Consider the following 44,647-nt stretch of genomic DNA (forward strand, 5'->3'; position numbering starts at 1 on the left):
CATTTTTCTCCAATTATAGTATCATGTCCTATCTGAATCTGATTATCTAGCTTGCTGCCTTTCTTAATCGTGGTATCGCCTGTAACACCCCTGTCTATTGAGCAAAGCGAACCAATATCTACATGGTCTTCTATTACAACGCGTCCTCCGGAAAGTAACTTATCATAGCCCTCCGGCCTGTTTTTATAATAGAAAGCATCCGCTCCAAGAACTGTTCCGGCATGAATAGTGACATGATCGCCAATGATACAATTATCATATATACATACATTGGAATGAATAGTGCATTGATCACCTATTATAACATTATTACCAATAAACACATTAGGCTGAATATGACTATTCTTTCCAATTATGGCCGATTTGGAAATCATTAAATCCGATTTTTCAAAAGGCTTAAAATAATTAGTAAGTGTATTAAAATCTCTAAAAGGATCCTCGGATATCAGTAACGCTTTGCCAGGGGGGCAATCAACTTTTTTATTTATTAAAACAACAGTTGCTTTAGAACTTAATGCTTTGTCGTAATACTTTGGGTGATCTACAAAAACAATGTCTCCTTCTTCCACAACATGTATTTCGTTCATCCCATAAATAGAATAATCATCCCTTCCCACATATTCAGAGTTGATGATCTCTGCAATTTGTTTTAGAGTATATGGCTTTGGAAATTTCACAAAAAGTTTATCAAAATTATCAATTTAATATATCAACTAACACTAAATATAAAATTCTCTAATATATTTAAATACAAGTATTTATATATATTAATCTATTTTGCCCTCTCCATATAAGAGCCCTTTTCAGTATCAATTTTAATTTTATCACCTTCATTAATAAAAAGTGGTACATTTACTTTGGCCCCTGTCTCAACAACCGCAGGTTTAGATGCATTTGTAGCCGTATTTCCCTTAAGTCCGGGTTCTGTATGAGTGACTTCCAAAATGACACTAGCGGGCATATCAACGGTTAATGGCATACTATCCTCCGTGTTAAACATTATAGTCACTATTTCGCCTTCTTTTAAAAGTCCCGCTGCATCAAGAATACCTTCCTGAAGTGAGATTTGATTATAATCATCAGTATTCATAAAATGATAGGTTGTGCCATCAGAATATAAAAACTGATAAGATCTTGTTTCCACGCGTACATCTTCAATTTTGTGCCCGGCAGAGAAGGTATTATCCAATACTTTTCCACTTGTTACACTTTTAAGCTTTGTTCTCACAAATGCAGGACCTTTACCTGGTTTTACATGTAAAAACTCAGTAATCTTATAAATATCATTATTGTACTTAATGCACAATCCTTTTCTAATATCGGATGTATTTGCCATAGATAATTAATTTGTACTAAAATAGCCCTTCATTATTCCCCTTTGGGAATCACGAATAAACTGTAAAATTTCATCTCTTTCTGGTGTAGCCTCCATTTCTGCTTCAATGATCTGTACAGCCTGTGTATTGTTATAATTCTTCTGATAGAGTATTCTGTAAATATTCTGTATCTCCCTAATTTTGTCTGAATTAAATCCTCTTCTCCGCAGTCCGACAGAATTTATTCCAACATATGACATTGGTTCTCTTGCGCCTTTGACATAAGGAGGAACATCTTTACGAACTAAAGATCCCCCGGTTACAAAAGCATGATTACCAATTGAAACAAATTGATGCACAGCAACCAGACCTGCAAGAATAACATTATCGCCAATCGTTACATGCCCGGCAAGGGTTGAGTTATTAGAGAAAATACAATTATCCCCCACAAAACAGTCGTGAGCAATATGGCAATAGGCCATAATAAGACAATTTTTACCAATCACTGTTTTCATTCTGTCATGGGTACCCTTGTGAATGGTAGCACACTCTCTGATTGTAGTGTTATCACCAATTACCACGGTGGTTTCTTCTCCTTCATATTTCAAGTCCTGTGGTGGAGCTGATATTACCGCGCCTGGGAAAATATTACAGTTCTTTCCTATGCGGGCACCTTCCATAATAGTGACATTGGAGCCTATCCAGGTACCATCGCCAATTATCACATTGTTATGAATAGTGGTAAATGGTTCTATAACCACATTTTTTGCAATTTTAGCGCCCGGGTGAACGTAGGCTAGTGGCTGATTCATGCTAATCTTCTTGTTTTGTTTTTACGATTTGGGCCATTAACTCTGCTTCGGACACCAGTTTTCCATTAGCATATGCATAAGCCTGCATATGACAGATTCCTCTTCGTATTGGTGAAATAAGATCACACTTAAAAATTAATGTATCTCCGGGGACTACTTGTTGTTTAAATTTAACATTGTCGATCTTCATAAAGAAGGTAAGATAATTTTCAGGGTCAGGAACAGTATTTAAAACCAGTATTCCTCCGGTTTGTGCCATAGCCTCAACCTGTAAAACCCCCGGCATAACAGGTGCCCCGGGAAAGTGTCCCACGAAAAATGGTTCGTTCATGGTGACATTTTTCACGCCAACCACATGAGAATCAGAAAGTTCCATAATTTTATCAACCAAAAGGAAAGGCGGCCTGTGTGGCAACATTTTCATAATTTGAGTAACGTCCATTAAAGGAGGTTGATTTAAATCGAATTTTGGAACCTTATTCCGTTTTTCCAATTTAATAATTTTGGACAGTTTTTTAGCAAATTGAGTGTTTACATAATGTCCGGGTTTATTGGCAATTACTTTCCCTTTAATTCTTGTTCCCGCCAATGCTAAATCTCCAATTACGTCCAATAATTTATGTCTGGCAGCCTCGTTTGGTTGATGCAATGTCAGATTATCTAAAATACCGTTGGGCTTTACCGATAGTTTTTTCTTATTAAAGGCCTTTTCAAGTTTCTTCATGGTAGGACCAGAAATTTCCTTGTCTACATAAACAATGGCATTGTTCAAATCACCCCCTTTTATAAGCCCATTCTCCAATAACATTTCCAATTCATGAAGAAAACTAAATGTCCTGGCATCCGCAATTTCTTTTTTAAAATCTGCTATTCTCTCCAGGGTAGCATTCTGTGTCCCAAGAACCTTGGTGCCAAAATCTACCATGGTGGTAATTTTGTAATCCTCCGAAGGAATTAATGTTATGTCGCTTCCGGAAGCTTCATCTTTATAAGTAATTACTTCTTTAACTACATATTCTTCCCGATCGGCCTCTTGTTCTACAATTCCAGCTTTTTCTAATGCCTCGACAAAAAATTTGGAAGATCCATCCATGATAGGTGGTTCAGGCGAATCCAATTCTATTAAAACATTATCTATCTCCATGCCAACCAATGCTGCAAGAACATGTTCTGAGGTTTGGATCTTAACTCCTCTTTTCTCCAGATTTGTTCCTCTTTGGGTATTAACCACATAATTCGCATCGGCTTCAATAATTGGTTCCCCTTCAAGATCTACACGTTTAAAAGCAAAACCGTGATTCTCCACGGCTGGAACAAATTTCATGGTAACGTTCTCACCGGTATGCAAACCCACGCCGGTTAGTGTTACTTCATTTGCTATAGTACGTTGTTTTGCCATACTTTATTTATCGTCAATTTTATTTTCCAGGTCATTAATCCTGTTAACCAGTTTTGGCAGGTTTTTAAAATGAACATAAGATTTATTGTAGTCTGCGTAATTGAATGCAGGTGATCCCTGTATGAATTCATCGTCCTTCAGATTACGGCCTATACCTGATTGGGCCTGTATCCTAACCCTGTCACCAATAGTTATATGACCAACAATACCAACCTGGCCCCCAATTTTACAATTTTTTCCAATTTTTGTGGACCCCGCTATACCAGTCTGAGCTGCTATTGCTGTATGCTCTCCAATTTCAACATTATGCGCAATTTGAATTTGGTTGTCAAGTTTTACGCCATTTCTAAGAATAGTTGATCCAAGCGTTGCCCTATCTATGGTGGTTCCTGCACCAACATCCACATTTTCCTCCAGAATTACATTCCCGGTTTGAGGTACTTTACTGTATTCACCATTTGAATTAGGTGCAAAACCAAAGCCATCTGCACCAATAATAGCCCCACTATGAATTACACATCCCTTTCCTATTATTGTTTCTGAATAAATTTTTGCTCCTGCAAAAATCAGAACATCATCGGCTATCGTAACATTATCACCTATATAGACATTGGGGTAAATTTTGACATCATTACCAATTTTTACATTGTTTCCCAAATATGAAAAAGCACCCAAATAGAAATTTGCTCCATAACTGGCAGATTCTGATAAAAATATTGGCCGCTCCAGTCCCGTTTTGTTGTTCTTAACCTGATTGTAATATTCTAATAATTTTGAAAAAGATTCGTAGGCATCATCAACCTTAATTAGGGTAGTGGAAATCGTCTGCTCCGGCACAAAATCTTTATTTACAAGTGTAATTGATGCTTCGGTGCTGTATATAAAAGATGTGTATTTAGGATTTGCCAAAAAAGTTAACGAACCAATTTCTCCTTCTTCAATCTTAGCCAATTTATGCACGGCGACATCCGGGTTGCCTTCTATCTCACCCTCCAAAATACCTGCAATCTGACTAGCTGTAAATTTCAAATTTTTATATTATTTAACCCTGTGCTTAGACTCAGACAAAAGTAAGAAAAATTGATTAATGGTATTGCGCAAGATATCCGTATATAAGTCCCTATATATTAGCATATTAAGACTTTAAAAACGCTTTGAGGAAATTGGAGGTAGCCAAAATTCAGAGTATTAAAGCTAAAGATCATCTTTTGGATAACAGATATAATATTTAGTTACTGTCTTAGATAAAGCGGTCAAATTTAAATGATCCGATGCTTTAGCAACATCCATCAATTTACCATTACTACGCAAAATATTTATGTTCTGACTATGCTGATTATAGGCCTTGTTTTCTATAATTCCCCGGAATACAAAGTAGGCGGTCTCTGAATCACTCAACTTATATTTGGCCTTAAATCCCTTAAAAAGTTCCTTAAATTTATTTTCCTTTTCAGGTTTGTTCTTAAGTCTTATATTCAAAAGTCTACGATTCAAAATCATCCCGCAAAGTTTTGACAAAACAAAGTCGGTACTATGCTGCCATTGTTTTATTGCCGCTAGTATATCAATGTCATCAAGACTTGCAAAACGATCTAAAACCTCTAAATTAAAACTCGTCCTGTCTATTTTGTTTTTCAAAAAGAACATGAGAGGCGGACTACAAGCCAGTTCAAATTTCATCTCAACCAATTCCTTTGCCCGCTGCAGTGTCTTAATTAGTAATTGCTCAGCTACTATTCCTGTTTTATGAAGGTATACCTGCCAATACATAAATCTTCGGGCCATTAGAAATTTCTCTACGGAATAGATCCCTTTTTCCTCAACAACCAATATGCCATCCACAACATTTAACATGGTTATTAAACGCTCTGCATTTATATTTCCCTCTGCAACGCCTGTATAAAAACTATCCCGCTTCAAATAATCTAATCGGTCCATATCCAATTGACTACTGACCAGTTGATTCAGGAATTTTTTTCTATAAGTGCCTTTAAATATTTCAATTCCTAAAGTTAAACTTCCGTTAAACTTGCGGTTAAGCACCTCCATAAATATGTGCGAAATTGCTTCATGATTTATTCCTTCTACCAAACTATGTTCCATAGCGTGTGAAAAAGGACCATGGCCAATATCATGTAATAAAATAGCACATAGCAATCCTTGCGCCTCCTCTTCCGTAACCTCAATCCCCTTAAAACGAAGTAGTTGTATTGCTTCCTGCATTAAATGCATACTGCCCAATGCATGATGAAAACGAGTATGATGCGCGCCTGGATAGACGAGATATGAAAGCCCCATTTGGGAAATACGGCGAAGCCTTTGAAAATATGGGTCCGCTATCAGGTTAAAAATTAGTGCATCTGGAATTCTAATAAATCCGTAAATTGGATCATTGAATATTTTAAGCTTGTTTGATTTTGACAAAATAGCTATTGTTTTCAACGGTAAAGATAATGACTAAATGAACAAGATAACAATCCTTTGGGCAGATGATGAAATAGATTTGTTAAAGCCCCATATTATTTTCCTGGAAGGCAAAAATTATCAGGTAGTAACCTGTAAAAGCGGTCAGGATGCTTTGGAAGAAATTAGAACCCGGAATTTTGATATTGTTTTTCTCGATGAGAATATGCCGGGAATTTCCGGATTGGAAACATTAAATGAAATTAAAGTTATAGATGCCACCCTCCCGGTAGTAATGATAACCAAAAGTGAGGAGGAGTATATCATGGAAGAGGCTATTGGTTCAAAAATTGCCGACTATCTTATAAAACCAGTCAATCCTAATCAAATACTTCTTTCACTTAAAAAAAACCTGGATCACTCTCGTTTGGTATCAGAAAAGACCACTTCTAACTACCAGCAGGAATTCAGAAAGATCTCAATGGACCTATCTATGGTCAACTCTTATGAGGAATGGGCAGATCTTTACAAGAAACTTATTTATTGGGAATTACAATTGGAGGAAATAGAAGATTCCGGGATGTTTGAAATTTTGGAATCTCAAAAAATTGAAGCTAATAATCAGTTTGGGAAATTTATTGAAAAGAATTATGCTGATTGGTTTCATGATGGTGACGGACCTGTAATGTCACATACCTTATTTAAGGAACTAATTCTGCCTGAAATCCAGGATACACCCACCCTCCTGTTAGTAATAGACAATTTAAGGTATGACCAGTGGTTCGCATTCGAAGATGTCCTTACGCCTTATTACAAGAAAAGCAAGGAAATGCCATATTACAGCATTTTGCCAACGGCAACTCAATATGCGCGAAATGCTATTTTCTCTGGCCTAATGCCCCTTGAAATGGAAAAAAAATACCCCCAATGGTGGAAGAACGATACGGACGAAGGCGGGAAGAATTTATTTGAGAACAAATTCCTGGGAGCACAATTAAAACAATTGGGACTTGATATTAAATGGGAGTACCATAAAATAAGTAGTCTAAAACAAGGCAAACATCTTTCTCAAAACTTTCGTTCGCAAAAGAAAAATGACCTTACGGTTCTGGTGTATAATTTTGTAGACATGCTTTCACATTCCAAAACCGAAATGGATGTTATTAAAGAACTGGCATCTAATGATAAAGCATATCGCTCCTTAACCAATAGTTGGTTTAAGAATTCACCACTTCTTGAGATCATTCAACAAGCGCAAAGTATGGGCTTAAAACTAGTCATTACCACAGATCATGGTACCATAAATGTAAAACAGCCTTCTAAAGTAATTGGAGACAAAGAGACCAGTCTTAATCTTAGATACAAAACAGGCCGAAGTCTTACTTATAAGGAGAATGATGTGATAGAGGCCAAAGACCCTGCTAATATTTATTTACCAAGTATTACAATGAGTAGTTCATTTATTTTTGCAAAAAATGATTTGTTTTTTGCTTACCCCAATAATTACAACCACTACGTGAGCTATTACAGAAATTCTTATCAACATGGAGGCGTTTCCCTGGAGGAAATGATTATACCATTTGTGGTTCTGGAGCCCAGATAATCATATTTGTATAATTACTTGGATCATTTGCTAAACCACCAGATATCCGCAAAAAAGTTTTAGTTAATTAAAAGGAATTTTATCAAATATTTGATTCTTACCAAGGTCTGATTAGACTTGTTAGCACTAAAATTTACACGCTTAGGATTATTTTAAATCGGTTTGTCTAAAAACCCTTTGGTAAATAAAATAGTCATTTGGGACATTTAAAGTAAGGCTTCGTCCCTTGTTATTGTTTAAATCTTTGAATTTCAACTTTATTTGGACAATAAACTTTGGAATAGTGATGTAAAGCGTTAAATATACGTGGCTTTACCCAAAACTCTATATATATCTGAATACTAACTTTAAAACAACTTAAGAATGAGAAAAGGAATTATATTTTTAGCTGTATGCATTTTGAGCTTTCAATTTGCAATGGCACAGTCAATCACTACCCACCAATATAGAAGGGTATCTCCTGAAAATATGGACGAGTATTTAAAAAGAGAAACTACGTATTGGGCTAAATGGGCAGAAAAGGAAGTTACAAATGGGAACTTAACATTTTGGGCGATTTTGCAAAAAGTTGGAGGCGTAAACCAGGATACCAGCCCGAATATCCTAATTATAAATACTTTTAAAGATATTGATAAAGGGGCTGATTGGGGAAGTATAGACGCAATGTTTCCGGATGTTAAAATGGAGGATATTGATACATGGGATATTAGCACTAATATGCATCAGGTATTCCTGAGAAATCTTCCCAACCATATCCGGGCAGAAAATTCCACGGATGATGATTATAAATTTGTACATATCATTTATCACGACACAAAAGATACAGGGCAGCACCTTGCTTTTGAAGCTGATAAATGGAAACCTATGGTAGAACAGGCCATGAAGGAAGGTAAGACAACTATAAAAGGCTGGGGTAATCAGGTCATCATTTCTCCGGTTACTTCTAATTTCACATATGGTAGCTATTCTTATGATATATTTTCCTCTTTGCAGGATGCATTATCTCCTGCCTTTAGCGATGACTGGACCGAACCTGAAGGAACTTGGGATGGTTTTCAGGAGAACTATAACAAGCGTAATTCTAACGTTTACAGAATTGTTGCAGGTGCATCTGCCCCTTCCGAGTAAATTAACCTGAAAGGATTAATGAAAAATGGAAAGCCTTAAATAAATATTTAAGGCTTTTTTTGGAAATAAAATGAGCCACAATCACCTAAAATTATATATAAACATTACGTTATGGGAAACATTAAGCTTATCGCAAGATTTTTAATACATGAGGGCAAAGAAGAAGAATTCAAAAGTATTGCAACTCAGTGCTTGAATATTGTTAGTGAAAAGGAAAAAGACACCACCTTACAGTACGACTGGTATTTTAATTCTGGCGGGAATGAGTGTGTAGTACTAGAAACGTATGCAGATTCTAATGCAATATTTCTTCATTTGGGAAACCTGGGAGAATTGCTTGGTCAGCTACTTCAGATAGCTGACTTTTACCCCGAGATTTACGGGAGCCCCTCAGAAGAATTGCTGAGTGCCGTTAAAGCTATGAATCCTAAAATTTATTCTTTCTATCAGGGCGTTTAATTCTATTAAATATCAGGTCTTTTATTTTATTGTCTCTCCAAATTCGATTATTAAGATTCACTAATTGAGAGTTTAAAGTTTATTGCTTCAAGGTCATCATAATGACCTATTTATAAATCCGAAGTTTTTTCCGGATAAATATCCCTTTAATTGAAGTTATTCTGAGTTATTAATAAAATTTAACATTATAACTGATTATCTTTGAGTAGCACAATGCTATACATATCACAGGATAGAAGCTTTAATTTAAAGGACAGAAAAATGATTAGAATCATCGCTATTGCCACCCTTCTTTTTTTTAACGGACATCTTCTTAAAAGCCAATCAGATCCACCGAAATTGGTTGTGGGTATCGTGATAGATCAAATGAGATTTGATCATCTTTATAAGTATCAGGAGAGGTTTTCTAACGGTGGGTTTAAACGAATAATGCGGGAAGGATTTAACTATAAAAATACTCAGTTTAATTATGTCCCCACGGTCACTGCTGCCGGACATGCATCTATATATACAGGAACAACTCCTTCTACTCATGGAATAATCGGAAATTCGTGGTATCAGCGGAGTACAAAACAGGCCATTACAAATATTGGGGATATGAACGAACTAATCGTTGGAACAACGGCCGTTAACAGTTATGGTGCTTCTCCAAGAAATCTTCTTACAACTACCATCACTGATCAATTGAGAATGGGCACTAATTTTAGGGCTAAAGTAATAAGTGTTTCCCTAAAAGACCGTGGTGCTATCTTACCCGGAGGACATGCGGCTAATGCCGCATATTGGCATGACTGGAAATCGAGTCCCGGTTATTTTATAAGCAGCTCCTATTATATGGATGAATTACCCAATTGGGTTACCAAATTTAATAAATTGGAAAAGTCAGATTCGTATTTAACAGATTCATGGAGCACCTTATACCCAATAGAATCTTATACTTTGAGTGCGCCGGATGACAATAATTATGAACGTGCCCTTGGAGGTAAAACAAGCCCAACATTTCCATATGATTTTAAAAGCATGCGGGAACGCTATAGGGAAGTTGGCTCAGAATTTCAATTGATTTGGGTTACACCTGCTGGAAATTCTTTGTTAACAGACTTTGCCATAGAAGCAATTAAAAACGAAGGTTTAGGAACAGATGATATTACAGATTTTATTAATATAAGTTATACAGTTACTGATATTATTGGGCATACTTTCGGACCTCAATCTGTTGAGTTTGAAGATGTAATATTAAGATTGGACAGGAATATTGAAAGTTTATTAAAATCTCTGGATGCGACGGTTGGTACAGGAAATTATTTACTGTTTTTAACCTCTGATCATGGATCAGTTCCTGTTGCTTCTTATTTAGCAGATAATAAGCTACCTGCCGGACTAGTCAATATACAAAAATATGAGGCTGCTCTACTGAGCCATTTGAATTCAAAATATGGCACGAATGAATGGATTGAAAATTTCGATGGGGAATCGGTTTATTTGAACCGGGATCTAATTAAACAAAAGAAATTGTCTCTTAGAGTTGTACAACAGGAAGCGGCAGATTTTCTGATAACTCTTGAAGACGTGACAGGAGCACTTACCGCATCCAATCTGCAATCAAAAAGTTATGGTTATGGAATGAACAAAATGCTTCAAAATGGTTATCATTCCAAAAGATCTGGAGATGTCATTTTGGTGTTTAAACCAGGGTATGTTCAGAATTTGGACCCCAGAATAACCATGCAAAAAGTTAAAGGTACTACCCATGGTTCCGGGTATGCATACGATACGCATGTTCCCATGCTATGGTTCGGAAAATCTATTCCTAAGGGTAAATCTGTAAGAAAAGTATCGGTGATCGATATAGCACCCAGCATTGCACAAAAGCTGAATATAGCATATCCCAGTGGATCAACAGGGGAACCTTTAATAGAACTGTTTGAGTGAAAAACCTTTAGGTGAAAAAGGCGATAATTATTGGTTCATTCTTTTAAATAAGTCAAAAGAAATAATAATACAGGGCAAAATTTTATTCTAATCTTGCCACATTTAAAATCTCTTTTCTGTACGAGTTGTCATCTTCTAAAACCTCAAAAAAGCCGTTGATGAATTTTCTTGCCTGGGCAAATTCTTTCGGGTCATCAAAGCTTGATTCTAATTCATTGATAATCGACAACATTTTGAATTTATTATCCAGAAATTCTTGTCTTACAGATTGAAATATAGCTGGGTCGCGTTTGAACCCCCGATATAATCTTTGAGTGACGTCGGTTATACTTAGTTCTTGACCCTGAACCACTGAGACTACTGAATAGCTGGCATCAACCAATCCGGACATATCAAAATCATAGGGTATAGGCATAATATTACCATCTACAAACAAAAGCTTTTCATTATGCCGATAAGCAGATGAATAATCCGTATTGCCAATCATAAACTGGAAAAAATCGTTTCTAACGGAACAAACGTCATCCTGTTGTAATGGGTGTATAGACCTTTTAATTTGTTTACCATTACAGCGGTCCGCAACATTATCGATGTCCTCTATAAAAAACCCTTTCAAGTTATACGACTTTACCTTACTCCCTTTTGGCTCTGTAAAATCTATATCCAACAACCTGACATTATAATGATAAGGGGAGATAATTTCATACAACCTATAAGCCATATATTCTCTTAAAACTTTATCGTTAGCACTTTTTGCCATAAAACAAGGAAGTACGAGTTTTAGTTTTTTATTTCCTTCAAACAAGGTTTCTTGGGTTACCGATTTCTTCATTTTCATTTTCATAGGAAGGAAATAGCAATTATCCCGCCTGTACTTGCCCCTTGCCCTAATTTTTACTTCCAAATTTTTCATGGATTCATCACCTGTCAAAAATGCAATTTCACTTTCAATATAGGTACTGTCATTCGTTTCTTTCTTTAAAACTTTGTTGGAATAATTTAATTTTATGGGTAATGGATCATTATTAAGAAAGAGTTCAGTGACCTGATTATCCTGGTCAGTATTTACTAATTCCTGTGAAAAAGTGGTTCCAACAAAAAAAAGATATGTAAAAAGGAATAGAAATATAACTTGCTTATTCATCAGATTGTAGTTAGCTTTACTCTTATAAGTTAATACATTTTAAGCTATTAGACGATATCTTTACATATTAAATTACAGAACAATAGTAGTATTGATTATTTCAATAGTAATTACGTTTCTGGCTTTTAAGTTTAACATAAACTTTTATGTTGATCTTACGATGTTAAGTATTGCTATTATATTTCCTTTGGTTTTTACTATACGTGGTTCCTTCAGGCGCCGGGAAAAGGCCCTGCAACATTTGAGCAAATTCAGAAGTGCTCTAAAGACCGTTCAATATTTTGTGATGAGCAACAAGGAACTCTCTGAAGAGAGTAAAAATGAAATGACTGATATTTTGATTAACATAAGTGAGCAAACTTTAGATCAACTAAAAAACAATGATAATACCACAAAAGATCTGGATGAAATCATTGATAAGGTGCTAACATTTATCGTCAGTAACGAGCAAATTATTTCGAAAAATTTAAAAGACAGAACCTTTCGTTTTATGAAAGATCTGCATGAATCTATTGAGAATTTGCATGCTATTAATACGCACAGGACACCAATAAGTTTAAAGGCCTATTGTCTTGTATTCATCTACATCTTCCCGTTAATTTATGCGCCGACCATTATCCATGATGTGGGATTGGAACACAATCAGGGAATAACCTATTTTATAGTAATACTTACTGAATTTATACTTATATCTCTTTATAACATCCAGGATCAATTAGAATTTCCGTTTGATGATATTGGTTTGGATGATATCAATCTTGATGCCTTTAGGCTTAACAGGTAGGCAAATTGAGCATAACTACTTATTTCCGGAACGGAAGTTCAAATACTTTTTCATCCACTTACCTATTATCCAATATTAATAATAGATATGCATTTAAAAAAAATATTCTACAATTGAGAATATGACAAAGGTTTTAAAAATACCCTGTAAATATTTGAAACCGTATTGGCGTACTCCGGCAGTTTTACTATCCGTTGCCATTCCGGGTTGGGACCAAATTTCGCCCAGTTGACATCACGCTCTGCCATATCTTTAAAAGCAAGTAAATAAGTTAGGCAGGGCATTTGTGGACCAGCAATTTTCTCCCCAAAAAAAACGGAGTGAAGGCCCACCTCATCAAAAATACTAAATTCACTTTCATTAAACATTTTTACTTTGCGTTGAAACGCATCTTCATTATAGCCCTCATAGGTACAGGAAAGTCTTCCTGCGCAGTATTGTTATATTCTTCAGATGCCTGTAGAAAAACCTGATCTTCCCTGAGATCGCTTAATACTTTCTGATAACTATCTAAATCATTATAGGCTATTAATAAATAAATCTTCTTTGGCATGGCATCGCCAATTTCTTCAAATGCTCCAACATTGTTAATTCCCTGTTTGTTTAAAGCGGGTATCAACGCTTTTTCAAAATAGTCATGTAACACTTTAGCGGGTTTTCCGAACCTTAACTCATATTCACGGAATTCATAAATTTCTTTTTGGCTGAACCCCAATGTACATACAAAGAGAACAATTCCTAATGCAATTTTTTTTATCATAATTTGAATTTTTAGTTGATTTTATTTTCTGTATTATTGATCCATTTTATAGGCGCTAAGTATATTTTCAATCCGTTTGTTTTCCTCCGGATCTATAATTTTCCTTTCAGGGTTTGCATCGAGCCATTGCAGGGTTCTTTTTATTCCTTCTGCAAAAGGGATTGTAGCTTTAAAACCCGGTACAAATGTCTTTATTTTTGTATTGTCAAAAATGACACTCTCAGCCTTATCGGCCAGTAAAGTGCCGGTATATGAAGGTTCTATTTTGCAAATAAAATCTGAAGCAATATGGACCACATTTGCCTTGCAACCCAGACTATCCGCCAGGATTTCGTAGATGATGTTCCAGCTTAAAATTTCATCTGAGGTAATATGAAAGGCATGGCCTATTGCCTGCGATAATCCCAATAATCCCACAAAACCAAGTGCAAAATCATCAGAATGTGTCACGGTCCACAATGATGTCCCGTCTCCATGTACAATTATTTCTTTCCCTTTCAGAATTCGATTGGCTGTAGTATATTCTTTAAATCCGCCTATTGCTATGGGAATAACCGTGTCATAAGTCAATGAAGGCCTTACAATTGTTATTGGAAATTCCTCTTCCCTGTATGCTTTCATTAATCTATCCTCACATTTAATCTTATTGTTGGAGTAATCCCATAAATTATTAAATAGTGGTGTAGACTCCGTTGGTGTAAAGGCAATCCAGTTTACCACAACATCCCAATTGTGCCCTTCCAATTCTGATATACTAGCAGGATTACTAATGTCACCCAGAATAGTTTTCACACCCTCTATTTCAATTTTATTAATTCCTCTGTTTAGATGGTATAAGGTTATCCCCTTTGAAACAGCCAACCTGCTCGAAGCGCTGCTAATATTACCTGTACCACCAATAAATAATACTTTCATATAAAGTTCTAAAAGAATTACAAAGTACTGAATTATTCAGGAGTTACAATGATACTAATTGCATTTTATCTTATCAAAAATCTACCAGAAGTGTTGATACGGATGATCGATAAAATTTATTCTAATTTAATCTGATTACACACTTTTCCAATAGGAAATTGTTAACTTGTTATGCATAATCTAAACACTTTGGTTCATCTTAGTGAAAAACTTAAGCACTCTGTATATGAATCTTAAAAGAATTATAGCAGAACTTAAAAAACGTAATGTAGTAAAAGAAGCATTAGCGTATCTTGTTGTTGCCTGGATGATTCTGCAGGTTGCCTCCACTATTCTTCCCATATTTGATTCTCCTGCCTATGCCATGCGCATTATGGTAATAATACTTCTAATTGGTTTTCCGCTTTGGGTGGTATTTTCCTGGATTTATACCATTACTCCAAAAGGCATACACAAAACAGCAAAAAATGAGAGTACTCTACCAGTTAAAACAAAAATTCTAATTGGGGAACGTTTGAATAAAATAATAATTATCTCACTGGTAATTGCAGTCATTCTACTATTATACAACCAATATAGGAACCAGCCCTATGTTGAACGAGGGATGGCTTTTTCGGAAAATGGACTATCCGGTTCTCTAGCCGTCTTGCCCTTCACTAACAATAAACCAGATCCTGAGAGTGATTATTTGGGCTTCGCGATAGCGGACCAGATTATAGGCGACTTAAATTATTTACAGAATATAATTGTGCGCTCTTCAAGTTCAGTTAGAAAGTATGATAAACAACTCATTGATTATGAAGAAGTAAAAGAATATTTGAATGTAGATTATATTTTAATTGGTAACTATCTCAAAGAAGACGATCGAATGAGACTCAATGTAGAATTGGTTGATATGGAATCTAATGAGATGTTATGGAGAAGTGAGCCTATTGAAGTTGACTTTAGCAATACTTTTGAATTGCAGGATATTGTCTCGAAAAGGGTATTGACAGGTTTGAATATCAAGTTCTCAGAAAAAGAGTTCGACAGGATACAGAAAGATATCTCCAACAATCCCTTGGCTTATGAATATTTTTTGAAAAGTATTTCTTACCCATTAACTTCTGAGGGCGATTCCCTGGCGTTAGAAATGCTTAAACAATCAATTACTTTAGATTCATTATATGCTCCGGCTCATGCTGAATTTGGATTCAGGTCTCAACGCATTGCTCTCTTTGAAATGCAGGATCCGGAAAAATTCATCTACACCGAAAAATATTATTTAAAAGCATTAAACTTAAATCCCGAGTTATTGTCCGCTATGGGTTATTTGGCAGTTTTGTATACAGAATCAGCAAAAACCGAAGAAGCTGTCAGGATCACTAAAAAAATGATTGAGATTAATCCAAATAATGCTTCAGCCAGATTTTCTTTGGGCTATCTCTATCGGTATATAGGAATGATCCACGAATCAGTTGCAGAAATGGAGAAAGCGCTTGAGCTAGATCCAAAAAACCCAAATTATGGTAGATTGGGTATCTCCTACCTTAATCTGAATGAATTCGACAAAGCTTTTGAAACCTTTGCCATTGCAAAAGAAACTTCTTATGTGCTTATTTGGCAGGGAATAACCTTGTATAGAAAAGGAGATTTTAAGGAGGCACTCTCCTATTTTGATCAGGCTATCGAAAGACAGGTAGAACCGTATATAATTAATAGCTGTATTGTATTTAAGGCGTCTATTGAAGGGGATATGGAAACAGGGCTAAAGGCAGTTAAAACCCTGGAAGATTCAAATATTTTTGACTCTGAAGGCTGGTATTATTATTCAGTAATGTATTCTATATTGGGTGATCAGGCAGGAGGGTTGAGGTGTTTAAAAAGAGCAGTTGATGGAGGCTATTATAATTATCCTTTGTTAAATACAGACCCATTACTTGAAAATCTACGAGGTAGTCCCGAATTTGATATCATTTTAGAGCAAGCAAAAGAGAGACATATTTACTTTAAGGGGTTATTTTTTGATAAAAATACTTAAAGTGATATGACTTGAAGTAAAACATAGTTCGTTGCTTCTCTCAAACAAGAGTCATTTGATAAAGTCTAAATGATAAATCCTTACCTTAGGTATTTAATAATGAAAGAGGCGCTTTAAATGATAAATTTCGATAGACGAACAAAACAAGTTATACTTCTCCTAATAAAAATTAAAACATGCCGTCACACTACAAATAGCAATTTTATTTTTAATCTTAACCCTACAACTTCGATTCTTACCTTTCTATTTGTAATCATTGGGTTTACCGGATGTTCCGGCACTTCGGAGAAAGCCTCAATAGATAACAGACCTAATATATTATTATTGGTAGCCGATGATCTGGGCTATGCAGATCTGGGCTGTTATGGCGGGGATATTGCAACTCCCAATATCGATGGCCTGGCATCAAGTGGTATCCGTTTCAGCAGGTTTCATACTGCACCAATGTGCGCACCAACAAGGGCGATGCTTTTAACAGGCAATGATAACCATATTGCAGGAGTAGGAAGGCAGGCATTAAGTACACAGGTTTTTGGCTACGAGGGCTATATAACAAATAGAGTGGCTACAATACCTGCCTTGCTAAGAAAGGATGGCTACCACACTTATATGGCTGGTAAATGGCATCTGGGGAATGACAGGGAGGCCAACCCTCACCATAAAGGTTTTGAACACTCGTTTGTTATGCTTGAAGGTGTTGGAAATCATTATAACGGCCAGGGAATATTTAAAGGTATTCCGGTTTCTCATTATACAGAAGATGGTAAACCCACTCAATGGCCGGAAGGTTCTTATTCTACTGATCTTTACACCGATAAACTCATCGCATATATTAATCAGAATAAAGATGATAAACGTCCATTTTTTGCCTATGCAGCATATACCTCTCCGCATTGGCCACTGCAGGTTGATGAGGCTTATTGGAAAAAGTACGAAGGCAGGTATGATAAAGGCTATGATAAATTAAAAGAAGAAAGATTGTTAAGTCTTAAAAAGGCAGGGATGATTCCCGAAAATGCGGTCTTACCTCCTACCCATCCTTCAATAAGGCCCTGGAATTCTCTTACGGAGAATGAAAAAAAAAGAGAATCACGAAAAATGGAACTCTATTCCGGAATGGTAGATAATCTGGATGTCAATATTGGACGTATTATACAGCATTTAAAAGATATCGGAGAGTATGAAAATACCCTGATTATTTTCATGTCGGATAATGGGGCAGCAGGTGAAGACTATTATAATAATCCGGGGATCAGACCTTATATAAATCCTTATTTTAATAATGACTATGAAACCATGGGTGAAGCAAATTCTTTGATTTCCTACGGTTCCCAATGGGCAGAAGCCGGTTCATCACCCTTCAGATATTACAAGGAATATGCAACTAACGGTGGTATTATTGCATCCATGATTATGACTGGCCCCATGGTAGAAAAGCAAAATATAATTGAAGATGACTTTCTAACCGTCATGGATATTGCTCCTACGCTTTATGACCTGGCCAAAATAAGCTATCCGCCGGAATTTAACGGGAATTCACTATTCCCCTTAAAGGGAAAATCACTTCTGCCATTTATTTCCGGAAGAACAAAAACCATACACACAAGCGATTATGTTTTTGGATTGGAGCACAGCGGAAATACGATGCTGAGGAAAGGGCAGTGGAAAATAACAAATTTCAGTGATCCATTTAGTTTATCAGCATTTGAACTCTATAATCTCGATGAAGATCTGGGTGAAATGCAGGATTTAAAAAGTACGAACCGCCAAAAATACCAGGAAATGTATCAGGAATGGACCAATTTTGCCAGTGAAATACAAGTCCAGTTACCCGGTATTAGCTACGATTAAACTTATAAATTACCATCGCGATGGATTCCATACTTTGTATAATAAGGAACCAAATTTATTCCCATCATTAATTATGTACCCTCTTTTTTTGGTTTAGGAGGAAGTTTAAATTCCTCAGGTTGTGGGTCTAAAGGTTCTAATTTCTTTCCCTGTAAACCCGGATGGTCTGCCGGGATAAAATTTGATCTAAATTGCCAATAAGCCAGGGGCATAGGTGAAACTGGTTCCCCATCAGAATGATGAATATTCCCTCGATATGGATTCAGATATTCCCAGACAATTTCTCCATCAGGGGTAACTTCAAAAAAGCGGCCTTTGGGCCCTTCATTGATAAACGTATTTCCATTTTGCATCCGCTGTGCACCTGATATAAAGCTTCCATAAAAAGAAAGTGTATCAGGGGCTATATACTTCCAAACAGGTTCCTCCGGTCCAAATTTACCGTCTTCCCCCTTTAAGTAGTTACCATTATTATCCATTGGGGGTTTTAATTCTAATACTGTCGAATAATCCAGACTATCCGGACCCATTGGAACATCATTATTAAAAATTGTAAGGTGGCCTTCACCTGGTTTTCCTTTTTCGATCCATCGCACATCATGCTGACCAAACAATTTCCTATCAGTAGAATCACCATGGTTATAATTTTTGGGATTTCCCCATCGGTACAAAAAGTCACCACCGCGGCCCATTCGGCCTCCACCGTGACTGGCAGCTTCTGCAGTAGTTGTACTGTGATCAATTATAAATATTTCATCTAAATTTGGGGAGCTAAAAACAATTTGATCCAGTTCGGCATTGTAATTAATAGCATTTAAATGATGAATGTCAGCTCCTCTGTTTTCAACCGTTTGGTTCCTCCAGGCCCTCTTTAATTTATGTAATACGGCCATACTATCATGGGAAATAAGTGGTGGTATTTCCCCATCTTTATTAAAGTCTAGAAGTTCAGGATGAGCGGCAACATCCCCATAGTTATCCTTGGTTTCATCATAATCCTGTATTAAATGATCCCAGATATGCCATTCCCATACAATTATACCCCTGCTTTTACCCTGTGGTTTTATTTCAACAATTTTATCCGGCCAAAGCCCTGCTTTTGGAGTAAATTCAGGTTTCCTCCCAGCCTGTAACGCCTCATCCGCACTCTTAGCTTCCCAAGCAATGGTTAGAATATTACCATTAGGCATTACAGCTATGTCATGATGAGCAAGATATTCTTCAGTGGCGTATTCAAAATCCCATAACATTTTACCGTCCCAGCTAATTTTTTGCAGTCTTCCCGCATTACCTCCGCCTCCAAATACAGGAAAATCGGGATCTACAGAAAGTAATGTAAGCGAACCATCGTCATTTAAATAAAAACTGTTTACCTCATAATTCCCCTTCCATTCGTGGACAACTTTTCCTTCCCTGTTAACCAGATATGTAGAAGCAGAATTTGCCGGTCTGAACAATACATATCCTGGAGCAAGACCTTCTGTAGTTTTTGTTAAACCACGAGGTATATAAAGCCCGAACATATTCCTGTCTTTTTTCCCTTGCTCTTCAGCTAAAGGTTTTTTGTCTGAACAATGAACAAGGATACCGGTCAAAATTAATGCTATAAGATAGCTCTGAAATTTTTTCATGTTAGTTTGTTGGTCTAATGGTTGATTTTACAAGCATTTAAAGCAAGTAAGATAACAAATCACCATTACAATAGACTAAAAATTCTCTTTTTAAATTTTCCGGGTTAATATCTAAATTCCTCCTCAAAAATTTGGTCTTATTTGATTATCTTAGACTAAACAACTTAAAAACCTTGAACCTGCTTTACAAACTATCCTTTTTTATTTTACTAATCTCATGTTCACCAAAACAGGAATCCATGAAACATATATTTTATTTACATGGAATGATTATCGAAGTGCAAGGCATTAATGCCGTTAGTGATCAGTTTGGTCCCTATGAGTATACTAGTATTATAGATTCGCTTAAAGCCACAGGTGCGGAGGTTCATGCAGAAGTCCGCACGGATAAAACCGACTTTTACGAATTTGGAAAGAAAATATCAAAAGAAATAGATGCGCTTATCACGAAAGGTATAACTCCTGAAGACATCACAGTAATAGGTGCATCGAAGGGAGGAATGATAGCTATGTACATTTCCGATATGAATGTAAATAATGTGAATTACTTACTTTTGGGGTCTAGCAGTGATTATACGCAGAAGACTTTTGACTGGAACCTGCATGGAAATATATTAGGGATCTACGAAAAATCAGATACTGTTGCCGGTAACAATTACCAATACTGGATAGATAAATCAACAAATGCCTCCAAATTTGAACAGTTACAGATAAATACAGGACTTGGGCATGGTTTTTTGTATACGCCAAACAAGGCCTGGCTGAATCCGGCGAAGGAATGGATGAATCAACCCGATTAAACTTGGATGATCATCTCGTCCTTCTAGAACAGAAGTAATACCCCGGAAAAACATTGTATTACTGGAATGTGATGGGAAGAAGGTTTTTTATTAACTTAAACTATATATTGATCATAGGAGGTATAAGTATTTATATTATAATTGAATACATTTTAGATCTTCTGCTAAAATAATTGTTCCATTAAATTTTGACCCTACAAGTCTCAGAGTAGAATTTATATCATAAAGACTAAATTGATTAGCTCGCTTATTAGTAGTATCTAATTTCATTAAATGACTTAAAACCACGGATTGAATACCTGATTCCTCAGCCACCGATCCTACTTTGCTTGGTTTGGCATGAAGGTTTGTAAATGGTTTGTCAGCTGCTTCAGAAATGGCCAAATGTAATACCAGAAGGTCTGCTCCCTTTACAAAATCAATAAAACCAGGAGTATCAAGAGTTTGATCTGCTCCAAAAACAATACTCTTGTTGTCTATGGTAACCTTATAGGCCAGTGTAGGCTTATTGGCATGGTTTACCCCAATAGCAGTTACTTCGAGCAAATCATCCTTATAGACCGTTGTTATAGAATCTTTTTGTGGTAAAACATCAATAGCATTGATCCTTGTAAACGCGTCTATGGGGGCCGACATATCATTAACCGCCGACAGGAATCCCCTAAGTCCGTCAGATCCTTCTCCTGCAGGTCCGGATACGTTTAATGGAGCCGGACGGTTTGTAAATATATCGGACCAAAGTAAGGCTGGTAGCTCTGAGGCATGATCCGGATGAAAATGGCTTATGCCAAGAAACTCAATATCTCTGATATGTACTCCTGCCTCTTGTAGTCTGAGATATGTTCCCCCACCAGCATCTATCATGACAACCGGATTGTCATTTAACCAAACCAGGTATCCTGTTGAAGCCCGGCCATCTCCGGCAGCAGGACCACCTGAACCCAGAATCTGCAGGGTAATGCCCATTTTATCACTTGTTGTATCAGTTTCCACAGAGCCCTGTTCCGGTTCAACTTTTGGATTCGGATTACAGCCTATAGTCAGAAATAATAAAATAAGAAGTATCAGAAAATTTTTCATAAAAATAGATTTCGGTTAACATAGATAAATATACTTTATCTGATGTACCTTTTCAAAGTATTACAGCTCGGGGGTTAAGCCCATTTTAAGGTAAAACCAGACTCTAACATTAAAGATAGCGAAACATATATATAAAGTACTAACCTATATAGATGCTATTGAAAAACATTGTGGGATCAAGCAGATCATCATTTTGATAACTTTAGAAAATGAACTTAAGATCATTCTACCGCTTTAATTCGGCTTTAATAGTATTTTGACTACAAAATTTAGCAGTTGACCACATATTTTTTTTTAATTCGCCAAAGTTTACCTCCTTTACGGTCCCTAATCTTAAAATGAATTAAAATGAAACCTAATTTTCTATTATTATTTGTGTTTATGTCGGCAACTTTGTTTGCCTCTACAAAATGTGACAATACCTATTCTTCGGCGTCTTATGCTTTAAACCACACTAAGAAATCATTTAGCTCAAAGAATTTTGATCATCAAAAATATTATGCCTATAAGGCTCTGGAAGCTTTAGAAAAAGTAAAAAACCAGATAGAAGTATGTGGTTGTGAAAAAGCTATGGATCCTATTTTAGACGGGATCGAGAATTTGGAAAAAGCCTCTGATCCAAAAGATTTTAAAATGGGAAGATATTATACCAAAAAAGCTTTTGGTGATATACAAAACCTAATTAGTGAGCTAGATATGTATACTCAAGGTATTGAGCAGGTTATCAATAGTTCGAAGGTCTCAATAGACGAGAATAACTCTGAGGAAGTAGCATTACGTTCTGAATTAGCCGCAATTAAAAGTCAGAAATCTAAACTTGCCGAAGAGCAGGTGCGACTTCTGGAGCGACAGAAAGCTATAGAAGAGCAGATAAACAAAACGGGGTCCTAAAAAATATATTCCTTTTACATTATTATAGGTAAGTCTTATCAACCTAAGATCTTTGAATCAGCCTTTAATTCATGATTTTTGACAGGCAACTCGCGGATCCTAATACCTGATGCATTAAATATTGCATTTGTCAATGCCGGGGCAATGCCCGGTGTACTGGGTTCACCTGCACCACCAGGAAAGTTATCGCTAGTTATAATAAAAGTTTCAATTTTAGGTGACTCATCCATACGCAGCATCTGGTAATCATGAAAATTACTCTGTTTTACTGCCCCATTTTCTATAGTTATTTCACCATAAAGAGCAGCCGTAAGTCCAAAAATAATTCCACTTTCCATTTGTGCTTTAAAACCGTCGGGGTGAAATGCAAATCCAGGATCTGCTGCACAAACTACCCTGTGTACCCTTAGCTTGTCTTCCACTAATTCTATCTCGGTAACCTGCGCCACAATGGTACCAAAAGATTGGTGAAGGGATATCCCTCTTCCCCAATTAGCAGGTAGGGCTTCACCCCAATTGGATTTCTCGGCAGCCATATCCAATACTTTCAAATATCTGGGTGCATTTGTAAGATGCTCACGTCTAAACTGATAAGGATCTTTATTGGCTTTAAACGCCAATTCATCCATAAAAGACTCGGTAAAAAAGGCATGCATAGAAGAGTCTACACTCCTCCAATATCCCCATGGGACATGTGTTTCACTGTTCGTATAATGGATAAATTGATTGTCTATACCATAAGGAATATGAGGGGCTTCTTCAGGTTCGTTTTTAAATACAAATTGATTGTTCCATGCAGCTATCATGCCCTTGGAATCCAAAGCAGCTTTAAAACGACTCACATTGGCCTCTCTGTAATGATCCTGTCTTATATCTTCTTCACGAGACCAGATCAGCTTAACAGGATAGTCCACTTTTTTAGCAATAAGTGCAGCCTGTACAGCCACATCGGGAACGGATCTTCTCCCAAATCCACCGCCCAGAAATTGATTATGTACAAGAACTTCTTTTCGGTCTATATCAAGAGCTTCAGCCACACTGTTCGCAAATCCTAAAGGATTCTGACTCCCCACCCAGATCTCGCAACTATTCTCTTTTACTAAAGCCGTACAATTCATGGGTTCCATGGTGGCATGGGCCAGATAAGGTACCCGATATTCAGCTTCTACCACATTGGTGGCTTCTTTAAAAACGGCCGCGATGTTTCCTTTTTTAACATCTTTTTCTTCGTTACCCTCAGCAATAGCAGTATCCATATCCCGTAAATACCTATCATAGATATCTGATTGTTCAACTGCATCATTAGCGCTTGTCTCAAATGTTATTGGTAATGAATCAATTGCATTTTTGGCTAACCAATACCCATCTGCAATTACGGCAACAGCACCTTCTAAATTGACCACTTTATGAACTCCGGGCATATCTTTAATTGCCTCATTGGCAAGAGGTTTAACTTTTACCCCAAAGACGGGTGATGCTTTAATGGCTGCATATTTCATATTGGGAAGGACTACATCAATTCCAAAATTTGCCGTTCCATCTACCTTTGAAGGGATATCAAAACGCTGTGGTGAGGTTCCCATTAAGGTAAATTCTTCTGATGATTTAAGGCGGGGTTTGGCCGGCTGAGATAAATTGGCTGCTTTAGCCGCAAAATCTGAAAAAAGTGCCCTTCTATCCGATGCCAGGTGAGAGATTGTACTATTTTTTACTACCAATTCTTCTTTCGGGATTTCCCACTGTTCTGACGCTGCTTGCAGTAAAACTGCTCTTGCAGCGGCGCCTGCCACTCTCATAGCGAACATTCCCGTAAAGCGAACAGATCCACTTCCTCCTGTTACTTGTATGTTTAAATGTTTAGTAGCAGTTAAAAAGAAGCCATCAACTGTACCCATTAGAATTGAAGGAATATCCCTTGGCCCCAGAATAAAACCTTTTGCCATGGAATAATTGGCATACTCCTTATTGCCCGGAGCTTCAAGTATACGTACTTTGGTCCAATCGGCATCCATTTCATCTGCCAGCATCATGGGTAATGTTGTATGTACGCCCTGCCCCATTTCCGCATGCGGCACAACCACAGTAACTATATTATCTTTGTCAATTTTCAGCCAGATGTTCAGCACCGTTTCGTCGTCACCAGCAATTAAATCTTTTACCTTTTTTGCCCGGTTTCCGGGTCTGATAGCAACGCCAAGGACCAATGCTCCGCCGGTGAGCACCCCAGTTGTAATAAATGCTCTTCTACTCCATTTCCCCATGATCCGTATCTTTTTTGCTTAATGATGCCTCCAGTATTTCAGCAGCCCGCTTAATTCCTTTTCGAACCCTTGGGTAAGTACCACATCTGCAGATATTGCCACTCATAGCCTCGTCTATATCCTTGTCGGTTGGTGACAAATTATTTGTCAATAATGCATGTGCAGACATTATTTGTCCCGACTGGCAATAACCACATTGGGGAATTTGTTCTTCTATCCAGGCAATTTGTACTGCATGCAATTTGGTCGTTCCGGTTGCAATGCCTTCTATAGTAGTTATTGCTTTACCCTCAACTGTTTGCACAGGTGTTAGGCAAGACCGTATAGGAGTCCCTTCAAGATGCACCGTACAGGCTCCGCATTGCCCTATTCCACAACCAAACTTAGTTCCGTTTAATCCAAGCTGTTCTCGGATGACCCAAAGTAAAGGAGTAGCAGGATTGACAACAACCTCGTGTATTGTATTATTTATATTTAGTTTCATTCAATAGTAATTGTTAAAATTTCCAACTCATAAAATGCTGCTCAAGGTTTTCTAAAGCTACATATAAATATGGAAAATAGTTTTGTTACCTTAAAATTTGTAACATTAGTTATCAATATAAATTGTTACCGAATTTTTTGTAGTTTACTTCTTATGCACAAAATTCCAAATGTATATTTTAAAAGATAATTGAGTACCTTGGTGTCGTAACCTCCAACCAAAAAATCATGGAATAAATTTCTAATTATCAGAGATACCATGTTGGAAAGATTGTACAGCAGTTGCAGGATCCCCACAACAGAAGTTATAAATATTCATTGAATTACCATTTTCATTATGAAACTTGATTTGCAATTTGTACGCTCACAGTTTCCAGCTTTTGCGGAACCTTCTCTGGAAGGATGGGCTTTTTTTGAAAATGCCGGAGGATCTTATCCTTGTTCACAATTTATTCATCGGCTAAATGATTTTTATATGAAGAACAAGGTGCAGCCATACTATCCTTACCCTGCTTCAATAAGAGCAGGGGAAATGATGGATACTTCTTATAGGAGGATGGCCGAGTACCTGAATGTAGAAGAATCTGAAATTCACTTCGGACCGTCAACCACCCAAAATGTATATGTGTTGGCAAATGCCATGCGGCCTATGTGGAAAGACGGAGACGAGATTATCGTTTCCTGTCAGGATCATGAAGCCAATGCAGGGGCATGGAGAAGATTGGCAGACCGAGGACTTAAAATTGTAGAGTGGCATGTAGATCGGGAAAGGGGCTTATTAGGCCTGGATGATTTAGATGGTTTATTTTCTGACCGAACCCGGATGGTGGTATTTCCCCATTGTTCAAATGTGATAGGTCATGTGAACCCGGTAAAAGAAATAAGTCAAAGAGCACATGCCAACGGGGCACTTTGTGTTGTAGACGGCGTGGCCTATGCTCCACATGGCTTTCCGGATTTAAAAGCATTGGGGGCAGATATTTATTTCTTTTCATTATACAAGACCTATGGGCCACATTTAGGCTTGATGTATGTTAAGAAAGAATTGATTGTTAAAATGGAAAATCAGTCTCATTTTTTCAAGGAGGGTATTACCAGAAGTATGTTAACCCCTGCCGGACCGGATCATGCTCAAATTGGTTCGGTGAGCGGCATATTGGATTATTTTGATTCGGTCTATGAACATCATTTTGACAAACAGACAGTGCCTTCTCAGAGAAATAGTGCACTAAATAGATTATTTCGTGAACACGAAAAAGCCCTATTGGAGCGGTTACTTGAATTTTTAAGATCGCGAGATGATATTCAACTTTTAGGCCCTCCTAAAGCCGATGGAAGAGTGCCTACAATTTCGATTCTTCCTCTTAATAAAAGTCTCGAAGAAGTATATGCAAGCTTAACTCAACATAAACTAATGATGGGGATGGGTAATTTTTATGCGGTTAGACCTCTTAAAGATATGGCTATACCAGCAGAACCAGGCGTGTTGAGAATGTCTTTTTTGCATTATACCAGTACCGAGGAAATTGATCAGTTGATAGCAGGCTTAAAGGTTGCACTGTAATCTATACAGCTTTGATTAAAGGCTGGGGAAAAATCCTTAAAAAAGATTATATTACGATATAAATTTACCAATCAAAACCAGATGAAATTCATGCATATAAGTAATCGGTCCAAGAATGCTGTGTATCCTTTCCTGATCATTCTCCTCAATTTGAGATCATACAGATTTGCCCTGCTGGCATTTTTTGCCACTCTTATTCTTCTCAGCTGTGCGGGACCTCCTGTGGCCACAAATGTGCGACTAGTTGCGAATCCGAATAAAAATGCCCCATTGGCAGGAATTCTGACTTTTACTTCAGACCGTCCGGTAAGCACTACCTTAACTATTGATGATGGGGTTACACGGCAAATTGTACAACCTGATGATTCCTTAAAAACAAATCATCAAGTTTTGGTTCTGGGACTGAAACCGGGGAAACTACATCAGATTACAGCAACCCTCAGAGATGAAAATGGCAGGGAACTCCTATTAGATTCCCTTACTATTGAAACCCCTCCATTGCCAGACGATTTTCCTTCACTGGAGCTGGTACAGGAGAAAACCGCTGAGATGGAGCCGGGTATAACGATGTTCACTGTGTTTCGGTGGAAAGAACCATTTGATGATGATGCGGACTGGGGTTATGCTATTGCGGTAAATGAAGCGGGGGATGTAGTTTGGTACCTGAAAACAGATCATTGGATTGATGAAGTCCGCAGAAAACATAACGGAAACCTGATGTTTGGAGGAGTTGAAGACGGACGTGTTTTTGAAGTAGATATGCTGGGGAACATAGTTCAGGAATGGTATTCTTCTGGCGCAGTTTCAAAACCCGTGACAGAAGGAAGCATTGCTGTGGCTACGGATATGTTTCACCACGACGTAATAGAGCTTGCCTCAGGTAATTTCCTTGGTCTGGGCCTGGAGGTCCGTTCCCTGGAGGATTTCCCTGTGGAGTATCCTCCTTCTGTTAAGAAACAAACCGCAGACGTTGCAGGTGATGTCATCATAGAGTTTGCTCCCGATGGCAGCACATTACGTAAATGGTCTCTGGTAGATATACTGGACCCCAGACGTCTGGGTGATGGTTCTTTAAGTGGAGATCATTACTACGATATTTATAAAGAAACTTACGATCCGCTTCCCTATGATATTACCCACAGTAATGCCATTTATTACATAGAAGAAGAAGACGCGGTTCTTGTCTCATCCAATTTTCAATGTGCGATATACAAAATTGATATGAAAACCGGCAACTTACTATGGATTCTAGGGGATCCTACGGGTTGGGAGAAACCCTGGTCCGACAAACTTCTGAAACCAAAGGGCGACCTAATTTGGCCGTGCCACCAGCATGGAGTAGAAATGACCCCCCAGGGCACAATTCTTATGTATGACAACGGCGGAGGCCGCTTTATACCTCCAAATCCCCCCATGCCGGAGGAAGAACGTTTTAGTCGCGCACTGGAATTGCGGGTAGATGAAGCTGCCGGGACCGTAGAAGAAGTATGGACCTATGGGCCGGAAAAGGAACGATTTGTTTCGCCTTTTATTAGTGATGCCGACTACCTCACAAATACAGGCAATATTTTAATAACCGATGGTGGGCGTTTTAAGGATAAAGAAGGCAAGCTGATGCCTACATTCGGTGGCCATCAATGGGCCCGAATCCTGGAAGTAACCAAAAAACCATCTATTGAAAAAATCTGGGAACTACATATTTATGATCCAGAAATCCGTTATTCTGTATACAGGGCCCAACGATTTAACAGTCTGTACCCCAATCTGGACCGTCCAACAGGATAAATAGATTCTATAGATAACACCCATGACAGGGGTAAATATGTGCTTTTTAGAATAATGTGCAAATAATAGTTCGAGTCGTCAAAAAAGCATGAATCCAAATGGAAATGGATTGCTGTAGCCGACAAGTAAATACCCTGGTTTTACGATGAAATAGAACTTGTTTTAAAACTTTAAAAGGATGCCGCCAAGAACTTATATAAATATAGTGTTAGAGGTTGAAAAACCAATGGTTCTAGCTTTTATTAGAGTTGTACTTTTTTAAATTAATATGCCACTCAAAAGGCTGGTATAGTCTTAGGAACGCTTGTCAGGGCAATTTTGGTAGTGGTTTGGTCATATATATCTTTAACAATCTTGTACAAATCCGGGACCAATGTTTTGGCGAGTTTGGAGTTATTGTTTAATAAAACACAAATCCCCAGATCGGCTTCAGGATAAACCGCAATTTCATTTCTATAATTGTTTACGCTACCCCCGTGGTGCCAAATGGTTTTTTGCAAACCTGTTTCCTCTTCAGAAAATTTATGGATTCTCCACCCAAAGCCGTAATGTGAGGATAAGTGTCCGGGCCAACGCTGGTAATATTTGCTGTGGCCTTTAATTTCTACAATTGGATTAAAAGCCTCTTTTAAAGCAGATTTGCTCATTATCTCCGGGTTATGCCCTAGTAAAAACCGCATCCATCTGGCCATATCTATAGCGCTGGCATTAATACCCCCAGCGGCTATGGCATTGTAATAATGGTCGTTAAGTTTTTTGGGTCTCCACCCGTTTCGCCTCTTTGAATGGGGCATTGCAACATTTTTTTCATGCGCCAAAGTTTCATAATCCATTGTGGTTGAACACATTTCCAAAGGCTTAAAAAACCTATTCTCCAATGATGTAGTGATTTCCTGGCCGGTAGCTTGGTACATCATCTCACCAGAGAGGGCAAACAGGGCATTCTGATAGCTATACATCAAACCGGGATTACTAATTGGTGTAACTTCTTTGAAGCGTTTAGCAATATCTGTTAATGACAACCCGGCCTCAACCAGATTGGTGAAACTATGGTAAGGTGCCCCTGAAGTGTGTGATAAAATATTGGCCAGAGTAATTTTATCTGTATTACTTGTATTCCCCAACTGAAATCCCGGAATATAATCGCAGACCTTATCTTCCCAATCTAATTTGCCTTCATCTTTTAAATTGGCAGCCAATATACCGGCAAATCCTTTTGACAGGGATCCGAGTCTAAATATCGTTTGGCCGTCAACGCCGCCATTTACATTAATATTTCTTTTGCCGAATCCATCTGAAATTACAATCGAATCTCCTCTTACGATGCTCACTCCGGCACCTACTATGACACCAGATGCGATGGCTTTATCAAAATATGCTCTTATGGCAACTTTCAATTCTTGTTGCTGCAATTTATATAGCTGCGCCTCTCTTTGATCCGCTAAAGATTTCTTTGACTTAGCGGTTGAAATAGGATCTTTGGACTCAGAAGTGGATGCAGCATTATTAATGCTTCCGGTTAGAGCCAAAAGCGCAAGAATTAAAATCGTTGTGCCTGCCAAGATTTTGTAACTCTGCATAGGTAAATTAATGTTTGATTTAGGGTTAAACAGATTGAAAATAGGATTTTATAACTAAATAACCGATTAAAGGCCTGATTATTATGTCTTTCATTGCTTTTTATATTGATTTAAATGTAGAAGGCACAGCTCAACCACAAGTAATTCTGCTGCTTTATTACAATGTGGAGCTCCAAATTAAGCTAACCCAACCCTCGGAATCCCATAAATTTCAAATTCCAAGAGCCTGGCTATAAATCATAGTTATTTAGAATTTGATGTTTGGAATTTGTTCTTTGAGATTTGGGATTTAGTGCTTGATGCTTTTATAGATAATTCAGTAACTTGGTGAGCTAACCGCCTGCCATCCTTTTATATGATCAAATTATTCTGTAATAGCCCCCAAACTCGATGAATCAAAAAAAAGCCCCATGGCACTTTCTCTTGCTACTCATTTTGGCCGGGGAGTCTGTATTTATTCTTCCATTTGTTCTTGCACGGGTCTTTAGACCTACAGTGCTTGAGGCATTTGGGCTAGACAATGTGCAGTTGGGCATATGTTTCTCTGTATATGGGATAGTAGCCTTGCTATCCTATCTCTTTGGTGGTCCCCTGGCCGATAAATATCCTCCAAGAAAATTGATTGCTGTGGCACTGTGGATGACAGCCTTGGGAGGCTTGGTCTATGCTACTTTTCCCGGTTATACAGCATTAAAAATACTTTATGGTTATTGGGGTTTTACAACCATTTTTTTATTCTGGGCTCCAATGATCAAGGCTACCAGAGTCTGGGGTGGGTCTTCTTCACAAGGCAAGGCGTTTGGATTTTTGGACGGCGGACGTGGATTAGTGGGTGCCCTATTCGGTGTTATGGGCGTATTTATTTTTGCGTTATTTATCAATACTGAAGTTTCAGAGGCGACCGTTTCTGAAAGCAGAGCAGCTTTCAGGTATGTGATTCTGGTTTCCTCGGGCATAGTTGCTATAGTGGGCCTATTGGTGTGGTTCTTTATGAAAATGGATCCAAAAGCAGAAAAAGAGATCATCCTGGACCAAATAACGATATCACAAATAAAAGAGGTGCTGCGTTTGCCTTCGGTTTGGTTACTGATGATCATTATTTTATGTGCTTATGTAGGCTATAAAATCACAGATGTGTTTTCGCTCTATGCGCAGGACGTAATGCTTTATGACCAGGTACAATCGGCCCAGGTAGGTACTTTTTTGTTATTTGTCCGTCCTGTCATTGGGGTACTAATTGGGGTACTGGCAGATCGCACAGATACTACCTACTGGTTGGTAGTTAGTTTTGTAGTTTCATTCCTGGGGGCATTATTGTTCGCTACAGGTATAATTTCTGATTCGTCAACAGCATTGTTTTTTATATCCATTTTGGTTGTGGCGACCGGAGTATACGCTGCACGTTCTCTATACTTCGCAGTGATGGAGAGGGGGCAGATCCCTTTGATACTTACGGGGACTGCTGTTGGTCTTATTTCACTAATAGGCTATACTCCAGATATATTCGCAGGGCCCGCGATGGGATTTCTCTTAGAGAATTCACCGGGTGCAGTGGGTCATCAGCATGTGTTTTGGATGTTGGCTATATTTTCCTTCACAGGTGGTATCGCCGCCTGGTATTATTTCCAATTGTATGGAAAGAAGAAACAGCATTGAAAATGATGTAGCGAAAAAGTTCTATGATATAGGAGGCATTATTATAAATCAAGAAATTAAATCACTCGAATACTTCTATAGATAATTCATTACCCTGGATAGGTAACTGGCAATCACTACTTTTTAATTAAATTCCAAAAGAGTGCTTATGTCAATAATTAATTTGATGATAATTCTGCCTATTTATCGCCTAAAATCGCGAATTGCCCTAACTTTAAATTTCCGGTGTTCTACATTTTTGTTGTAATGATACGATGTATTGCCATCTTGAAATCTTATAAGTCGTGCCTGGTAATCATCATATGCAGTAGCACTCCAATACAGTTCATCAGCAAATTCACCGCTATTGGTTGCGCCCTGTCCTATAGTCTGGTACATTATTCTTAATTCATCGAAAGTTGGCAATCTCCATCCTTCACCTAATTGCTCGTGAATTTTAGCAGCATTTTGCCATGCCATCGGACCGGCGTCTTCAAGATGCGCGATTTTGCCAGTATTGTTAGAAGGATTAATTGCAAAAATAATTCCTTCATCGTGGATGTCACCAATAACTAATTTTGTGAGAGTCGCTACCTTATTCAAAGAATCAATACTAGTTTTTTCCAAAGCAGTTGAATCCTTAATATCTGCTGCATTAATTTTCGGTGAGGTGGGTAAGGGTCTTTCGGAGTTTTTATTAAATACTGAAAAAGCCCATATTACCGCAACAATAAGTACTGCTGCCAGGGATGCCGTAAGCACTCTTTTTTTTAAGTTGGTGTCCTTCCCCTGTTGTGTTCCTTCAACTTTCCCGTTGGCTTCAGCCGCAAGTTTTATCCGGTTTTCTTCTTCGGCATGAAGCTTGGCATCTACTTCTTCCTTACGTATTTTCTGCTGTTCAGCTCTTAGAATAGTTGCCGCTTCTGCTGTTTCTTCATCTCTGTTCTCTTCCCCGGCATTTCTCCTGGTTACTTGGTCTTCCTTACTTTTTTTCTTCTCCTCTGTTTTTATATTGGCCGATGCTTCCACTTCTTCCCTAATTCTTTTCTCCTTCTCGGCTCTTCTTTTGGCCACAGCTTCTTCCCATAATCTATCCTCCTCTGCTCTTCTTTTGGCCGATGCTTCTGCTTCTTCCATAATTCTTTTTGCCGCCTCGGCCCTTCTTTTGGCTTCGGCTTCCTCCCATAGTCTATTCTCCTCCACCGCATCAATTTCTTCCTTAAAACTTGTCCCTTCCCCGGCTATACTATCGGTTTCTTCCTCTTTTGCAGAACTGATCGCTACCTGCTCTTCGCTTATGTCATTCGCTGCCTTCTTTTCTATTTCTTTTTTTGGTTCCTCCTGATTCAAATTATCTACAAATGGCGTAATTATCGTTCTTATGCCTGCCGCAACATTGTTATATACCAGATCAGCTGAATCCCAATCTCCTATAGGCTTTCCTTCCTCCGGCAATATTTGTAATTCATTTAGATTAATATCGTAGTCTGTTAATTTAAGATCAATATCCCACTGACAATTATCAATAATTATAGGGATGACAACAGACTTGTTTTCTTTATGCCTGTCAATGATAGCTTTAAATTCAATCTGCTTGATAAATTGAGAATTCATGAAATCATCACTTACCAAGAGAAGAAATATATCGGTATGATGTATGCGTGATTCAATATAAGTTTTCCAGGGCTGCCCGGCAATAATAGGATCATCGTGCCAAATAGATAAATCGAAAGCTTCGTTCAAGGGGTCCAAATGACGCAAAAGATGAATCATTATATCTTTATCCGCCAAGGCGTAGATCACAAATATATTTATCTTCCGACCCATTTATTTAACAAATTAGTCATCATCAGGAAAATCATAATATGCCTTACAGTCGGGGAAAGTCTGAATTTTTCCGTTTGCATATACTATCTATCTTATCTAAGATAGAGAATAAAAATATCAATGCTGATAATGTTATCAAATAATTTGCAGTTCGTAACTGACTGTCAATGCGCTGTGTATGGACAGCCTGCCCTCTCTTCCATAAATTCCAAACTACATCCCGATAGCTCCTTCTCCATAGTATTACGAAGGAGAAGCTATCGGGACCAAATTCCAAAAAAGTAGTTACCGACAATAATAAATTGGACTTTGTTATTTGTTATTTGGTGCTTGGTGTATGTTATTTGGTGCTTGCTATTTGGTACTTGCCATCAGCTCAACCATCCTTCCTTAGCCAAGCTCCGATATTGAATGACAACAGATATTTACCAGGATTTGTAAGTTTTAGACAACGAAAACAAAAATGCATGATTACATCGGTTTTATACTAATAGTAGGTGTATAAAGATGTATTTTACATCTATATAAACAAGTTGGGTGGAATTTGATAAAGTTACCAATTTTTGGTATTTTTGAATAAACCATACTCTGATGAGCAAAAATACATCCATATCGTTGGGAAATTATTTTGATGAATTTGTCCATAAACGCATTAACGAAGGCCGGTATAAAAACGTAAGTGAAGTTATCCGGGCTGGACTAAGACTTTTGGAGGAGGAAGAAAGTAAGGTAATCGCTTTAAAGACTGCTATTCAAGAAGGTATCGATAGTGGAATCGCCAAGGATTTTGACTCGCAAAAACATCTTAAATCCCTAAAGTCAAATAAATGACTGCATGGCTAAATACTATTTGACCAACAAAGCAGTCGAAGATTTGACGGAAATCTGGAATTACACATTTGAGCAGTGGTCGGAACGGCAAGCTGACAAATACTACCAAATGCTGCTTGATAATTGCCGTGACATTGCTGAAAACCCGGATTTAGGAAAAAACTACGATGGAATTACACATAACCTGCTCGGACTTAAAACAAATCGACATATCATTTTCTACCGGAAAATTGATTCAAGCCTTGTAGAAATAACCAGAATTTTACATGGACGAATAGACTTGAAAATCCGAATGGGGGAATAAAAACTACACCCAACAATACCTATGATTCATAGCTGCCTCTCCCCTAACCTTAATTCTCTCTTTTGTTCTTTCTGATTATACTATCAATTTAAAGAGAATCAAACTTAAGCGGTGTATAATTAAATGCGGTCGGATTTTCCAAGTTGAAAATCCTGCAATCAATTATCTTTAACAAAGCGAAAAAATTCAATAGAATTTTCCCGCAACTAATCATACACATCACGTTGGGCAACAGCATAAAGAAATCTATAGAACTACAAAAAAATAAAGCATTTGAAGATTCGCATGCAAGTGGGTATCAAAAAAAATAAATTAGAATCAAAATCAATGAATTAACTAATACAAGAAACGGAATAAAAATGAAAGAAAACATGACAAATTACATAGACGGATTCGTCCTTCCCGTTCCACGAAATCATCTGAACCAATATAGGGATGTGGCTGAAGTTGTTGCGAAGATTTGGAAGGAACACGGTGCACTCGCCTACTTTGAGTATGTTGGTGAGGATTTAAAATTGGAAGGTACACGTTCTTTCCCGGAACTCTTAGGTGCAAAAGAGGATGAAGCCATCTTATTTGGATGGGTTGTGTTCGATTCACGCGAGGCGCGTGACCTTGCAAATGAGCGGGTCGCGGCTGACCCGAGAATGAGGGATTTAATTGACCCATTGACAGATCCGTCAAGGATGGTTTTTGATGCCAAACGGATGGTTTATGGTGGATTTCAACCGCTCATCCAATCAAATAGTAGTAAGGCTTGATAAATGATTAAATACAAGTTCCTAATTCCAAAAGAGTAGTTACCGACATTAATAAATTGGACTTTGTTATTTGGTGCTTGTAATTTGGTACTTGCCATCAGCCCAACCATCCTTTCCTGTCCAAACTCCGATATTGGATGGCCTCAGTAGTACACCCGAATGCGTAAGGCTGATATACACACCGTTCAAACCCCCAATACCACCTTGCATGTTTATTGTACTAAACCAAATGATGATTTTATAGAAATCAACACCTTGTATATCTCTATACCAGAGTAACCATATGGCTCCATTGAATACAAAATTATTGGTCTCCTTTAGATTTTAAAATTGTAATTTTAGTTTTCCTAAAAACCAACATATATGCGATTACGAAATTCTATTTTCTGGAGGTTAATACTACTCTTCATTATTTTAACGGCCTGTACCAGCCCTGAAAAACAGTCTGCCACCCTGCTCATTTATGGGGGTCCTATCTATACTGTGGATACCATTCAATCAACCGTGGAAGCGGTAGCTACAAAAGACAACAAAATTCTTTATGCCGGCAGTCTTGAAGACGCCGAAAAATATAAAGATGATCAGACACAATTAATTGATTTAGAGGGCAAAACCATGACTCCTGGTCTAATAGAAGGACACGGTCATTTTATGGGATTGGGGTATAACGAATTGAATCTTGACCTCATGAATACTACGAGCTATCAGGAAATAGTTGATGCCGTTGCTAAAGCAGTTGAAAAAGCCGAACCGGGGGAATGGATTACAGGGAGAGGATGGCATCAAAGTAAATGGACCGAAATGCCTTCCGATACCGTAAATGGCTTTCAAACACATTACAGACTCAGTGAAGTTTCTCCAGATAATCCAGTATACCTTGGACATGCCAGCGGACATGCCGGTTTTGCTAATGCCGCTGCAATGGATATTGCGGGTCTGCAAGTTTTACCCAAAGACGGTGTAAACAAATTTGAGGTAGAGGGTGGTGAAGTAATGCGCGATCAGCTGGGAAGACCAACGGGCATTTTCAATGAACGTGCCCAAGGTTTGATAACCAAACATATTCCCGAAAGTACTCCTGAGAAAGACGCCAAAGCTTTTGAATTGGCAGTAGCCGCCTGTCACAGAAATGGCATTACCGGTTTTCACGATGCGGGTATTGGAAGGAAGACTATTACCCTTTACGAAGAAATGAAGGCAGCGGATAAAATGAAAGTCCGTATGTACGTCATGGTTACCGGTAGGGATAAAGAATTGCTTAGTGAATGGTATCAAAAAGGTCCTTTCATAGATCCGGGTCATTTGGTAACCATTCGGTCCGTAAAATTGAACTGCGATGGGGCCTTAGGCTCACGCGGCGCGTGGTTATTAGAACCATACACAGACAGACCCGGGCATTTTGGTCTCGAAACCTTGCCTATGGCTTTTGTGAAAGAAACCGCTTTGAACGGATTACAACATGGTTTTCAGGTTTGCTCACATGCCATAGGAGATAGGGCCAACAGGGAAATACTAGACCGCTATGAAATCGCTTTTGATGAATTACCTGACCTGGCAACCGATCATAGATTTAGAATCGAGCATGCACAGCATTTGCATCCGGATGATATACCACGCTTTGCCCAGTTAGGTGTGATACCTGCCATGCAGGCAGTACACCTGTCTTCTGACAGACCCTGGGCTATTGACCGTTTGGGTGAACAGCGAATCAAAGAAGGAGCTTATATGTGGCAAGCCTTATTACAAAGTGGTATCCCGATTGTAAATGGTACCGATGTACCCGTAGAACCTCTGGATCCAATAGCCAGTTTGTATTCCAGTGTAAGTCGAAAGACTTTAAAAGGCACCCCCGAAGGCGGTTATGAACCTGAACAGAAAATGACCAGGGAGCAAGCCCTTAGATCATACACTTTGGATGCTGCTTACGGCGCTTTTGAGGAAGACATAAAAGGCTCTATTACGGTGGGCAAACTAGCCGATTTTACGATTTATAGCCAGGATTTAATGAGGGTAGCTGAAGAGGAGTTCTTAAGTACTGAGATAGCCATGACAATTTTTGATGGAAAAGTGGTGTATGACAAGGATGAATAAATCAATTAGGTTGAAAGGAGAAGTTTTATGCCTATTAAATTAATATCAACACCTAAAATCTATATTTTATAATTATTTTAAAGGTTTAAGAAAGTTTTGACTGGCGTATTGGGCTCAAAGAGGTTTTTGGCCTTATAAATATAATCCCATGCCCAGTTTTTGCGCAATACTATAGGTTCTGTTTCTTTTATCACTTTTTGCTTGTCCGCTTTGCAAGATGATAAAGGCACTAAGGCCATTGCGGTAGCAAAAGTTGATGATGTTCTTAAAAAGCCTTTTTTTTTCATTATTATCCCGTAATTATTTCGATTCAATAATTAATTCTAAATTCTCATTAGAGCCTGTCATTTCCCAATGTCCTAAGGAGATGGGTATATTCCCAATACTATTTAAGGTATCAAAAAAGTCTTTGAGTATAAATGGTTTTTCCTCCTGTTCTAATAGTTTGGCATAGGCCGCCATGGCGTTTTCCAAAAGATACTTTCCTGTAATATAACTGGTGCCGTATCCAGGTTGTCGGAGGTATAGATGCTGTTCAAAAATGAGTAACTCCTTTTCCGTTTTCATCCATCCCCTGGGCGTATACTCCGAGTGTAATCCCCCTGCCTCTTCCATAGTCATTTCGTTGGCGTGTGCATATAATGACCCCAAACCTCTTGCAGCCCTCTGAGCGATCATAATATACACTATTTCCCTTGCCCTGGGACTATCATTATAAAGGCCAGCTTCCATAAAAATTTCTTCAACGGCGGTAGCTGTACCCTCATTTCTGGAATCAAAAATATTATATAATAACGGACCGCGACGTATTTCACTTTTATGAGGTTCAAACTCCATCCTTGCTAATTCAAACCAATGATAAAAATGTGAATACAAAGGCCTGGGGTCATAATGCTCTCCAATTACAAAAAAGTTCCGCTTCTCCCTGGGAACATATTCACCAAGATGTTCTCGTAAGGCAGGTTCAAAATATGGCTTTACAGTCACTATCTCCTGTTCGTTTAAAAAACTGATTAGACTATTTGCTGCAGCATCTGCCAGCTTTTGGTAAGCTTCCGGAGAGTTGGCATCTTCTAATGCCGGTAAATCTCTATTCTTATGCTCTTCCAATTTTAAGGAAGTCCAGGCCCTTGCCAGCTCTCTTTTCAAAATCATGACCTCATCTTCCCATGTCAAAGGAACAAGGTGTACATTTTGAAGGTACCATGTGTAATTTTCCTTACCAATACCTGAAGGCCCGGTTTTAAAACTCGACTGTTCCTTTAACCACAATACGAAATTATCTGTAGAAGTAATAGCCTGGTTTATGACAGCTACTATTTCCTTATCGGCTTTTAATTCCTCTTTTTCCTTAAATTTTTTCAGGACCATACTTTGTTCCTTGATATCTCTAATACCCGCGATCCACAAATCTTTTGCATTCCCTGTCAGATTCTTCATAGCCTGTTCATTTAAACCGGGGATGACCTTAAGATCTTGAATCAGGCGTGTCCGTTCACTTTCGGATAAAGGATAACTGTACGTCCATAGTTCAGTAGTTCCATGATGGGTGGGGCCTTCATGTGCAGGAACATCACTTTTATAAGACCAAACTGACTTATAAAAGGCCGGGTCCCGTTCCCAGGGCCTAAGAACTCTATAATTAAAATCATAGCCATTCATTTCAGCCCAAACGATCACCCAATCCACTTGTTGTGAAACGAACCAGGAAGTGGTATCTATTGCTAATAGTTCAGCTTTTAAGGTATTAAACTGGGGTTGTCTTTTCTCAAAACCAGAGCGCGAATAATCTGGTACTCCATTAACTTGAGGTGGGTTTTCAAATGACCTCCATTTAGTAAACAGACTTACTAAGGCCTCATATTTAGTACTGGTGTATTCTGTTTGTGAGGATATCTCCTCCTTTTCTTGTAAACAGCTCATAAACAAGAACGAGATACTAATCGTTAAAGCAACATATTTCATATTGGCCAATTATTATTAATTGCTAAATATATGTAAATTCCTGTTTCTCCTATAACTCTTCAACTACTAGCGTCATGCTAGTACATTAAAGTTTTACTCGACTGCGAGGTAAGGGGTTGGGGGCACAAGTATAGAGCTTTCCGTGCGCATCTTTGATTGGCCGGGCCTATTCATAGTAATAATTTCTATTAAATCGTAAACTGCTCTGTATGTTTCATAAGATGAATTTAGTTGCTGGCAAGGTAAATCTGAACAAAGAGGAGTGTATCCATATAGATATGAGCAATAATCAGTGTCCAAAGTCTTTTCTTTAGCACTAAATAGCTAATTCCCATAGCTAAACCCATAAATCCGGTTTGGACCATCCCCATAAGACCCCATTCATAATGAATTAACCCGAAGAAAACCGAACTAAGAAGTACAGCTATTATCTTGCTATATTTGAAGGATTGTGTTATTTCAACAATGCGATTTATTAAAAACGCGCGGTAGATTACCTCCTCAGCAAAAGAAGAAATAAAGTAAACTCCCAAAAGTGACAGAAGGAGCCCCATTAAATTGTCTTTTAAAAAATCATATCTGCTGAAATCCGCACTTTCGGGAACCCCAGTGATATTGGCCATAATAATAGCCCCAAGAATAAAGCAAGAGGTAGCAAATATAAATACCACCAAAGATTGTCCAAAGACCCGGAGGCCCTGCTTTATAGTTACCCTATTGAAGGTCAGTCCAAATTCTTTCCAGGACTGTCCGCGCAGTTTCAAACTTGTCCAAATCATAGCTAACATAAGGAGATTAGCAACCCAGACAACACTATAACTACGGATTAGATCTTCACCAACCCATGCACTGGTAAATTTAACAAACAAAAAGGCCGGAAGAAATACCAATAACATTTCGCCAAGGCAGTATATCCACGTCTGTTGCTCGGATTTTACATTTTTTATTTTAGTTTCCATATTATTTGAATTTTAAATTAGATTCAAAACTATTGTAGAGAAAAATGGAATTCGACCGTCTTCAGGAAAACGGTCGAAATAAATACAATGATTATTGCATAATCTAGGTATATCTAGATTTGGGATAGACTTTTTTTAAACTCGGATGGCGTTTGACCGGTCAGTTTTTTGAATTCCTTGTTGAAGGAAGATTTGGAATTAAACCCGGCTTGAAACATGGCTTCAATTATGGTCATTTTCTTATCTGGTCCTTGTAGAATTTTTTTCACCTCTTCACAGCGAAAGGTATTTATGAAATCATAGAAGTTTTGATCAAATCCCTGATTTATTACCTGGGAGAGCGTTTTCCCACTTATGCCTAACTCCTTGGCTAAATCTTTGCTATTCAAATCAGGATTCAGGTATAGTTGTTCTGTCTGCATCAAAATTGTTAGCTGATTTTTATATTTATTAATATCAACCGGACTAAGATTAGACATCGCATACTTTTCAGTTTCTTTTTTAGCTATCCCAGAAAATATAGCAGGTTGATTTAGTGCCTTTACCAATATCAGATTAATGAAGTAAAAAGTTGTAAGAAGTAATACCGTAACCGAAACATACAGAAATATCCTATTGCTGAAAATGGGTGTCAGGTTATGAATCATTGCAACAATAGTGATTACAGTAAAAGCCCGTAGCATAAAATTGAGCCAGTCTAGTTTAATCCCGTCTATACTGGAATACTTATCTTTTATTACTGTATGATACGTTTCTACCGTGCGCCAGGATATCCACAAATAGTACAATATATGTAGATAAATAAACAGACTAATGATATACACCCAGGCAGGAAAATCTGCAGTAGTAATTTTTAGCGCAATTTCCGGCCCAGACTCCTTGTCCAGGGAAACAATCAGAAAGAGCACTAAGAATATATATATTGCAAAAGGGAGTAAATGCCACGCATCTCTCTTTTTAAAAGCAAAGTCGTGGAAAATCACAGCACGGCAATAGAAATACAGAATAGGGCCATACAATAAAAAAAAGGTATCATCTAGGAGATGAACCATAGGATTGGGAAATATGGACCCGCTAACTCGGGCTGCAAAATCTATCAGATTAATAGCAAACAAAAAAAATAGCAAAGCCAGCAGCCTATTGTTTCTATTAATTCCTTTTTTGTTCGTAAACAGGTAGAGCGCCAAAAACAAAAATTGGAAAGCTACCAGGATAGAAAGCAATGCGCCCAGGTTGTAATTCATACAATTAAATATAAGCAAATCTCCATAAAGGAAAAGAATGTCAATAGGTCATCGATACGCATTTAATGAAATTTATCCCAATAAACCATATCTGTCGAGTGACCTGTATTGTATGGCTTCACTAATATGGTGTACACCCAAATCCCAAACTCCTTCCAGCACCCCCCTTTTAAATACCGGGAGTTCATCAAGTAAGAGTACCCCGTTATGCGACAAAGATATCTCACCCGGTTGCAGATATGCCCCGCCCCCGACAAGGGCTACATTAGTAATGTTATATAATGTGGTGGTTTATTAGTCTATAGCTTTCGAGCACATATTAGACCAATGGCAATAAATCATCATGGCATGACCAATATCATTTACCGCAGTTTATCTAAATCTTATATTCGGCCCGCACATACCTAGAAAATAGACTTCTAAAATGATAATTTACTTTAGTTAGGTATCATCCTCTCTTCCTGAAGTTAATATTAAAAAGCAGGATTAATTAAATACCGTATATCATGATTACAACAAGAAATCGTAATGAGGTGGAAATGGAAATGAAAGAAACATTAGGATTGGTCCCTAGTTTCTTTAAAAGCATCCCCGATCAATACCTCGAATACGAATGGCAAATGTTCAAAAGACTGCAATTGGGAGAAACACTAATCCCAAATAAGTACAAAGAACTTATGGGTATCGCAATTCATGCGGAGACTAAGTGTATTTATTGTACTTTATTTCACACGGAAGCGGCTAAACTTTTTGGTGCTACCGAGGAAGAAATACAAGAAGCTGTTCATTATGCCAAGATGAGTGTTGGTTGGAGTGTTTATCTAAACGGCATGAGAACAGATTATGAAGAATTTGCAAATGAGTTTACTAAAATGGGTAATTTCCTAAAAACCAAACAAATCGCTCATGCAAATTAAAAAAGGGCAAAGAAACATTTTTGAGATTGCATTGACAGGATATGAATTAGCAACCTTAATATCATCAGCCCGATGGATTATTGAAGGAGCAAAAGGCGAATTAACTTCGGAAGCTATCAATAATCTTAAACAACTATTGGACAACTATGATAAGGAAACAAAAAAGCTGCATAACAAATCATCTTCCTGAATAAAATTCATTTGAAAGATGGAAAGGTTTCATTTAAACTTAAATTCCATAGCCCAAATGAAGAAAGAGATGTTTCAATTTAAAAATTTGTAGACGGATGCCAGATTTTTTCTGGCATTTGTTTTTTATTGTTATGCCAATTACATTTCTTGCCAAATTTTTCCCAATAAGGATTTATAAGAACTGAAATGAAAAAGTCTTCCTAAGTTATTTCATCATTGTTTTGACAAAATTAAAATTCCCCCCGCTGGCGCGAGCGTCACGCTCGTGCCCTGAAGTTGGCAACTTTTGTGTTGTTAATCGGCAAGATAAGAAGCAGCTGAATTAATAATTTTCCAGTCACCTTCAATTCGTTTAAAGACGTTTGTCCAAACACCCTTGACAACTATGGTATCGCCTGTAGACAAAGTTAAACTTTCTTCAAAATCGACTGTGTGAACCGCAGCATCAAACCCCAATACAGATATAGTTGCCTCGCCATATTTTGTGTAATTCCAATTTTCGATTGGGGATAATGTTTCTTTCATCCAATCACCTATATCTTCATGGCCCATGGTAATGGAACCATCCGAGGCCCAAATCACCTCATCATCATCTGCCATATATTCCATAATACCTTCTACGCTAAGACTTTCAAACTGATCTGACCAAGTCAAAAAAACTATTGCTATAGAATCCTTAATGGCAGGAATATCTTGTTTTGTTGGGACTGGATTGGATGGCTTACAGGAATAAAGGACCAGACCTGCCAAAAGTAGTAGTACACTCTTCATTACGTTCTTGGTTAAGGATTTCCTTGTATCAAGTTACTCAAAATCAACCTAAATAAAAAAATTAATCAAAGGTGCCAGGGCATAACAATGACCATAAATAATTGCTACCTATCTCCTACTCCATCCTATGTTAAGAAAGACCAACCAATACTTTTTAATTAAATTCCAAACTACATCCCGATAGCTCCTTCTCCATAGTATTACGAAGGAGAAGCTATCGGGACCAAATTCCAAAAGAGTAGGAACAGCCAGCAATTAATTGGAATTTGTTATTTGGTGCTTGGTGTTTGGTGCTTGGGGTTTGGCGTTTGGTGCTTTTTATTATCCGAGCCAACCCTCCCGATCCAAACTCCTATACTGAATAGCTTCAGCAATACATCTTAATGTGCATGTCTAAATTAAATTTCTTATTTCCCCACTACCACATGTTTATTATGAGTGGCATAACATCCCAATCACTAAAACATAAGAGACCCTCTACAATGTTGTGGTCTTATTTTTGATTGTTTAAGACTGTTTATAGTCTATTAGATTAATTCAGTATTCTTG

General features: G+C 37.8%; 39 protein-coding genes and 1 pseudogene (1 of these 40 only partly in view). 18 read left to right on the top strand and 22 right to left on the bottom strand.

Annotated features, from left to right (window positions below; genetic code table 11):
• From Q0X66_RS05210 to Q0X66_RS05235, 6 genes are all read right to left on the bottom strand, one after another.
• Positions 1–677, bottom strand: the 5' portion of a protein-coding gene (locus tag Q0X66_RS05210; RefSeq protein WP_297703919.1) for a UDP-3-O-(3-hydroxymyristoyl)glucosamine N-acyltransferase. The gene continues 259 nt to the left of window position 1, outside the view; 677 of the gene's 936 nt are visible here — the first part of the coding sequence; it begins with the start codon at positions 675–677; its stop codon lies beyond the left edge, outside the window.
• A gap of 95 nt (positions 678–772) precedes the next feature.
• Positions 773–1,336 (bottom strand): elongation factor P, encoded by a 564-nt coding sequence (gene efp, locus Q0X66_RS05215; protein WP_297703921.1) that lies wholly within the window; start codon positions 1,334–1,336, stop codon positions 773–775.
• A gap of 6 nt (positions 1,337–1,342) precedes the next feature.
• Positions 1,343–2,128 (bottom strand): acyl-ACP--UDP-N-acetylglucosamine O-acyltransferase, encoded by a 786-nt coding sequence (gene lpxA / locus Q0X66_RS05220; RefSeq protein ID WP_297703922.1) that lies wholly within the window; start codon positions 2,126–2,128, stop codon positions 1,343–1,345.
• A 1-nt stretch (position 2,129) separates the two neighbouring features.
• Entirely contained in the window at positions 2,130–3,527 is a 1,398-nt protein-coding gene (locus tag Q0X66_RS05225; protein WP_297703924.1) for a bifunctional UDP-3-O-[3-hydroxymyristoyl] N-acetylglucosamine deacetylase/3-hydroxyacyl-ACP dehydratase, read from the bottom strand.
• 3 nt (positions 3,528–3,530) lie between these two features.
• Positions 3,531–4,556 carry a UDP-3-O-(3-hydroxymyristoyl)glucosamine N-acyltransferase gene (gene lpxD / locus Q0X66_RS05230; protein WP_297703926.1) on the bottom strand — a complete coding sequence of 342 codons (1,026 nt, stop codon included), beginning with the start codon at positions 4,554–4,556 and terminating at the stop codon, positions 3,531–3,533.
• Positions 4,557–4,721: 165 nt separating this feature from the next.
• Positions 4,722–5,951, bottom strand: a complete 1,230-nt coding sequence (locus Q0X66_RS05235) for an HD domain-containing protein (RefSeq protein WP_297703928.1) — start codon at positions 5,949–5,951, stop codon at positions 4,722–4,724.
• Positions 5,952–5,988: 37 nt separating this feature from the next.
• Between Q0X66_RS05235 and Q0X66_RS05240 the strand changes: the two genes are divergently transcribed.
• The 4 genes from Q0X66_RS05240 (at position 5,989) to pafA (ending at position 11,052) form a co-directional block, all read left to right on the top strand.
• Positions 5,989–7,533 (top strand): PglZ domain-containing protein, encoded by a 1,545-nt coding sequence (locus tag Q0X66_RS05240; protein ID WP_297703930.1) that lies wholly within the window; start codon positions 5,989–5,991, stop codon positions 7,531–7,533.
• A gap of 363 nt (positions 7,534–7,896) precedes the next feature.
• On the top strand, positions 7,897–8,661 hold the full coding sequence (locus Q0X66_RS05245; RefSeq protein WP_297703932.1) for a hypothetical protein: 765 nt from the start codon (positions 7,897–7,899) through the stop codon (positions 8,659–8,661).
• A 111-nt stretch (positions 8,662–8,772) separates the two neighbouring features.
• Complete coding sequence (locus Q0X66_RS05250) at positions 8,773–9,120, top strand: hypothetical protein (RefSeq protein WP_297703934.1); 348 nt, start codon at positions 8,773–8,775, stop codon at positions 9,118–9,120.
• A gap of 261 nt (positions 9,121–9,381) precedes the next feature.
• The gene (pafA, locus tag Q0X66_RS05255) at positions 9,382–11,052 is read left to right on the top strand and encodes an alkaline phosphatase PafA (RefSeq protein WP_297703936.1); all 1,671 of its coding nucleotides are present in this window, start codon (positions 9,382–9,384) and stop codon (positions 11,050–11,052) included.
• An 82-nt stretch (positions 11,053–11,134) separates the two neighbouring features.
• Here the strand turns inward: pafA and Q0X66_RS05260 are convergent, their stop codons facing one another.
• Complete coding sequence (locus Q0X66_RS05260) at positions 11,135–12,196, bottom strand: hypothetical protein (protein ID WP_297703938.1); 1,062 nt, start codon at positions 12,194–12,196, stop codon at positions 11,135–11,137.
• A 91-nt stretch (positions 12,197–12,287) separates the two neighbouring features.
• Between Q0X66_RS05260 and Q0X66_RS05265 the strand changes: the two genes are divergently transcribed.
• The gene (locus Q0X66_RS05265) at positions 12,288–12,980 is read left to right on the top strand and encodes a hypothetical protein (protein WP_297703940.1); all 693 of its coding nucleotides are present in this window, start codon (positions 12,288–12,290) and stop codon (positions 12,978–12,980) included.
• Between the two features lie 107 nt (positions 12,981–13,087).
• On the opposite strand, the gene Q0X66_RS05270 is transcribed toward Q0X66_RS05265, so the two are convergent.
• Genes Q0X66_RS05270 through Q0X66_RS05280 form a run of 3 tightly spaced genes read right to left on the bottom strand, consistent with a single transcriptional unit; the run spans position 13,088 to position 14,655 of the window.
• The gene (locus tag Q0X66_RS05270) at positions 13,088–13,348 is read right to left on the bottom strand and encodes an NIPSNAP family protein (protein ID WP_297703942.1); all 261 of its coding nucleotides are present in this window, start codon (positions 13,346–13,348) and stop codon (positions 13,088–13,090) included.
• 2 nt (positions 13,349–13,350) lie between these two features.
• Positions 13,351–13,740, bottom strand: coding sequence for an NIPSNAP family protein (locus Q0X66_RS05275; RefSeq protein ID WP_297703944.1), 390 nt, complete (start codon positions 13,738–13,740; stop codon positions 13,351–13,353).
• A 33-nt stretch (positions 13,741–13,773) separates the two neighbouring features.
• On the bottom strand, positions 13,774–14,655 hold the full coding sequence (locus Q0X66_RS05280; RefSeq protein ID WP_297703946.1) for an NAD-dependent epimerase/dehydratase family protein: 882 nt from the start codon (positions 14,653–14,655) through the stop codon (positions 13,774–13,776).
• A gap of 226 nt (positions 14,656–14,881) precedes the next feature.
• Between Q0X66_RS05280 and Q0X66_RS05285 the strand changes: the two genes are divergently transcribed.
• Both Q0X66_RS05285 and Q0X66_RS05290 read left to right on the top strand, forming a co-directional pair.
• Entirely contained in the window at positions 14,882–16,675 is a 1,794-nt protein-coding gene (locus tag Q0X66_RS05285; protein ID WP_297703948.1) for a hypothetical protein, read from the top strand.
• A gap of 117 nt (positions 16,676–16,792) precedes the next feature.
• On the top strand, positions 16,793–18,526 hold the full coding sequence (locus Q0X66_RS05290; RefSeq protein WP_297703950.1) for an arylsulfatase: 1,734 nt from the start codon (positions 16,793–16,795) through the stop codon (positions 18,524–18,526).
• Positions 18,527–18,597: 71 nt separating this feature from the next.
• Here the strand turns inward: Q0X66_RS05290 and Q0X66_RS05295 are convergent, their stop codons facing one another.
• Positions 18,598–20,157, bottom strand: a complete 1,560-nt coding sequence (locus tag Q0X66_RS05295) for an aryl-sulfate sulfotransferase (protein ID WP_297703952.1) — start codon at positions 20,155–20,157, stop codon at positions 18,598–18,600.
• A gap of 239 nt (positions 20,158–20,396) precedes the next feature.
• Here Q0X66_RS05295 and Q0X66_RS05300 point away from each other — a divergent pair, with 239 nt between their 5' ends.
• Positions 20,397–20,957: a hypothetical protein gene (locus Q0X66_RS05300; RefSeq protein ID WP_297703954.1), complete on the top strand. Its 561-nt coding sequence runs from the start codon at positions 20,397–20,399 to the stop codon at positions 20,955–20,957.
• A 135-nt stretch (positions 20,958–21,092) separates the two neighbouring features.
• On the opposite strand, the gene Q0X66_RS05305 is transcribed toward Q0X66_RS05300, so the two are convergent.
• A complete protein-coding gene (locus tag Q0X66_RS05305) occupies positions 21,093–22,037 on the bottom strand; it encodes an MBL fold metallo-hydrolase (RefSeq protein WP_297703956.1) in 945 nt (314 codons plus the stop codon).
• Positions 22,038–22,385: 348 nt separating this feature from the next.
• On the opposite strand from Q0X66_RS05305, the gene Q0X66_RS05310 reads away from it, so the two are divergent.
• Complete coding sequence (locus tag Q0X66_RS05310) at positions 22,386–22,928, top strand: hypothetical protein (RefSeq protein ID WP_297703958.1); 543 nt, start codon at positions 22,386–22,388, stop codon at positions 22,926–22,928.
• Between the two features lie 38 nt (positions 22,929–22,966).
• Here the strand turns inward: Q0X66_RS05310 and Q0X66_RS05315 are convergent, their stop codons facing one another.
• Positions 22,967–25,189, bottom strand: a complete 2,223-nt coding sequence (locus tag Q0X66_RS05315; RefSeq protein WP_297703995.1) for a molybdopterin cofactor-binding domain-containing protein — start codon at positions 25,187–25,189, stop codon at positions 22,967–22,969.
• Positions 25,173–25,673 carry a (2Fe-2S)-binding protein gene (locus tag Q0X66_RS05320; RefSeq protein WP_297703997.1) on the bottom strand — a complete coding sequence of 167 codons (501 nt, stop codon included), beginning with the start codon at positions 25,671–25,673 and terminating at the stop codon, positions 25,173–25,175. Before Q0X66_RS05320 ends, Q0X66_RS05315 begins: the two co-directional genes overlap by 17 nt.
• A gap of 336 nt (positions 25,674–26,009) precedes the next feature.
• On the opposite strand from Q0X66_RS05320, the gene Q0X66_RS05325 reads away from it, so the two are divergent.
• Positions 26,010–27,236 carry an aminotransferase class V-fold PLP-dependent enzyme gene (locus Q0X66_RS05325; protein WP_297703999.1) on the top strand — a complete coding sequence of 409 codons (1,227 nt, stop codon included), beginning with the start codon at positions 26,010–26,012 and terminating at the stop codon, positions 27,234–27,236.
• Between the two features lie 81 nt (positions 27,237–27,317).
• On the top strand, positions 27,318–29,021 hold the full coding sequence (locus Q0X66_RS05330) for an aryl-sulfate sulfotransferase (RefSeq protein WP_297704001.1): 1,704 nt from the start codon (positions 27,318–27,320) through the stop codon (positions 29,019–29,021).
• Positions 29,022–29,296: 275 nt separating this feature from the next.
• Here Q0X66_RS05330 and Q0X66_RS05335 read toward each other — a convergent pair whose 3' ends face one another.
• The gene (locus tag Q0X66_RS05335; RefSeq protein ID WP_297704003.1) at positions 29,297–30,601 is read right to left on the bottom strand and encodes a serine hydrolase; all 1,305 of its coding nucleotides are present in this window, start codon (positions 30,599–30,601) and stop codon (positions 29,297–29,299) included.
• A gap of 390 nt (positions 30,602–30,991) precedes the next feature.
• Between Q0X66_RS05335 and Q0X66_RS05340 the strand changes: the two genes are divergently transcribed.
• Positions 30,992–32,257 (top strand): nitrate/nitrite transporter, encoded by a 1,266-nt coding sequence (locus Q0X66_RS05340; RefSeq protein WP_297704006.1) that lies wholly within the window; start codon positions 30,992–30,994, stop codon positions 32,255–32,257.
• A 183-nt stretch (positions 32,258–32,440) separates the two neighbouring features.
• Here Q0X66_RS05340 and Q0X66_RS05345 read toward each other — a convergent pair whose 3' ends face one another.
• Positions 32,441–34,063, bottom strand: coding sequence for a TIR domain-containing protein (locus Q0X66_RS05345; RefSeq protein WP_297704008.1), 1,623 nt, complete (start codon positions 34,061–34,063; stop codon positions 32,441–32,443).
• 591 nt (positions 34,064–34,654) lie between these two features.
• On the opposite strand from Q0X66_RS05345, the gene Q0X66_RS05350 reads away from it, so the two are divergent.
• From Q0X66_RS05350 to Q0X66_RS05365, 4 genes are all read left to right on the top strand, one after another.
• A complete protein-coding gene (locus Q0X66_RS05350; protein ID WP_297704009.1) occupies positions 34,655–34,894 on the top strand; it encodes a type II toxin-antitoxin system ParD family antitoxin in 240 nt (79 codons plus the stop codon).
• Positions 34,895–34,898: 4 nt separating this feature from the next.
• Positions 34,899–35,198: a type II toxin-antitoxin system RelE/ParE family toxin gene (locus tag Q0X66_RS05355; protein WP_297704011.1), complete on the top strand. Its 300-nt coding sequence runs from the start codon at positions 34,899–34,901 to the stop codon at positions 35,196–35,198.
• 371 nt (positions 35,199–35,569) lie between these two features.
• Positions 35,570–35,959, top strand: coding sequence for a DUF1428 domain-containing protein (locus Q0X66_RS05360; RefSeq protein WP_297704013.1), 390 nt, complete (start codon positions 35,570–35,572; stop codon positions 35,957–35,959).
• Positions 35,960–36,322: 363 nt separating this feature from the next.
• On the top strand, positions 36,323–38,050 hold the full coding sequence (locus Q0X66_RS05365; RefSeq protein ID WP_297704015.1) for an amidohydrolase: 1,728 nt from the start codon (positions 36,323–36,325) through the stop codon (positions 38,048–38,050).
• Between the two features lie 77 nt (positions 38,051–38,127).
• Here the strand turns inward: Q0X66_RS05365 and Q0X66_RS05370 are convergent, their stop codons facing one another.
• The 5 genes and pseudogenes from Q0X66_RS05370 to Q0X66_RS05390 form a co-directional block, all read right to left on the bottom strand.
• Complete coding sequence (locus tag Q0X66_RS05370; protein ID WP_297704017.1) at positions 38,128–38,337, bottom strand: hypothetical protein; 210 nt, start codon at positions 38,335–38,337, stop codon at positions 38,128–38,130.
• A 13-nt stretch (positions 38,338–38,350) separates the two neighbouring features.
• Positions 38,351–39,973 (bottom strand): hypothetical protein, encoded by a 1,623-nt coding sequence (locus Q0X66_RS05375; protein WP_297704019.1) that lies wholly within the window; start codon positions 39,971–39,973, stop codon positions 38,351–38,353.
• Between the two features lie 269 nt (positions 39,974–40,242).
• Positions 40,243–40,974, bottom strand: coding sequence for a CPBP family intramembrane glutamic endopeptidase (locus Q0X66_RS05380; protein WP_297704021.1), 732 nt, complete (start codon positions 40,972–40,974; stop codon positions 40,243–40,245).
• Positions 40,975–41,087: 113 nt separating this feature from the next.
• Positions 41,088–42,218 (bottom strand): AraC family transcriptional regulator, encoded by a 1,131-nt coding sequence (locus Q0X66_RS05385; protein WP_297704023.1) that lies wholly within the window; start codon positions 42,216–42,218, stop codon positions 41,088–41,090.
• Positions 42,219–42,371: 153 nt separating this feature from the next.
• A pseudogene (locus Q0X66_RS05390) lies at positions 42,372–42,497 on the bottom strand (ATP-binding protein); the annotation flags it as partial.
• 227 nt (positions 42,498–42,724) lie between these two features.
• Here Q0X66_RS05390 and Q0X66_RS05395 point away from each other — a divergent pair.
• Both Q0X66_RS05395 and Q0X66_RS05400 read left to right on the top strand, forming a co-directional pair.
• Positions 42,725–43,135, top strand: coding sequence for a carboxymuconolactone decarboxylase family protein (locus Q0X66_RS05395; RefSeq protein ID WP_297704025.1), 411 nt, complete (start codon positions 42,725–42,727; stop codon positions 43,133–43,135).
• Positions 43,125–43,325 (top strand): hypothetical protein, encoded by a 201-nt coding sequence (locus Q0X66_RS05400; protein ID WP_297704027.1) that lies wholly within the window; start codon positions 43,125–43,127, stop codon positions 43,323–43,325. Before Q0X66_RS05395 ends, Q0X66_RS05400 begins: the two co-directional genes overlap by 11 nt.
• A 296-nt stretch (positions 43,326–43,621) precedes the next feature.
• On the opposite strand, the gene Q0X66_RS05405 is transcribed toward Q0X66_RS05400, so the two are convergent.
• On the bottom strand, positions 43,622–44,098 hold the full coding sequence (locus Q0X66_RS05405) for a nuclear transport factor 2 family protein (RefSeq protein ID WP_297704029.1): 477 nt from the start codon (positions 44,096–44,098) through the stop codon (positions 43,622–43,624).
• Positions 44,099–44,647: the final 549 nt, after the last annotated feature.

It is taken from the genome of uncultured Eudoraea sp. (genome assembly GCF_947260015.1).
In the GTDB taxonomy this organism is placed as follows: domain Bacteria; phylum Bacteroidota; class Bacteroidia; order Flavobacteriales; family Flavobacteriaceae; genus Eudoraea.

What these genes read in the sequence shown, in the direction of transcription:
- lpxA (WP_297703922.1), bottom strand. Translation starts at nt 2,128, where the DNA reads ATGAATCAGCCACTAGCCTACGTTCACCCGGGCGCTAAAATTGCAAAA.
- Q0X66_RS05360 (WP_297704013.1), top strand. Translation starts at nt 35,570, where the DNA reads ATGACAAATTACATAGACGGATTCGTCCTTCCCGTTCCACGAAATCAT.
- Q0X66_RS05225 (WP_297703924.1), bottom strand. Translation starts at nt 3,527, where the DNA reads ATGGCAAAACAACGTACTATAGCAAATGAAGTAACACTAACCGGCGTG.
- Q0X66_RS05335 (WP_297704003.1), bottom strand. Translation starts at nt 30,601, where the DNA reads ATGCAGAGTTACAAAATCTTGGCAGGCACAACGATTTTAATTCTTGCG.
- efp (WP_297703921.1), bottom strand. Translation starts at nt 1,336, where the DNA reads ATGGCAAATACATCCGATATTAGAAAAGGATTGTGCATTAAGTACAAT.
- Q0X66_RS05385 (WP_297704023.1), bottom strand. Translation starts at nt 42,218, where the DNA reads ATGAATTACAACCTGGGCGCATTGCTTTCTATCCTGGTAGCTTTCCAA.
- Q0X66_RS05305 (WP_297703956.1), bottom strand. Translation starts at nt 22,037, where the DNA reads ATGAAAAATTTTCTGATACTTCTTATTTTATTATTTCTGACTATAGGC.
- Q0X66_RS05270 (WP_297703942.1), bottom strand. Translation starts at nt 13,348, where the DNA reads ATGTTTAATGAAAGTGAATTTAGTATTTTTGATGAGGTGGGCCTTCAC.
- Q0X66_RS05245 (WP_297703932.1), top strand. Translation starts at nt 7,897, where the DNA reads ATGAGAAAAGGAATTATATTTTTAGCTGTATGCATTTTGAGCTTTCAA.
- Q0X66_RS05280 (WP_297703946.1), bottom strand. Translation starts at nt 14,655, where the DNA reads ATGAAAGTATTATTTATTGGTGGTACAGGTAATATTAGCAGCGCTTCG.
- Q0X66_RS05400 (WP_297704027.1), top strand. Translation starts at nt 43,125, where the DNA reads ATGCAAATTAAAAAAGGGCAAAGAAACATTTTTGAGATTGCATTGACA.
- Q0X66_RS05260 (WP_297703938.1), bottom strand. Translation starts at nt 12,196, where the DNA reads ATGAATAAGCAAGTTATATTTCTATTCCTTTTTACATATCTTTTTTTT.
- Q0X66_RS05330 (WP_297704001.1), top strand. Translation starts at nt 27,318, where the DNA reads ATGAAATTCATGCATATAAGTAATCGGTCCAAGAATGCTGTGTATCCT.
- Q0X66_RS05370 (WP_297704017.1), bottom strand. Translation starts at nt 38,337, where the DNA reads ATGAAAAAAAAAGGCTTTTTAAGAACATCATCAACTTTTGCTACCGCA.
- Q0X66_RS05290 (WP_297703950.1), top strand. Translation starts at nt 16,793, where the DNA reads ATGATAAATTTCGATAGACGAACAAAACAAGTTATACTTCTCCTAATA.
- Q0X66_RS05355 (WP_297704011.1), top strand. Translation starts at nt 34,899, where the DNA reads ATGGCTAAATACTATTTGACCAACAAAGCAGTCGAAGATTTGACGGAA.
- Q0X66_RS05345 (WP_297704008.1), bottom strand. Translation starts at nt 34,063, where the DNA reads ATGGGTCGGAAGATAAATATATTTGTGATCTACGCCTTGGCGGATAAA.
- Q0X66_RS05375 (WP_297704019.1), bottom strand. Translation starts at nt 39,973, where the DNA reads ATGAGCTGTTTACAAGAAAAGGAGGAGATATCCTCACAAACAGAATAC.
- Q0X66_RS05250 (WP_297703934.1), top strand. Translation starts at nt 8,773, where the DNA reads ATGGGAAACATTAAGCTTATCGCAAGATTTTTAATACATGAGGGCAAA.
- pafA (WP_297703936.1), top strand. Translation starts at nt 9,382, where the DNA reads ATGATTAGAATCATCGCTATTGCCACCCTTCTTTTTTTTAACGGACAT.
- Q0X66_RS05295 (WP_297703952.1), bottom strand. Translation starts at nt 20,157, where the DNA reads ATGAAAAAATTTCAGAGCTATCTTATAGCATTAATTTTGACCGGTATC.
- Q0X66_RS05310 (WP_297703958.1), top strand. Translation starts at nt 22,386, where the DNA reads ATGAAACCTAATTTTCTATTATTATTTGTGTTTATGTCGGCAACTTTG.
- Q0X66_RS05365 (WP_297704015.1), top strand. Translation starts at nt 36,323, where the DNA reads ATGCGATTACGAAATTCTATTTTCTGGAGGTTAATACTACTCTTCATT.
- Q0X66_RS05325 (WP_297703999.1), top strand. Translation starts at nt 26,010, where the DNA reads ATGAAACTTGATTTGCAATTTGTACGCTCACAGTTTCCAGCTTTTGCG.
- Q0X66_RS05405 (WP_297704029.1), bottom strand. Translation starts at nt 44,098, where the DNA reads ATGAAGAGTGTACTACTACTTTTGGCAGGTCTGGTCCTTTATTCCTGT.
- Q0X66_RS05315 (WP_297703995.1), bottom strand. Translation starts at nt 25,189, where the DNA reads ATGGGGAAATGGAGTAGAAGAGCATTTATTACAACTGGGGTGCTCACC.
- Q0X66_RS05275 (WP_297703944.1), bottom strand. Translation starts at nt 13,740, where the DNA reads ATGATAAAAAAAATTGCATTAGGAATTGTTCTCTTTGTATGTACATTG.
- Q0X66_RS05320 (WP_297703997.1), bottom strand. Translation starts at nt 25,673, where the DNA reads ATGAAACTAAATATAAATAATACAATACACGAGGTTGTTGTCAATCCT.
- Q0X66_RS05340 (WP_297704006.1), top strand. Translation starts at nt 30,992, where the DNA reads ATGAATCAAAAAAAAGCCCCATGGCACTTTCTCTTGCTACTCATTTTG.
- Q0X66_RS05380 (WP_297704021.1), bottom strand. Translation starts at nt 40,974, where the DNA reads ATGGAAACTAAAATAAAAAATGTAAAATCCGAGCAACAGACGTGGATA.
- Q0X66_RS05300 (WP_297703954.1), top strand. Translation starts at nt 20,397, where the DNA reads ATGAAACATATATTTTATTTACATGGAATGATTATCGAAGTGCAAGGC.
- Q0X66_RS05350 (WP_297704009.1), top strand. Translation starts at nt 34,655, where the DNA reads ATGAGCAAAAATACATCCATATCGTTGGGAAATTATTTTGATGAATTT.
- Q0X66_RS05240 (WP_297703930.1), top strand. Translation starts at nt 5,989, where the DNA reads ATGAACAAGATAACAATCCTTTGGGCAGATGATGAAATAGATTTGTTA.
- Q0X66_RS05395 (WP_297704025.1), top strand. Translation starts at nt 42,725, where the DNA reads ATGATTACAACAAGAAATCGTAATGAGGTGGAAATGGAAATGAAAGAA.
- Q0X66_RS05285 (WP_297703948.1), top strand. Translation starts at nt 14,882, where the DNA reads ATGAATCTTAAAAGAATTATAGCAGAACTTAAAAAACGTAATGTAGTA.